Source organism: Kitasatospora misakiensis, assembly GCF_042656005.1.
GTDB classification, from domain to species: Bacteria; Actinomycetota; Actinomycetes; order Streptomycetales; family Streptomycetaceae; genus Kitasatospora; species Kitasatospora misakiensis.
In genome coordinates this window covers 56,656-101,537 of sequence record NZ_JBHSOF010000031.1, presented here as the reverse complement: position 1 = coordinate 101,537, position 44,882 = coordinate 56,656, and the positions used below count along the sequence as shown (strand labels likewise).

40 protein-coding genes and 1 pseudogene are annotated in these 44,882 nt (G+C 75.3%); 25 read left to right on the top strand and 16 right to left on the bottom strand.

What is annotated here, in order from left to right; genetic code table 11:
- The 5 genes and pseudogenes from ACFP3U_RS22775 to ACFP3U_RS22755 all read left to right on the top strand — a co-directional run.
- Positions 1-132 (top strand): annotated as a pseudogene (locus tag ACFP3U_RS22775) (electron transfer flavoprotein subunit alpha/FixB family protein); the annotation flags it as partial.
- Positions 133-350: 218 nt separating this feature from the next.
- A complete protein-coding gene (locus tag ACFP3U_RS22770) occupies positions 351-1,775 on the top strand; it encodes an acyl-CoA synthetase (protein ID WP_380227466.1) in 1,425 nt (474 codons plus the stop codon).
- Between the two features lie 214 nt (positions 1,776-1,989).
- Positions 1,990-2,898, top strand: a complete 909-nt coding sequence (locus ACFP3U_RS22765) for a C40 family peptidase (protein ID WP_380227465.1) — start codon at positions 1,990-1,992, stop codon at positions 2,896-2,898.
- A 397-nt stretch (positions 2,899-3,295) separates the two neighbouring features.
- Positions 3,296-4,363 (top strand): NUDIX domain-containing protein, encoded by a 1,068-nt coding sequence (locus tag ACFP3U_RS22760; RefSeq protein ID WP_380227464.1) that lies wholly within the window; start codon positions 3,296-3,298, stop codon positions 4,361-4,363.
- A 78-nt stretch (positions 4,364-4,441) separates the two neighbouring features.
- Positions 4,442-5,263 (top strand): DUF4184 family protein, encoded by an 822-nt coding sequence (locus tag ACFP3U_RS22755; protein WP_380227463.1) that lies wholly within the window; start codon positions 4,442-4,444, stop codon positions 5,261-5,263.
- A 155-nt stretch (positions 5,264-5,418) separates the two neighbouring features.
- Here the strand turns inward: ACFP3U_RS22755 and ACFP3U_RS22750 are convergent, their stop codons facing one another.
- Entirely contained in the window at positions 5,419-6,783 is a 1,365-nt protein-coding gene (locus ACFP3U_RS22750; RefSeq protein WP_380227461.1) for a dipeptidase, read from the bottom strand.
- A 234-nt stretch (positions 6,784-7,017) separates the two neighbouring features.
- On the opposite strand from ACFP3U_RS22750, the gene ACFP3U_RS22745 reads away from it, so the two are divergent.
- Entirely contained in the window at positions 7,018-8,265 is a 1,248-nt protein-coding gene (locus ACFP3U_RS22745) for a geranylgeranyl reductase family protein (protein ID WP_380227460.1), read from the top strand.
- A gap of 76 nt (positions 8,266-8,341) precedes the next feature.
- Here the strand turns inward: ACFP3U_RS22745 and ACFP3U_RS22740 are convergent, their stop codons facing one another.
- The gene (locus tag ACFP3U_RS22740) at positions 8,342-9,334 is read right to left on the bottom strand and encodes an ArsR/SmtB family transcription factor (RefSeq protein WP_380227459.1); all 993 of its coding nucleotides are present in this window, start codon (positions 9,332-9,334) and stop codon (positions 8,342-8,344) included.
- Between the two features lie 98 nt (positions 9,335-9,432).
- On the opposite strand from ACFP3U_RS22740, the gene ACFP3U_RS22735 reads away from it, so the two are divergent.
- From ACFP3U_RS22735 to ACFP3U_RS22725, 3 genes are all read left to right on the top strand, one after another.
- Entirely contained in the window at positions 9,433-10,833 is a 1,401-nt protein-coding gene (locus ACFP3U_RS22735) for an MFS transporter (protein ID WP_380227458.1), read from the top strand.
- A gap of 144 nt (positions 10,834-10,977) precedes the next feature.
- Positions 10,978-11,547 carry a Uma2 family endonuclease gene (locus tag ACFP3U_RS22730; protein WP_380227457.1) on the top strand — a complete coding sequence of 190 codons (570 nt, stop codon included), beginning with the start codon at positions 10,978-10,980 and terminating at the stop codon, positions 11,545-11,547.
- Between the two features lie 157 nt (positions 11,548-11,704).
- Positions 11,705-12,478, top strand: a complete 774-nt coding sequence (locus ACFP3U_RS22725; RefSeq protein WP_380227456.1) for an enoyl-CoA hydratase family protein — start codon at positions 11,705-11,707, stop codon at positions 12,476-12,478.
- Positions 12,479-12,483: 5 nt separating this feature from the next.
- On the opposite strand, the gene ACFP3U_RS22720 is transcribed toward ACFP3U_RS22725, so the two are convergent.
- On the bottom strand, positions 12,484-13,239 hold the full coding sequence (locus ACFP3U_RS22720; protein ID WP_380227455.1) for a maleylpyruvate isomerase family mycothiol-dependent enzyme: 756 nt from the start codon (positions 13,237-13,239) through the stop codon (positions 12,484-12,486).
- 176 nt (positions 13,240-13,415) lie between these two features.
- Between ACFP3U_RS22720 and ACFP3U_RS22715 the strand changes: the two genes are divergently transcribed.
- From ACFP3U_RS22715 to ACFP3U_RS22700, 4 genes are all read left to right on the top strand, one after another.
- Positions 13,416-14,174, top strand: coding sequence for an acyltransferase (locus ACFP3U_RS22715; protein WP_380227454.1), 759 nt, complete (start codon positions 13,416-13,418; stop codon positions 14,172-14,174).
- A 73-nt stretch (positions 14,175-14,247) separates the two neighbouring features.
- A complete protein-coding gene (locus ACFP3U_RS22710) occupies positions 14,248-14,781 on the top strand; it encodes a GNAT family N-acetyltransferase (RefSeq protein ID WP_380227453.1) in 534 nt (177 codons plus the stop codon).
- 131 nt (positions 14,782-14,912) lie between these two features.
- Positions 14,913-15,536: a hypothetical protein gene (locus ACFP3U_RS22705; RefSeq protein ID WP_380227452.1), complete on the top strand. Its 624-nt coding sequence runs from the start codon at positions 14,913-14,915 to the stop codon at positions 15,534-15,536.
- A gap of 81 nt (positions 15,537-15,617) precedes the next feature.
- Entirely contained in the window at positions 15,618-16,100 is a 483-nt protein-coding gene (locus ACFP3U_RS22700) for a hypothetical protein (protein ID WP_380227451.1), read from the top strand.
- Here the strand turns inward: ACFP3U_RS22700 and ACFP3U_RS22695 are convergent.
- Entirely contained in the window at positions 16,097-16,678 is a 582-nt protein-coding gene (locus ACFP3U_RS22695; protein ID WP_380227450.1) for a HutD/Ves family protein, read from the bottom strand. The genes ACFP3U_RS22700 and ACFP3U_RS22695 overlap by 4 nt on opposite strands.
- Before the next feature lie 109 nt (positions 16,679-16,787).
- Positions 16,788-18,089: an MFS transporter gene (locus tag ACFP3U_RS22690; RefSeq protein WP_380227449.1), complete on the bottom strand. Its 1,302-nt coding sequence runs from the start codon at positions 18,087-18,089 to the stop codon at positions 16,788-16,790.
- Positions 18,090-18,205: 116 nt separating this feature from the next.
- Between ACFP3U_RS22690 and ACFP3U_RS22685 the strand changes: the two genes are divergently transcribed.
- Together ACFP3U_RS22685 and ACFP3U_RS22680 are read left to right on the top strand one after the other, a co-directional pair.
- Positions 18,206-19,381, top strand: coding sequence for an ROK family protein (locus ACFP3U_RS22685; protein ID WP_380227471.1), 1,176 nt, complete (start codon positions 18,206-18,208; stop codon positions 19,379-19,381).
- A gap of 178 nt (positions 19,382-19,559) precedes the next feature.
- Positions 19,560-20,666, top strand: coding sequence for a PLP-dependent cysteine synthase family protein (locus tag ACFP3U_RS22680; protein WP_380227448.1), 1,107 nt, complete (start codon positions 19,560-19,562; stop codon positions 20,664-20,666).
- Between the two features lie 37 nt (positions 20,667-20,703).
- On the opposite strand, the gene ACFP3U_RS22675 is transcribed toward ACFP3U_RS22680, so the two are convergent.
- From ACFP3U_RS22675 to ACFP3U_RS22655, 5 genes are all read right to left on the bottom strand, one after another.
- Entirely contained in the window at positions 20,704-23,109 is a 2,406-nt protein-coding gene (locus tag ACFP3U_RS22675; protein WP_380227447.1) for a right-handed parallel beta-helix repeat-containing protein, read from the bottom strand.
- Positions 23,110-23,482: 373 nt separating this feature from the next.
- Entirely contained in the window at positions 23,483-24,361 is an 879-nt protein-coding gene (locus ACFP3U_RS22670; protein WP_380227446.1) for an MOSC domain-containing protein, read from the bottom strand.
- 293 nt (positions 24,362-24,654) lie between these two features.
- Positions 24,655-25,455, bottom strand: coding sequence for a DUF6643 family protein (locus ACFP3U_RS22665; RefSeq protein ID WP_380227445.1), 801 nt, complete (start codon positions 25,453-25,455; stop codon positions 24,655-24,657).
- Positions 25,456-25,879: 424 nt separating this feature from the next.
- Positions 25,880-26,341 carry a large conductance mechanosensitive channel protein MscL gene (mscL, locus tag ACFP3U_RS22660; RefSeq protein WP_380227444.1) on the bottom strand — a complete coding sequence of 154 codons (462 nt, stop codon included), beginning with the start codon at positions 26,339-26,341 and terminating at the stop codon, positions 25,880-25,882.
- A 138-nt stretch (positions 26,342-26,479) separates the two neighbouring features.
- Complete coding sequence (locus ACFP3U_RS22655) at positions 26,480-27,673, bottom strand: DegT/DnrJ/EryC1/StrS family aminotransferase (protein ID WP_380227443.1); 1,194 nt, start codon at positions 27,671-27,673, stop codon at positions 26,480-26,482.
- 122 nt (positions 27,674-27,795) lie between these two features.
- Between ACFP3U_RS22655 and ACFP3U_RS22650 the strand changes: the two genes are divergently transcribed.
- From ACFP3U_RS22650 to ACFP3U_RS22640, 3 genes are all read left to right on the top strand, one after another.
- Entirely contained in the window at positions 27,796-27,933 is a 138-nt protein-coding gene (locus tag ACFP3U_RS22650) for a hypothetical protein (protein WP_380227442.1), read from the top strand.
- 123 nt (positions 27,934-28,056) lie between these two features.
- On the top strand, positions 28,057-28,500 hold the full coding sequence (locus ACFP3U_RS22645; protein WP_380227441.1) for a hypothetical protein: 444 nt from the start codon (positions 28,057-28,059) through the stop codon (positions 28,498-28,500).
- A 3-nt stretch (positions 28,501-28,503) separates the two neighbouring features.
- A complete protein-coding gene (locus tag ACFP3U_RS22640) occupies positions 28,504-28,779 on the top strand; it encodes a hypothetical protein (protein WP_380227440.1) in 276 nt (91 codons plus the stop codon).
- Between the two features lie 406 nt (positions 28,780-29,185).
- Here ACFP3U_RS22640 and ACFP3U_RS22635 read toward each other — a convergent pair whose 3' ends face one another.
- The 4 genes from ACFP3U_RS22635 to ACFP3U_RS22620 all read right to left on the bottom strand — a co-directional run bounded on the left by ACFP3U_RS22635 (position 29,186) and on the right by ACFP3U_RS22620 (position 35,028).
- Positions 29,186-30,265: a GNAT family N-acetyltransferase gene (locus ACFP3U_RS22635; protein ID WP_380227439.1), complete on the bottom strand. Its 1,080-nt coding sequence runs from the start codon at positions 30,263-30,265 to the stop codon at positions 29,186-29,188.
- Positions 30,266-30,362: 97 nt separating this feature from the next.
- Positions 30,363-31,571 (bottom strand): glycosyltransferase, encoded by a 1,209-nt coding sequence (locus ACFP3U_RS22630; protein WP_380227438.1) that lies wholly within the window; start codon positions 31,569-31,571, stop codon positions 30,363-30,365.
- A complete protein-coding gene (locus ACFP3U_RS22625; RefSeq protein WP_380227437.1) occupies positions 31,568-33,427 on the bottom strand; it encodes a tyrosine-protein kinase family protein in 1,860 nt (619 codons plus the stop codon). Before ACFP3U_RS22625 ends, ACFP3U_RS22630 begins: the two co-directional genes overlap by 4 nt.
- Before the next feature lie 470 nt (positions 33,428-33,897).
- Positions 33,898-35,028: a glycosyltransferase family 4 protein gene (locus ACFP3U_RS22620; protein ID WP_380227436.1), complete on the bottom strand. Its 1,131-nt coding sequence runs from the start codon at positions 35,026-35,028 to the stop codon at positions 33,898-33,900.
- 378 nt (positions 35,029-35,406) lie between these two features.
- On the opposite strand from ACFP3U_RS22620, the gene ACFP3U_RS22615 reads away from it, so the two are divergent.
- From ACFP3U_RS22615 to ACFP3U_RS22590, 6 genes are all read left to right on the top strand, one after another.
- Positions 35,407-36,546: a glycosyltransferase family 4 protein gene (locus ACFP3U_RS22615; RefSeq protein WP_380227435.1), complete on the top strand. Its 1,140-nt coding sequence runs from the start codon at positions 35,407-35,409 to the stop codon at positions 36,544-36,546.
- Between the two features lie 111 nt (positions 36,547-36,657).
- A complete protein-coding gene (locus ACFP3U_RS22610) occupies positions 36,658-37,341 on the top strand; it encodes a thiol:disulfide interchange protein DsbA/DsbL (RefSeq protein ID WP_380227434.1) in 684 nt (227 codons plus the stop codon).
- Positions 37,342-37,564: 223 nt separating this feature from the next.
- Positions 37,565-38,473 carry an ABC transporter permease gene (locus tag ACFP3U_RS22605; RefSeq protein WP_380227433.1) on the top strand — a complete coding sequence of 303 codons (909 nt, stop codon included), beginning with the start codon at positions 37,565-37,567 and terminating at the stop codon, positions 38,471-38,473.
- A complete protein-coding gene (locus ACFP3U_RS22600) occupies positions 38,463-39,662 on the top strand; it encodes an ABC transporter ATP-binding protein (RefSeq protein WP_380227432.1) in 1,200 nt (399 codons plus the stop codon). The genes ACFP3U_RS22605 and ACFP3U_RS22600 overlap by 11 nt, the downstream gene beginning before the upstream one ends.
- A gap of 3 nt (positions 39,663-39,665) precedes the next feature.
- Positions 39,666-40,865, top strand: coding sequence for a glycosyltransferase family 4 protein (locus ACFP3U_RS22595; RefSeq protein ID WP_380227431.1), 1,200 nt, complete (start codon positions 39,666-39,668; stop codon positions 40,863-40,865).
- 45 nt (positions 40,866-40,910) lie between these two features.
- The gene (locus ACFP3U_RS22590) at positions 40,911-41,786 is read left to right on the top strand and encodes an alpha/beta fold hydrolase (protein WP_380227430.1); all 876 of its coding nucleotides are present in this window, start codon (positions 40,911-40,913) and stop codon (positions 41,784-41,786) included.
- A gap of 19 nt (positions 41,787-41,805) precedes the next feature.
- On the opposite strand, the gene ACFP3U_RS22585 is transcribed toward ACFP3U_RS22590, so the two are convergent.
- Both ACFP3U_RS22585 and ACFP3U_RS22580 read right to left on the bottom strand, forming a co-directional pair.
- Entirely contained in the window at positions 41,806-42,552 is a 747-nt protein-coding gene (locus tag ACFP3U_RS22585) for an SAM-dependent methyltransferase (protein WP_380227429.1), read from the bottom strand.
- 54 nt (positions 42,553-42,606) lie between these two features.
- The gene (locus ACFP3U_RS22580; protein ID WP_380227428.1) at positions 42,607-43,785 is read right to left on the bottom strand and encodes a glycosyltransferase; all 1,179 of its coding nucleotides are present in this window, start codon (positions 43,783-43,785) and stop codon (positions 42,607-42,609) included.
- An 18-nt stretch (positions 43,786-43,803) separates the two neighbouring features.
- On the opposite strand from ACFP3U_RS22580, the gene ACFP3U_RS22575 reads away from it, so the two are divergent.
- The gene (locus ACFP3U_RS22575; RefSeq protein ID WP_380227427.1) at positions 43,804-44,577 is read left to right on the top strand and encodes a glutamate racemase; all 774 of its coding nucleotides are present in this window, start codon (positions 43,804-43,806) and stop codon (positions 44,575-44,577) included.
- The last annotated feature ends 305 nt before the right edge of the window (positions 44,578-44,882 follow it).

Sequence of the window (44,882 nt, the reverse complement as noted above, 5' to 3'; positions counted from 1 at the left end):
TCGAAGACCATCGTGGCCGTCAACAAGGACCCCGAGGCCCCGATCTTCGAGCTCGTCGACTACGGCGTGGTCGGCGACCTGTTCGCCGTCCTGCCGCAGCTCACCGCCGAGGTCAAGGCCCGCAAGGCCTGATCCGCGGAGGCAGCACGGCGCGGGGGCGCGTCCGGGAATTCCCCGGGCGCGCCCCCGCCGTCCTTCGCCCTGCCACCCGGACGCCGGCCGGTGACCCGTAGAGTCGGTCGGCGGCGCCGGTCGCGGATCCCCGAGGATTCCCGCAGGCCGTCGCGCACAGCTCACAGCACAGCGCACAGCTGACCGTGGACATCGTGGACAGGGGCGAGGGCAGACGCATGACACTCTTGACGGCGCTTCAAGGCGGCTCCGGCGACTCCGCCGACGCACTGCGGATCTCCGACGGACCGGGGCTCTCCCGCGAGCAGCTGCTCGGCGCGGCCACCGCCGTCGCCGACCGGGTGGCCGGCGCCCCCGCCCTCGCGGTGCTCGCCCGGTCCACCGCCGAGACCGTGGTGGCGGTGGTCGGCGGCCTGCTCGCCGGGGTCCCGGTCGTCCCGCTGCCGCCCGACTCCGGGCCCAAGGAGCGCGCGCACATCCTGCGCGACTCCGGTGCCGCCCTGCTGGCCCACGCCGCCGCCGACACCCCGCCGGAGGACGCCGGCGTCGCCGGGCTCCCGGTCGACCTCGGCGAGCGTTCCGCCACCACGTACGCCGAGCCGGACCCGGCGGCGACCGCCTTCCTGCTCTACACCTCCGGCACCACCGGCGCGCCCAAGGGGGCGATGATCGGCCGCTCCGCCGTCGCCGCCGACCTCGACGCGCTCGCCGACGCCTGGCAGTGGACCGCCGAGGACACCCTGGTGCACGGCCTGCCGCTGTTCCACGTGCACGGCCTGGTGCTCGGCGTGCTCGGCGCGCTGCGGACCGGCAGCCGCCTGGTGCACACCGGCCGGCCCACCCCCGCCGGGTACGCGGCCGCCGGCGGCAGCCTCTACTTCGGCGTGCCGACCGTGTGGTCCCGGCTGGCGGCCGATCAGGAGGCGGCCGCCCGGCTGGCCTCCGCCCGGCTGCTGGTCTCCGGCAGCGCCCCGCTGCCCGTCCCGGTCTTCGAGCGGCTCGCCGCGCTGACCGGCCACGCCCCGATCGAGCGGTACGGCATGACCGAGTCGCTGATCACCGTCTCCACCCGCGCCGACGGCGAGCGCCGCCCGGGCAGCGTGGGCCTGCCGGTGGCCGGGGTGCGCACCCGGCTGGTCGGCGAGGACGGCGGGCCCGTCCCGTACGACGGCGAGAGCGTCGGCGAACTCCAGGTCGCCGGGCCCACCCTCTTCCGCGGGTACCTCAACCGGCCGGACGCCGATGCCGAGGCGTGGACCGCCGACGGCTGGTTCCGGACCGGGGACGTCGCGGTGATCGGCCCCGACGGCTTCCACCGGATCGTCGGGCGCGCCTCCGTGGACCTGATCAAGAGCGGTGGGTACCGGATCGGCGCCGGCGAGGTGGAGGCGGCGCTGCGCGACCACCCGGCGGTGGCCGACGCGGCCGTGGTCGGCGCGCCGGACGAGGACCTCGGCCAGGCGATCGTGGCGTACGTCGTCCCGGACGGTCCCGTGACGGGGGAACAGCTGACGGACTTCGTGGCGGAGCGGCTCTCGGTGCACAAGCGGCCCCGCCGGGTGGTGCTGGTACCCGAACTGCCCAGGAACGCCTTGGGGAAGGTGCTGAAGAAGCAGCTGCTGGCGGACTCGGCACACGGGTGACGGGCGGTCACCCGGCGCCGGGTCGGGTGACGGTCGCTCACCTTCCGTGAGCCTTCCTTTGGCGCACTCCACTGCGCGCTGTGAGCGGACGCGTGCCTACGGTGACAAGCGGCGCGGCGGGGCCCGGTGGGCCCCGCGCACCGCGTCCACCGTTCAGCGATCACCTTCAGCGCGACCGGGGTGATCGGCGCGATCAGCGAAGGAAGACAGCAGCATGACGACCGTCAACACCGGCGCACCGGGTGCCGCCGACGACGCGACCGGGCAGTCCACGGCCGCCACCTCCTCCCGGCCGGCGCGCGGCGCCCGCCCCTCCCGCCCCTCCCGGGCCGCGCGGGTCCGCCGGGGGATAGGCATGGTGGCCGTGATCGCGGCCGGTGCCGGCGTGATCGGCCTCGGCACGAGCGTGGGGACCGCGGCGGCCGAGCCGGCGCCGGCCCACGCCGGGTGGGACGGGTCGCGGTACTGGTTCAAGAACAGCCAGGGACAGTGGCGCTGGACGACGCACTACGACGTCTACCTGGCGCGGACCGGCGGGTCGGCCTCGACCTCGGGCACCTCCGCCACGAAGACGACCGGGTCGTCCGGGGGGATCACCCAGGGGTGGGACGGGTCGCGGTACTGGTTCAAGAACAGCAAGGGGGAGTGGCGCTGGACGACGCACTACGACATCTACCTGGCGCGGACCGGGGGGTCGGACACGGCCTCCTCCACCGGCTCCTCCTCGTCCTCGGCCGATTCGGCGGCGCCGGTCGCGGACGGTGACGTCGAGGCGGCGGTGCAGTTCGCGCTCGCGCAGCTGGGCAAGCCGTTCAAGACGGCCGGCAACGGTCCGGACGGCTACGACTGCTCGGGCCTCGTCCAGCAGGCCTTCCGGCGGGGCGACATCGAGCTGCCCCGGGTCGCCAACGACCAGTACGCGGCCACCACGCCGGTGACGGCCGCCCAGCTGCGGCGCGGCGACCTGCTGTTCTGGTCGGACGACCGCTCCGCGCGGGGCATCCACCACGTGGCGATCTACCTGGGCAACAACCAGTACGTGGAGGCCGCCCGGCCCGGCACGCTGATCCGGATCTCGGGGATCAGCAGCGGCTACTACCCGACCCACATGGGCCGGCCCTGACGCCTGCGCGTGCCGTCGCCCGGCGCCCGGACCACGGCGGTCCGGGCGCCGGTTCGCGTGCGGCGGCGGGTGGTCAGGAGAGCGGGGCGGTCGGGCCGGCGGGCGTGCGCGCGGCGGGGCGTACGGGGTGCGGAAGGGGCGCGCGGCCGGGTGTCGGACTCCGGTCTCCGGGGGTGCGCGCTCCGGCGCGCCGCAGGTCGCGGGGCTCCCGCGCCATCCCCTCTGAGCTGGGCACATGCCGCTGTCAAACGGAACCGGGAACCGCCAGGAGCCGGGCCCGCGTGGAGGTATGGGGACCGGCGCGGCGGGGGTACCACCACGGGTGGCGCTGGTTCGACTGACGGGGGCGCCACCCGGTGCGAACAGTACCGGGGGAGGTCGAGAACGGGGGACGTACGTGATCGTCTGGGTCAATGGCACGTTCGGGGCGGGCAAGACGAGCGCCTGCCGCGAGTTGGTGGAACTACTGCCCGGCAGCATGCTGTTCGATCCCGAGCTGGTCGGGTTCGGGCTGCGCACGATGCTTCCGGCCGACCGGATGGCGGTGGTGTCGGACTTCCAGGACCTGCCGGCCTGGCGCCGGCTCGTCCCCGAGACGGCGGCGGCGCTGCTCGGTGAGGTCCCCGGGCCGCTGGTGGTCCCGATGACGCTGCTGCGGGAGGACTACCGGGACGAGATCTTCGGCTCGCTGGCCTCGAACGGCATCGCCGTGCACCACCTCGTCCTGGACCCTGAAGAAACGATCCTGCGTGGGCGCATCGCCGGACGCGAGGAGCTTCCCGACGACCCGGAGCGCAGCGAGCGGATCCGGCAGTGGTGCCTGGAGCACGTGCCGCGCTACCTCGCCGCCCGCCGCTGGCTGCGCCGGGACGCCCGGCTCGTCGACACCTCCGGCCTCACCCCGCGCGAGACCGCCGTCAAACTCGCCCAGCTGGTGCGCGACGGCTCGGCCCGCTGCCCGATCGTGCAGACCCCCGACCCGACCGGCGACACCGTGGCCGCGGCCGTCCTGCTCTTCGACGAGGAGGACCGGGTGCTGCTCGTCGACCCGGTCTACAAACCGGACTGGGAGTTCCCCGGCGGGGTGGTCGAACGCGGCGAGGCGCCGACCGACGCCGCCCTGCGGGAGACCGCCGAGGAGCTCGGACTGAGACTCGACCCGGCCGTGCTGCGGCTGCTCGCCGTCGACTGGGAGCCGCGCACCGGCCCGCGCCGGGGCGGTCTTCGCCTGGTCTACGACGGCGGACTGCTGGACGCCACCGCGCGGCAGGGGCTGCTGCTCCAGCAGGACGAGTTGCGGAGCTGGCGGTTCGTCAGCCTGGAGGAGGCCTCCGGGCTGCTGCCGCCCGGCCGGTACCGGCGGCTGGCCGCGGCGCTGGAGGCCCGCCGCTGCGGGGAGCTGCGGTACCTGGAGGCCGGGCGCCGGGCGGGTGTGGGGCTGGCCTCGACGGCCGACGCGGCCTGAGCCGGGGCCGGGGCCGTGGTCGGGGCTGCGGTCGGGTCCGATTCGGTGGCCCCGGTCGGGCGGCGGCAGGATGTGGGCATGCCGTTCACACTGAGCCATCCGGCCGCCGTCCTGCCCCTGCTGCGCGCGGCGGGTGAGCGCGGACCGCTGGTCGCGTCGGCGCTGGTCGCCGGTTCGATGGCGCCGGACGTGCCGTTCTTCGCCGAGTCCCTGCTGCCCGGGGTCTACCGGCACGGCGGGGTGACGCACCGCTGGTGGGCGGTGCCGACGGTGGACGTGGCGATCGCGGCCGCCCTGGTCGCGGGCTGGCACGGGCTGCTGCGCGGGCCGCTGGTCGCCCTGCTGCCGCCGCCGTGGGCCGGTGCGGCCGAGGCGCTGACGGTCCGGCGGGCCGTCCCGGGCCGGCCCGCGCGGGCGGACCTCGCGTGGTTCGCGGCCTCGGCGGCGGTCGGCGCGGCGAGCCATGTCGGCTGGGACGCCTTCACCCACCACGGGCGGCTCGGCGTCCGGCTGTTCCCGGTGCTGGACCGGCCGCTCGCGGGCGGGCCGCCGCTGTACGAGGTGCTGCAGTACGGCACCTCGGCGGTCGGACTGGCCGCCGTGGCGGGGTACGCCGTACGGGCGGCCCGGTCGGTGGAGCCGGTGCGGCCGGCCGTCGAACTGTCGGGCCGGGCGCGGCGGGCGGGTGCGGTGGTGCTGGGCGCGGCCACCGCGGCGGGGGTGGTGCACCGGCTCGTGCCCCTGCGGCGCGGGCCGCTGGCGGAGTTCTGTTTCGGGGCGGGCGCCGGCCTCGCGGTCGGGGCGGTCGGGTGGGCGCTGGCCCGGGCGGCGGTGGCGGGGGTCCGCGGGGGTGCGGGCCGGGCGGCCGGCTCGGCCGGGGTGCGGAAGGCGCGGGGGTAGCGGCGGACGGCGCATGGGGGGAACGGGGTGGCGCGGGGAGTGCGAGCGGGGCGCCGAGGTCCCGGGACGCGCGGGCGTGCGGTAGCGCGGGGCGGGCGCACCTCCCCCGACCGGGCGGACCGGCGTCGGACCGGCCGGTCGGGGGAGGCGTCGGGTCAGACGGAGCGCAGCTCGGCGTAGCGGCGCAGGAAGAGCGCCTCGGTGAGCGCCATCCGCTCCAGCTCCAGCGGGTCCACGCTCTCGTTGACCGCGTGGATCTGGGTGGTCGGCTCCTCGACGCCGATCAGCACGATCTCGGCCTCCGGGTAGAGCGTGCGCAGGGTGTTGCAGAGCGGGATCGAGCCGCCCTCGCCGGAGGCGACCATCGGGGTGCCGAAGGCCTCGGCCATCGCCTCGCCCATCGCCTCGTACGCCGGACCGGAGGTGTCGGCGCTGAACGGCGCGCCGTTGCCCCGCCGCTCCACGGTGAGCTGGGCGCCGAACGGCACCTGGGCCTCCAGGTGGGCGATCAGCGCGTCCTGGGCGGCCGTGGTGTCGGTGCCCGGCGGCACGCGCAGGCTGACCGAGGCCTTGGCCGAGGCCTGGACGGAGGAGGTGGCGCCGACCACCGGCGGGGCGTCGATGCCGAGGACGGTGACCGAGGGGCGGGCCCAGATCCGGTCGGCGACGCTGCCGGTGCCGGTCAGCGCGACGCCGTCCAGCACCTTGGCGTCGGCGCGGAACTGCTCGTCCGGGTACGCCACGCCGGTCCAGGTCTGGTCGGTGGTCAGGCCGGCCACCGCGACGTCGCCGTGCTCGTCGTGCAGCGAGGCGAGCACCTTGACCAGGGCCTGCAGCGCGTCTGGGGCGGCGCCGCCGAACGCGCCGGAGTGCAGGTTGCCGGCCAGCGTGCGGACCGAGACCTCGACCACGGTCATGCCGCGCAGCGAGGCGGTGACGGTGGGCAGGCCGGCCGCGAAGTTGCCGGTGTCGCCGATCACGATGACGTCGGCGGCGAGCAGTTCGGGGTGGGCCTCGGCGTAGCGCTCCAGGCCGCCGGTGCCCTGCTCCTCCGAGCCCTCGACGATGATCTTCAGCCCGACCGGGTAGCCGCCGTCCACCTGGCGCAGCGCCCGAAGGGCCGTCAGGTGCATGAGGATGTTGCCCTTGCAGTCGGCGGCGCCGCGCCCGTACCAGCGGCCGTCGCGCTCGGTCAGTTCGAAGGCGGGGCTGAGCCAGGCGTTCTCGTCGAGCGGCGGCTGGACGTCGTAGTGCGAGTAGAGCAGCACCGTCGGGGCGCCGGCCGGGCCGGGCAGCTCGCCGTAGACGGACTGGGTGCCGTCGGGCGTGTCGAGCAGCCGGATGCCGGTCAGGCCCTCGGCGGCGAAGGCGTCGGCGACCCAGCGGGCGGCCTTCTCGCACTCCTCGACGGGGAACTGACGCGGGTCGGCGACCGAGGGGAAGGCGACCAGCTCGGCGAGATCGGTACGGGTGCGGTCCATCAGGGACCGGACGGCGTCGGCCAGGGGCTGCTGCGACATCGGGTGTGCTCCGGGTAGGGGTGGTCCGTCCGGGGGGGGGCGGGTGGACGGCCGTTGACGGGGGGTAACGCCGATCATAGGCGGACTCGAACGGAGGGCCGTGGGGGAGCGGCCCCCGGCGCCCGCTCCCTCGTCCGACCGGGGCGGCTCCGGCGCACTCCGGCCCGAATTCGGTCGCGCGTTCGGTGCGGTGCGGCCGACGTCGGCGCGAGCGGCGGCATAGGATTGCTGCCCGTGACTGACTCCGGAAGCCCCGATTCTCGTAGCCCGCTCGACGCCGAGGCCGCCGGGCCGGACCGGCCGGACCCGCTGGACGGCGTCTGGGACGTCGTCGTGGTCGGTGCCGGTCCGGCCGGCTCCTCCGCCGCGTACGCCGCCGCCGCCCAGGGCCGACGCGTGCTGCTGCTCGACAAGGCCGAGCACCCCCGGTACAAGACCTGCGGCGGCGGCATCATCGGCCCGTCCCGGGACAGCCTGCCGCCGGACTTCAGACTGCCGCTCCAGGACCGGGTGCACGCCGTCACCTTCGCGTACTGCGGCCGGTTCACCCGGACGAGGCGTTCGAAGCAGATGCTGTTCGGCCTGGTCAACCGGGACGAGTTCGACCTGCGCCTGGTGCAGGCGGCCAAGCAGGCCGGCGCGGTGCTGGTCACCGGAGTGACCGTCACCGGGGTCGAGCAGCGCGGCGGCGAGCACCGCACGGCCCTGGTCACCGCCGCCGACGGGCGCAGCTTCGAGGCCCGCGCGGTGGTCGGCGCGGACGGCAGCGCGAGCCGGATCGGCCGGCACGTCGGCGTCTCCTTCGACCAGATCGACCTCGGCCTGGAGGCGGAGATCCCCGTCCCGGCGGAGGTCGCCGCCGACTGGGCCGGCCGGATCCACCTCGACTGGGGTCCGCTGCCCGGCAGTTACGGCTGGGTGTTCCCGAAGACCGAGTCCAGCAGCCTGACCGTCGGGGTGATCTCGGCGCGCGGCGACGGCGAGCGGACCAAGCAGTACCTGGCCGACTACATCCGGCAGTTGGGCCTCGCGGGGTTCGAGCCGAGCGTGGAGTCCGGGCACCTGACCCGCTGCCGGGCCGAGGACTCGCCGCTGTCGCGCGGCCGGGTCCTCGTGGCCGGTGACGCGGCCGGGCTGCTGGAGCCGTGGACCCGGGAGGGCATCTCGTACGCGCTGCGCTCGGGCCGGCTGGCCGGGGAGTGGGCGGTGAAGGTGGCCGAGTCGGGCACGGCGGCGGAGGTGCGGCGCGAGGCGCTGAACTACGCCTTCGCGATCAAGGCGGGCCTGGGGGTGGAGATGCGGGCCGGCAAGCAGATGCTGACCGCCTTCGAGCGCCGGCCGTACCTGTTCCACGCGGCGGTCTGCCTGATCAACCCGGCCTGGCGGGCGTTCGCCCGGACCACCCAGGGCCACACCACCTTCGCCCAGGTGGTCCGGCAGTACCGCTCGGCCCGCCGCCTCGCGGCGCTGGCCTCGCGCTGAGGCCGTGATGCCGGGTCCGGGGGGTGACACCCCGCCGGACCCGGCGTGCGTGGAACCGACGATCGGTCGGCGGCGGTCAGCCGCGGCGGGTGTGGCCGGACAGCTCGTCGCCGAGCGGGCTGCGGCCGTACAGCACCGAACGGCCGTGCCGGGCACGGGTCACCAGCCCGGTCCGGTGCAGCACCGCCAGGTGCTGGCTGACCGCGCCCGGTGTGACCCCCAGTCGGTAGGCGAGATCGGTGGTGCTGGCCGGCTCGGCCAGCAGCACGAGCAGCCGGGCCTTCGGCGCGCCGAGCAACTGCTCCAGCGCGTGCGGGGTCGCCGGCGGCCGCGGACCGGCCATCCCCGCCTGCCCCCGGGCCGGGTAACTGATCTGCGGCGCGCGGTCGTTGTTGATCATCGTGACCGCGCCCCGGGCGAAGAAGGTGGGCACCAGCACCAGCCCGCGCCCGTCCACCGTGATCTCGCCGTCCCAGGCCGTCCAGCGGCGGTTGATCGACAGCACCCCGTCCGTCCAGCGCAGCCGGTGGTCGAGATCGGCGAACAGCGCGGCCGCGCCCTGCTGCGCCAGCACCCGGGAGCGGTAGACCAGGTCCGCCTCCAGCACCGCCCGGGCCTGCGGCCACCAGCCGGGCGCCAGGCAGCGCTCCCAGTACTCCTCCAGCGCGTCGGCGATCCGCGCCAGCAGCCGGTCCGGGTCGGCCAGACCGGCCGCCAGCACCGGGGGCAGTGGCTGGCCGTGGGGCAGGAAGGTCTGCTCCAGTTCGGGGCGCAGCTGCTCGGGCGGCAGTGCCCGGACGGCGGCCAGCTCGGTGCGGAAGTCCGGCCACGGGGTGGCCGGGCGGGGTGTCAGGAAGTCCGGGATCCAGCGGTTGGCGCCCACCAGGGAGAGCAGCAGCGTGGAGTCCAGCCGTTCGAAGGCGGGGCGCAGTCGCTCGAAGGCGGCGGACTGGAGGGGGAAGTGACCGGGGTGCGTCCACATCCGCAGGCTGAGCGCGGCCTCCTGGATGGGCGAGCAGGCGAACCAGGTGGTGGCGAGGTCGGCCAGGTCGAGCTTGAACCGGTGCACGCGGTCGTCCCCTGTCGTCCGTCGCCGGTGGGCTGCTGGATTTAGGGTCAGCCTAAATGAGTACTGCCGGACGGCGGTGCCGGGGTGGGATCAGGGACATGACCACCCCACCGGCGGCGCCCGCCGCGCCGAGTTCCGTCCTGCCCGAGTCCGTCCTGCCCGAGTCCGTCCTGCCCGAGTCCGTCCTGCCCGAGTCCGCCCCGCCCCCGTCCGCCCCGCCCCCGTCCGCCCCGCCCGCGTCCGGGCCGTCCCGGCTGCTGCACCCCGACCCGATGGTGCGCAGGCTCGCCCGGATCACCCTGCTCAACACCCTCGGCAGCGGTCTCTCGCTCTCCGTCGGCGTGCTGTTCTTCACCCGCTTCCTCGGCCTGAGCGCCGCCCAACTCGGCCTCGCGCTCACCGCCGCCGGGTTCTGCGGCGTGGTCGCCAGCGTCCCCGCCGGGCGTGCCGCCGACCGCTGGGGCGCCCGGCCGATCCTGGTGGCACTGGTCGCGCTCACCGGCCTCGGCACCGCCGGCTACACCCTGGTGGACGGCTACCCGGCGTTCGTGGCGCTCGCCTGCCTGGTCTCCGCCGCCGACCGGGGCGCGTCCGCCGTCCGCAACGCCCTCTACGCGGAGGTGCTGCCCGCCGACAAGCGGGTGGCCGGCCGGGCCTACCTCCGGGTGGTGACCAACGTCGGGCTGTGCCTCGGCACCGGCGTGGGCGCGATCGCGCTCCAGGTGGACTCGCGCACCGGCTACCTGACGGCGATCCTGGCGGACGCGGCCTCGTACCTGGCGGTCGCGGTGCTGTTCCACCGGCTGCGGGTGCGGGGCGCGGTGGGCGCGGGCGCCGTGGCCGCGCGCGAGGAGCGCGAGCCGGTGAAGGGGGCCGAGCGGCCGGCCCGTGACCGCAACCCGGCACTGCGGGACGGGCCGTTCCTGGTGGTGACCGCGCTCAGCGCGGTGCTCTCCCTGCAGTTCGCGATGCTGGAGGTCGGCGTCCCGCTCTGGATCGTCCAGCAGACCGACGCGCCCCGGATCACCGTGGCCGGCACCCTGATCGTCAACACCGTGCTGGTCATCGCGTTCCAGGTGCCCGCCACCCGGGGCACCGAGCACCCGGCCGCCGCCGCCCGGGCCTGCGGCCGCGCCGGGCTGATCCTGGCCGCCTCCTGCCTGGTCCTCGGACTCGCCCACGGCACGCCGGCCGCGCTCGCCGCCGTGGTGGTGCTGGTCGGCGTGGCCCTCCAGGCGGTCGGCGAGGTCCTGAGCCAGGCCGGCACCTGGGCACTCAGCTACGACCTGGCCGGCGAACGCGCGCACGGCGCCTACCAGGGCGTCTTCAACGCGGGCAACTCCGCCTCACTGATGATCGGCCCGGCCCTCGTCTCGACCGCCGTCATCGGCTACGGCCTGGCCGGCTGGGCCGCGCTCGGCACCGTCCTGGCCGCCGCGGGCCTGGCAATGGGCCCCGCCGTCCGCTGGGCCCGCCACCGAGGCGCGGCCCCGGCCTGAGACGCCGGCCCCTCTAGGACTACTCCGGGACGACCGCGCCCATCGTGGCGGACAGTTGATCACCGCACCACGGAGTTCACGGACGGTATCCTGTCCCCATACCCCAGGTGACGAGAACGGCCCGCAGGGAAGGAGACCGCCTTCGTGAGCACGGCCCCACAACTCCCCGGCGACTACAGCACGGTGAGTGACCCCGAACGGGCACTGAAGTACGCGATCCAGCATGTCGCAGGTGACCGCGCCGAGATCATCGAGGGAGTCATCACCCCTATGTCGCCGACATGGGCGCACGAGAGCGCCGCCGAGGTCATCCGTCGGCAGCTGACGCCGCGCCTGGACGCGCTGGGGCTGGTGTCGGGGGCCGGAAATCTCGACCTGCCCGGATCGGAGAACTGGTTCATCCCCGATCTCGCGGTCGTGCCGGCGGACCTCGCGGCGAAGACGGAGGGCGCGCTGCTCCCGGACCAGACGCTGCTCGTGATGGAGGTCAGCTCGCCCTCGAACGGGGAGACGGACCGGACGGTCAAGCGCCGCCGGTACGGCCAGTACGGAGCGCCGCTGTACCTCCTGGTCGACCGGCAGAACCGTGCCTGCACGCTCTTCAGCGAGCCGACGCGGCTCGGCTACGCGGTCGAGGACGGGCCGCACGCCTTCGGAACGCCCGTCCGGCTGCCGGAGCCGTTCGACCTCGACCTCGACACCTCCCGGCTCTGAGCGCTCACGGCGGCGTCGACCGCCGGGAGGACGGAGTCGTCGCTGGGCCTGGCCCGGCAGTGGGTGGGCATGTCAGAGTCGTCCGGGCGTCGTGGCCGACCCGTGGCCGCGGGCGTCCGTTCCGACCCACCCTCAGCCGGAAAGCAGGACCGCACCGATGACCAGTGAAGCGCCCTTCGTCCGTGTCTCCACCGAGGACGCCGTCACCACGCTGACCCTCGATTCGCCGCACAACCGCAACGCGCTCTCCACCCGGCTGATGGCCGAGCTGACCGCCGGCCTCGCCGGGGCGGCGGCCGATCCGGAGGTGCGGGCGGTGGTGCTCACGCACGCGGGCAAGGTGTTCTGCGCCGGGGCGGACCTCTCGGAGGCGACCGGCGCCGACCCGACGGTCGGACCGCGTGGGCTGGTCGACCTCCAGCGGGCGATCGTGGACTGCGCCAAGCCGGTGATCGCCGTCATCGACGGGCACGTCCGGGCCGGCGGGCTGGGGCTGGTCGGCGCGGCCGACCTGGCGATCGCCGGACCGGCCGCCACCTTCGCGTTCACCGAGGTCCGGCTCGGGCTCGCGCCGGCCGTCATCTCCTTGCCGCTGCGCCCCAAGCTCGACCCGCGCGCGGCCTCCCGGTACTACCTCACCGGCGAGGTGTTCGACGCCGCCGAGGCCGCCCGGATCGGCCTGATCACGCAGGCGGCCGACTCGCGGGAGGCGGCCGAGGTCGCGCTCAAGGGGCTGCTGGACGCCCTGCGGCTGGGTTCGCCACAGGGCCTCGCGCAGTCCAAGCGGCTCGCCAACGCCGAGGTGGTGCGCTCCTTCGAGCGGGACGCCGACGAGTTGGTCGAGCTGTCGGCGCGGCTCTTCGGCTCGGAGGAGGCCCAGGAGGGCATGCGCTCGTTCCTGGAGAAGCGGCCCGCCCGCTGGGTGCGCTAGCAGATTTATCGGACGAGGGCGGTCTCGCGCCAGAGGTCGAGCAGGGCGGCGTCCCCGGTGCGGGCCACCTGTCCGGTCCCGGTGGGCAGCCGGTTCCAGAGCAGCAGGTAGAGGTCGTGGGCCGGGCCGGCGAGGGTCAGGTCGGCCGGGGCCTCGGTGAGCTCGACGGACAGCGGGTCCGGGCCGATCGTCAGCAGCCAGCGGCCGGGGCCGTCGGTCGGGCTGATCTGCACCGTGCGCGGCCGCTCGCCGCGCACCCGGGCCCGGTCGGGGGACATGAAGCCGCGCAGCAGCTCGTCGATGCCGTCCAGGGCGAGCTCCGGATCGGTCGCCGGCCCCTCGGCGCCGGCCGCCGCGTCGGCGTCGAACCGGTGGACGGCCGTCTCGTGCGCCTGGCGGCGGGCCCAGAACGCGAGCGGGCTCGGCGCGGGCATGAAGGTCCAGCAGTCCAGGTCGGCCGGGGCGGCGGCGAGCGTGTCGACCAGCGCGGTGTGGCCCGCGCGGAACCAGTCGACCAGCTCGGCGTCGTCCGGCTCGGGACCCCAGGCGGCCTGCCGGCCGGCCTCGTCCATCGGGGCCCGCAGCCCGTCCCGGACGTGGGCCGCCGCCCAGCGGTGCACCTGGCCGGTGTGCCGCACGAGGTCGCGCAGCAGCCACTCCGGGCAGGTCGGGACGGGGGTGGCGAGGTCGGTGCGGGCGGCGGCGTCGGCGAGCAGGCCGCCCTCGCGGCGCAGCGCGTCGATGTGCGCGGTGATCTCCATGACCGGGAGTCTGGCAGGACGGGACGGGGAGTCCGGCGGCACCGGCGGCTTTCGGACACGGGCGGCCGGGGACGGTCGGGGGAGTGCCGAGGGAGTGCGGCGGACGGTCGGGGCGGGCCGTGTGACCTTGGCCGCCTCCCGCCCGGGTGGGCCGTACGGGCCGGTAACGTGAGCGCATGTCGATCGCGCGTTCCCTGTTCAGCGCCGCCCGGGCGGGTGGCCGGCGTGCCGCGGGGCGGCTCGTCCACCGGGGCTGGCAGTGGGTGCAGCGGGCCGGCGCGGTGTCCAGCGAGAACCCCGGGCCGTACCGGTTCCGCGAGCTCGGCGCGGGGACGAAGCTGACCTTCCCGCTCGGCGCGGTGTTCAACGAGCAGTGGATCACGATCGGCCCGTTCTCGATCATCGGCGAGCGGGTGACCATCAGCGCGGGCTTCCTGCCCGGGCTGGACCTCGGGCCCGACCCGATCGTGCGGATCGGCGGCGGCTGTGTGATCGGCCGGGACAGCCACATCGTCGGCCACGAGTCGATCGTGCTGGGCGACGACGTGTGGACCGGCCCCGGCGTCTACATATCCGACCAGGCGCACGAGTACCGGGCCACCGACCTGCCGATCGGCAAGCAGTGGCCGCGCAACGAGCCGGTGGAGATCGGCTCCGGCAGCTGGATCGGCACCGGCGCGGTGATCCTCCCCGGCGCCCGGCTGGGCCGAAACGTGGTGGTGGCGGCCGGCTCGGTGGTGCGCGGCGAGGTGCCGGACCACGCCGTGGTGGCGGGCGCCCCGGCGAAGATCGTCCGGCGCTGGACGGCGGAGGACGGCTGGCAGCCGCCGTTCCGCAACGAGCCGCCGCGGGCGCTGCCGGACGACGTGACCGCCGCGCAACTGCGGGCGCTGGCGGGGTGGGACCTGCGGCTGCCGGGCGAGTCCGAAGCCTGACCCCGGGGGGCCCGGTCCCGGTGGTGTCGTTAATGGTTTGCCGCCGGTCCGCCGGGTCGGATAGGAAGCTCGCATGCTTCGAGGCGACAAGGTCGGGCTGCGGGCCCGGCACGAGGACGACATCCCGGTCCTGCTGACCGAGCTCCACGACGACGTTGCCAACGCCTCGCGGTCGAGCACCGATCCATGGCGGCCGATCTCGCCCGGGGCGAAGGAGCCCGGGCTCTCGCTGGACCACACGAACGAGGCGCACGTCCGGTTCTCCGTCGTGGACCTCGACGACGGCGCGCTGCTCGGCTCCGCGAGCCTCTGGGGCATCGACAACCACAACCGTCTCGCGCACATCGGCTTGGAGCTGCGGCCGTCCGCCCGGGGCAAGGGGTACGGGACGGACGTGGTCGCGGTGCTGTGCCACTACGGCTTCGACGTGCGCGGCCTGCGGCGGCTGCAGATCGAGACGCTGGCGGACAACCCCGCGATGCTGCGCGCCGCCGAGCGCAACGGCTTCGTTCGCGAGGGCGTGCTGCGCTCCGCGGCCTGGGTGATGGGCGAGTTCGTGGACGAGGTGGTGCTCGGGCTCCTCGTCGAGGACCGGCAGGCGGGTTGACCCGCGAGGGTCGGGCGGCCGTCGTGTCCGGCGCGCCCGGCGGCCCGTCCGACGTCCCGCGCGGCGGTCCGGTCGGACGGGGTGTCAGTAGGGGCGGGGATACTGCCGTGAACCGAGGGCAGGAGAGTGGCGTGGGCTTTGTCGACGAGGTGCCGGTGCCGGTGTCGGAGGACTGGGCGGACTGGCTCGGGTACGCGCGGGCGCTGAGCGAGGTGGGTGATCCGCGGGGGGAGGCGATCCGGCTGGAGCACCGGGGGGCGCCGGCCGACGACGCTGAACTCGTGGCGGTGTACCGGCAGGTGGAGCGGGAGTGCGGGCTGGACGGCCTCCGGGCCGACGGGTCGTGGCGTTTCGGCTGGTCCCGCGGTTTCCTCGACAACGCCGTGTTCCGGCCGGCGGAGGAGACCGCTCCGGGGCGCCGGGCGCTGGTGGTCCGGCTCCTGGCGGAGCTGCCGCACAGCGGCGCCCACGACCCGGACGACCCCGAGCAGTGGGAGGCGGCCCTGGTCGACGTGCTGCTGCGCCACCCCGCCGCCGGGCGACTGCGCACGCTGGAGCTGCACCTGGAGGACCACCATCACTCCGCCGGGCGCGCCGCCGAGGCGCTCGCCGCGCGGCAGCGGCCCCGGCTCGCGGAGCTGTACCTCGGCCACCACTTCGACACGCTCTTCGAGCTCCACCGGACCTCGGCGGGCCGCCCGCTGGAGGTCGTGCGGTACCTGCACGACCCGGTGGTTCCGCACGAGCTGGGCTAGGCGCTCTGGCCCGCGCTGCCCGCCCTGCGCAGTCTGGAGCTCGAAGGCGCGTTCCTCTTCGACGACGTGGTGCACGAGGAGTTGACGCGTCTGCGGACCAGGGGCGCGGTCTTCTCGGACGGTTCCCTGTTCGGGGCGTCCACGCCGGGCCTGGTCACCCTGGAGGTGGAGATCGACCACGACGTCCACGGCACCGTCAGCAGCAATGCCCAGCTGGAGGAGCTGCACCCGGCCGGGTACCCCCGGCTGCGGCACCTCGATCTGGGCGCGGCGACCTTCGAGCCCGAGGAGGCCGGCGACTTCGCCGTCCTCGCCGAGCTACCGCTGCTGCCCCAGCTGGAGAGCCTGACCGTCCGGGAGCTGGTGATCGAGGACACCGACGCGGAGCGGGACCCGCTGGAGGTCCTGACCGAGCTGGCCCCCCGGTTCGCCCACCTCGACCTGCGGGTGGCGGGCGACATCGAGATCGAGGGGGCCGACGAGCGGGAGGTGGAGCGGGTGCTCGCCGCTCTCGGTCTGGAGCCGGGGGCGGCGGACGAGGACGTGGAGCCGGGTACTCGCTAGCCGACGGAGGCGCGCAGGGTGAGCACGGCGGTGGTGCCGGCGGGGTGGAGGGTGTGGGTGGCGGGGGTGGTGAGGAGGGCGGCGTCGTAGCGGGTGAGGGCGGTGGTGGCGTCGAGGGTCGCGGTGCCGGACAGGCAGACCAGCAGCACGGTGGTGCCGGCCGGGACCACGAGCGGCCCGGGCTCCGTCGCGAAGGTCAGTTCGGCGGTGGCGTGGCCGTGTCGGGTCATCACGTTGAAGTCGACCAGCGGGCCGCCGAGCAGCCGGCAGTCGGTGACCGCGTCGCCGGAGAACGCGAACGGGCGGAACGGCGCGTCGACGACGTGCTCGGTGCCGTCCACGGTCAGGGCCATCCCCGGGCCCTCGACCAGGGTGATCACCCGGTCCACCCCGGGGAAGGCGGAGAACGGACCTGCGGACCCGACCTCGGCGAGGCTGACCCGCCACGCGAAGTCGTCCAGCCCCGAACCCGCCGGGTACCCGGCGACCTCCCTGGTCACCCCGCCGCCGTTGCGCCAGGCGGTGGCCGGACGTTCGGCGGCGCGGAGGAGCTGGACCGGTCCGGTGCTGTTCGTCATGGCGCGATCCTCGCACGGGCCCCGGCGGCGTGGGGGAGCCTCCCGGTGCGCCCCCAAGTGCGTCGGGCGGGCGGCTCAGGGCGGATGGATCTGTGCGACTCAGCGCGGCTCAGTGCCGCCGGACGGCCAGCGGGAGGACGGCGGCGACGGCGGCCGTCGCCGCCACCGTGGTGAGGGCGAGCGGCAGGCTGGTCGCGTCGGCCAGGAAGCCGATCACCGGCGGGCCGATCAGCATGCCGCCGTACCCGAGCGTCGAGGCGAGGGCGACGCCCTGCGGGCCGCCGGCGGCGCCGGCCTGGGCAATGGCGAGCGGGAAGATGTTGGCCAGGCCGAGCCCGACCAGCACGAACCCGGCGAGGGCGAGCGGCACCAGCGGCGCGAGCGCGGCCAGCAGCATCCCGGCCGCCGCGGTGAGTCCGCCGAGGAGCATCACCCGGTGCTGGCCGAGTCGGACGGACAGCCAGGTGCCGCAGAGCCGTCCGGTGGTCATGGCGAGCGCGTAGGCCACGTACCCGGCGGCGGCCACCTGGGCGCCGGCGTGGACGTCGTCCGTCAGGTGCACGGTGGTCCAGTCGGCGATGGAGCCCTCGCCGTACGCGGTGCAGAGCGCGGTGAGGCCGAGCAGCAGGACGAGGACACGGCCGGCGCCGGCGGCGGTCCCGGACGGCGCGGTGCTGCCGGAGGAGGGCGCGGTGGACGCGGTGCCGACCGGTCGCGCGGCCGGGCTGCGCAGCAGCGCGACGCCGGCGGCCGCGGTGACCGCGAGGCCGAGCAGGCCCGCCGCCGCGAGCCACTGGGCGGCCGTCAGGGTGCCGGCGAGCAGGCCGCCGGCGCCGGCGCCGAGCAGGCCGCCGAGGCTGTACCCGGCGTGGAAGCTGGGCATGACGGGGCGCCCGAGGTCCCGGACGATCTCGACGGCGGCGCTGTTCATGGCGACGTTCGCCGCGCCGTAGCCGGCGCCGAAGAGCAGCAGGACGCCGCCGAGCGCCGCCACCGAGTGGGTGTGCGCGGGCAGCGGCACGGCGAGTGCGAGCAGGGTGAGCGAGGCGACGGTGACCGGCCGGGAGCCGTACCGCAGGCAGAGCCGGCTGACGGCCGACATGGTGGCGACGGCGCCGGCCGAGACGCAGAGCAGGGCGAGCCCGAGGGCGCTGTGCGAGGCGCTGACCTGGTTGCGGACGTCGGGGATGCGGACCACCCAGGCGGCGAAGAGCAGGCCGTCGACGGCGAAGAAGGCGGTGAGGGCGAGCCGCGCGCCGCCCCAGGAGGACAGGGCGGAGGCGCGGGCGGAGGCGGGGGCGGAGGCGCGGGCGGAGGCGGGGAGCGCGGGTATGTTCGCGGTGGTGCTGCGAGACTGGAGGGACTGCCGGGCGTCGGGGACATGGGGACGGATTTTGTTTCGGAGCGGCACAAAGTAAGAATAGGGACGTGCAGCTCTCTCCTACAAGTCCGCAGCCCGGGACCGGTGCCGAACTCGACGCGCAGCCCGAGACCCAGCGCCGCGCGGCCCCCGACCGCGGCCGGACGCTGCTCGGTCCGGCGCTCCAGCTGATCCACACCGGCCAGACCCCGACCCGCTCGGCCCTCACCCGCGCCCTGGACGTCACCCGGGCCACCGCCGGCGCCGTCACCGCCGAACTGGAGGCGCTCGGGCTCATCACGGTCGACTCCCGCCCGGCCGGCGGTGGCCGGGGCCGCCCCTCGCACCGGCTCGCCATCGACCCGGCCGGCCCGGTGGTGATCGCCGGACAGATCCACGCCGACGGCCTGAGCGTCACCCTTGCCGGTCTCGGCGGGCTCCTCGACCCGCCCGTCCACCTGCCGCTGCCCGCCGCCACCGACCCGGTGCGGATGCTGCGCGCCGTCGCCGAGGCCGGTGCCGAACTCGCCCGGGGCACCGCCCGGCGCTGCCTCGGCGCGGCGCTCGCGCTGCCCAACCCGGTCACCGAACCGGACGGCACCGCGCTCGCCGCGCTGCACTTCGCCTGGCCCAGCGGCACGCCCGTCGCCGACCTGTACGACGTCGAGGTCGGGCGCGCCGACCACGGTCCGCGGGCGTTCGACCCGCTGCCCACCTCGATCGCCAACGACGCCAACCTGGCCGCCCTCGCCGAGTACCGGCACGGCGCCGGACGCGGCGCCCGGCACCTGCTGCTGGTCACCTCCGGCCACCGCGGCGTCGGCGGCGCGCTGGTCATCGACGGGCGGCTGCACACCGGCAGCGCCGGACTCGCCCTGGAGGTCGGCCACCTGACCGTCGACCCGCAGGGCCGGCCCTGCCAGTGCGGCAACCGGGGCTGCCTCAACTCCGAAACCGACCCGGACGCGCTGTTCGCCGCCGCCGGCCTGACCCCGGACCCGGACCGGCCGCTGCTCGACCAGGCCCGCGCGCTCTGCCGGTCCGCCGCCGAGGACGAGCGGGCCCGGGCCGCCGTGGAACACGTCATCGACCGCCTCGGGCTCGGTCTGGCCGGGGTCGCCAACATCCTCAATCCGGACCGGGTGGTGCTCAGCGGGCTGCACCTGGACCTCCTGGAGGCCGCGCCGGACCGGCTGCGCGCGGTCGTGGCCGAGCGCAGCCTGTGGGGGCGCAGCGGCCGGGTGCCTATCGTCGGCGCGGAGCTGGCGCACAGCGCGCTGGCCGGGGCGGCGGAGATGGGCTGGCGCCCGTACCTGGCGGATCCGCAGTCGGTGCAGGGGTAGCGGGCGGGCCACCCCGGCCGTCCCTCGGCCGGCCCGCCCGCCCCGGTCTCACCTGCCGCCCCGCCGATAAGCGGAGCCTGGAGCTTCGGAAAATGTTACTTATCGTGACACTCGTACACTCGTAGTGAGCACATCGGAGGGGGGCTTCGAAGAACTCGCACGAGGAGAGTGGCAGGCCATGGGGACCGAACCGACCGTCGACGTGGACCGTTCCGACCCGGAGTACCGGCGCTGGCTCAACGAGGCCGTGCGCAAGGTCCAGGCGGACGCCAACCGCTCGGCCGACACCCACCTGCTGCGCTTCCCGCTGCCCGCCGAGTGGGGCATCGACCTCTACCTCAAGGACGAGTCCACCCACCCCACCGGCTCGCTCAAGCACCGGCTGGCCCGCTCGCTCTTCCTCTACGGGCTCTGCAACGGCTGGATCCGCCCCGGCAAGCCGGTCATCGAGGCCTCCAGCGGGTCCACCGCCGTCTCCGAGGCGTACTTCGCGCAGCTCGTCGGGGTGCCGTTCATCGCGGTGATGGCCAAGTCCACCAGCCAGGCCAAGATCGACCTGATCGAGTTCCACGGCGGCGAGTGCCACCTGGTGGACCGGTCCGACGAGGTCTACGAGGCCTCGGCCCGGCTCGCCGAGGAGACCGGCGGCCACTACATGGACCAGTTCACCTACGCCGAGCGGGCCACCGACTGGCGCGGCAACAACAACATCGCCGAGTCGATCTTCGCCCAGCTGCGCCTGGAGCCGCACCCCGAGCCGGCCTGGATCGTGGCCACCGCCGGCACCGGCGGCACCTCGGCGACCATCGCCCGGTACGTCCACTACATGCAGTACGACACCCGGATCTGCGTCGCCGACCCGGAGAACTCCTGTTTCTTCGACGGCTGGATGCGCGACGACCCGGACGCCGTGTGCGACAGCGGCTCGCGGATCGAGGGGATCGGCCGGCCCCGGATGGAGCCGAGCTTCGTGCCCGGGGCGATCGACCGGATGATGAGGGTCCCGGACGCCGCCTCGATCGCCACCGTCCGGATGCTGGACGGCGTGCTCGGCCGGAAGGCGGGCGCGTCCACCGGGACCGGGCTGTGGAGCGCGCTGCGGATCGTCGCCGAGATGCGGGAGGCGGGGGAGCGCGGCAGCGTGGTCACCCTGATCTGCGACCCGGGTGACCGCTACCTCGACAAGTACTACTCGGACGACTGGCTGGCGGGCGAGCGCATCGACATCGCGCCCTACCGGGCCGTCCTGGAGTCCTTCCTGGCCGGCGGCCCCTGGACGGGCTGACCAGACCTCGACCGGCGCCGGGTCGACCGGCCCCGGGCTACGGCAGGCGCGGCGCCGGGAGGTCGGCGGGGACGAGCAGCTGGAGGTCCTCGGTGGACGGGTCGGCGAGGTGGGCGACCCGCATGGCGTGCCGTTCGACCATGGTCTCGAAGACCTGCCGCGCGGTCCGGCCGTTGCCGAAGTTCGGGCCGCGCTCGATCGTGGCGAAGTGGCCGAGCAGCGCCTCCTCGGTGGCGTCGGCCAGCGCGTACTCGTGCTCGGCGCACTGGGCGCGGGCGATCTCCAGCAGCTCGCCGGCCGAGTAGTCGGGGAAGGTGATGGTCCGGGAGAACCGCGACGAGACACCGGGGTTGGCGGTCAGGAAGCGCTCCATCTCGGCGGTGTAGCCGGCCACGATGACCACCACCTCGTCCCGGTGGTCCTCCATCAGCTTCACCAGGGTGTCGATCGCCTCCCGGCCGAAGTCGCGGGCGCCGTCCTCCGGGGCGAGCGCGTACGCCTCGTCGATGAAGAGCACGCCGCCGCGCGCTCGGTCGAAGGCGGCCGCGGTGCGGATCGCGGTGGAGCCGATGTGCTCGCCGACCAGGTCCACCCGGGCCACCTCGACCAGGTGGCCGCGCTGCAGCACCCCCAGCGAGGCGAGGATCTCGCCGTAGAGCCGGGCCACCGTCGTCTTGCCGGTGCCGGGGGCGCCGGTGAAGACCAGATGGCGGCGGAGCGAGGGCGCCTTGAGCCCGGCCTGCCGGCGCCGGCGGCCGACCGAGATCAGGTCGATCAGCGTCCGGACCTCCTGCTTGACGGTGGCCAGGCCCACCAGCCCGTCGAGTTCGGCCAGCGCCTCGTCGGCGGGCCGGCAGTCCGGGATCGGTCCGATCACCGCGGGCGCGGGCGCGGCGGACGCCAAGGAGGTGGCGGCGGCCACGAGTTGGGCGCGCGGGAGGGGGAGCTCGGCGGCCGGGCTCGGGGCGGCCACCACGTCGTCCGAGGTGCAGGCCTCCACCACCGGGCCGGGCTCGGAGAACTCGAAGCCGGCCCGCTCGTTCTGCTCGGCCCGGCACCGGGTCAGCACCGTGCGGCAGCCGTCGATGATGTGGAAGCCGAAGCCCTTGCCGTGCGAGACCCGGCAGTCCTCGAAGGTGCCCCGGCCCTGGGCGGAGACGTAGACGCCGGCGTCTGACCCGGCCCGGATCGTGCAGTCCCGCAGCACCGGGTCGGCGCCCTTGGTGACGATCACCCCGGTCGCCACGTCGGAGATCTCGCAGCCGGTCAGCAGGCCCCCGCTGCCGTGGTCGCGGAACCACAGCCCGGTGCCCGCCTCCTGGACCCGGCAGCCGCTGAGCGTCACCGTCGCGCCGCCGCTGACCGACACCGCCGAGCTGCGGATCCGGCTGAACGAGCAGCCCTCGGCGACCGCGGCGGAGTCGCGGTCGAGGACGAACAGGGCGTCCGGCAGGTCGTGCAGGGCGCAGTCGGTGAGCGTGAGCCGGGCGCCGTCGCTGACCCAGAGCGCCGGGTACTCGCCGTTCGAGCCGTGGATCTCGCAGGACTCGGCGCTCGCCTCGGTACCCTGGTCCCAGACCGAGAGGGCGCCGCGCCCGAAGTCCCGCACGGTGGAGTTGACCAGGCTGAGCCGGGCCCGGCCGCGCAGGTCGGCGGCGTTCTCCGGCAGGTCGTGCACCCGGCAGCCGGTGAGCACGAGTTCGGCCTCGCCGTCCAGGGTGAGGCCGTTGCCGGTGACCCGGTGGATGTCGCAGTCGACCAGCCGGCCGCCGGCGCGTGCCTCGGCCTGCACCCCGCTGCCGCGGATCTCGTAGATCTCGCAGCCGGTCAACTCGGCCGCGCTGCCCGGGTCGGAGATCAGCACGCCCGCGCCGGCGGCGTGGTGCACCCGGCAGCGCTCCAGGGCGGCGGTCGCGCCGCCGAGCACGGCGAGTCCGGCCTGGCCGGCGGCGGCCACCTCGCAGTCCTCGAACGCGGCCGCGGTGCCCGGGCCGCGCAGCCGCAGCCCGAGCCCGTCCGGGTTGGCCACCACACAGCCCCGGAGGGTCGGTCGGGCGCCGTCGGTCACCTCGATCCCGGCGGCCGAGCGGGTCTCCACCCGGCAGCCGGAGAAGGCGGGCGTCGCCTCCTCCCCGGTGATCAGCACGGCGGGGACGGACCGGTCGCTGCCCTCGATCACCAGGTCGCGGACGGTGGCCGCGGCCGTCACGGTCAGCGGCACCCCGCCCGGCGGGTCGATCCGGACCGTGCCGGGGCCCTGGGCGGGCACGATCGTGACCGCCTTGTCCACGACCACGTTCTCCCGGAAGGTCCCCGGCCGCACGGTCACCGTGTCGCCCGGTTCGGCGGCTGCCAGGGCCTCCGCGAGCGTGTCGTACTCGCCGGCGCGGCGCCGCCAACGGGATGCGCTGTCCTGCGTGACCCGGACCCTGTGCTCAGCCATGACGGTCTGTCGTCCCCACCTTCATCGAGCCGGCGATCTGCGGACCGGACGCAACGCGGGCACCGTTCGCCCGGACGCGGCGCACCGGGGTGCGCGGTCGTCCGCACACCGTAGCGCGCCCGCGCGGATGCTCCCGCCGACCGGCGCTTCGCGGTCCGGGGCGGGGCCGGGGTGGGGCCGGGACCCGCGCGGGTTCACCACATGCTTCAACGAGCGCGCACACTTCCGGTTCCGGGACGCGGGTACGGAGCCGGTCGCGGAGCCCCGGCGCGGGGGACGCGCCCGGGCACCGGCGTGCGGGCGTCGGCCCGAGCGCCGGGAGCGCCCGCACGACCACCGCCCACGGCCGGTGCCCGCGCCGGAGGGTCCGCCGTCAGCGCAGCCGGTCGGACGGCCAGTGCATGCCGTCCTCCAGCACCTCGACCTCGTCGCCGAGCCGCAGCGTGCCGAGCCCGTCGCCCTCGACGCCCGCCGGGCGCTCGGGGATCAGGTTCTGCCCGAACGCGGCCTTCTTCAGCAGCCGGTGGTGCCGCGCCAGGGTGCGCAGCGGCTCCGGCCCGCGCCGCTCGCCGCTCTCCTGGTCGGTGGTGGTGACCACGCACCGCCCGCACGGCTTGACGACCCGGAAGGTCAGCTCGCCGATCCGGATCCGGCGCCAGCCGTCCTCGGCCCAGGCCTCGCTGCCGGAGACCACCACGTTGGGGCGGAACCGCTCCATCGGCAGGACCTCGTGGCCGTCCGGGTGCGCCTCGGCGATCAGCGCGTTGAGTTCGGCCAGCGAGGCGGTCGTGGTGAGCAGCAGCGGGAAGCCGTCGGCCATCGAGACGGTGTCACCGGTCGCGGAGAAGTCCGGGTCGACGGGCCGGGCGCGCGGGTCGTCCAGGTGCACCAGCCGGTAGTCGCCGAGGTGTTCGGCGATCCACAGCTGGGCGTCCTTCTCGGCCTCGGCGGCGCGGAAGCGGGTGCCCCAGACCTCGACGTCGGCGAGCTGGGCGCCGAGCGCGACGGCGGGGGCGGGGATCTCCGCGCGGGCACCGGCGGGGGTGGTGAGGACCAGGGCGCCGTCGGGGGTGGCCTCGGCGCGGACCTGGCCGATGGCGGCGTTCTCGCGCTGGCTGACGAACCGTCCGGTGGCGTCGGCGAGCATCCAGCGACGGTCGCCGGCCAGGCCCCACGGTTCGACGCGGGCGTTCTCGGGGCTCAGTCGGTACATGGACTTGACGGGGTAGACGTGGAGTCCGGTGAGCTGCATCCCCCCATCCTGCCAGCCCCGCCTCGGCGGGCCGCCGGCATGTCCGGATCCTGCCCGGGACCTCGGCCTGTGCGGTGAACGCGGGATGCTGCCCGAAGGGGCCGGTCGGAGATCGGCGGGGCGGGACGGAAGGTGCCCGGACGCGCACGGACCGCCCGGATCGCCGACGTGGGGCGGCGTTCCGGGCGGTCCGTGGATGACCCGTTCTCCGTACGCCCGGCGTGCCTCGGTGCGCGCCGGGTGGTGCTCAGGTGGTGCGGGTTCGGGCCGGGTGGGGCCGGCCCGGGGTGGTGTCAGTAGCCCTGGGCCTGCGGCTGGTAGCCCTGCTGGAACTGGCCGTGCTCGCCGTACGGGCCGGGCCGCTGCGGCTGCATCGGGCGGACCGGGGCGACCGGGGTGACCGCCGGACGCAGCTGGGCGCCGCCGAAGGACTGGTCGGCGGAGCCGCCGAAGCCGCCCTGGTGGACGCCCTGGCCGCCGAAGCTCTGCTGACCGCCGAAGGACTGCGGGCCGCCCTGGGGCTGGCCGGCCGCCCCGTGCGGACCGACCGGGCCGCCGGTCGGCTGCGCGCCGAAGGTCTGCTGGCCGGCCTGGCCGCCGACGAAGGTGTTCTGGCCGCCGAAGCTCTGGCCGCCGGAGGGCTGGTACCCACCGGTCGAGGCCTGGGTGAAGCCCTGCGTCGGGGCCTGCGGGCGCTGGCCCGACAGGTACGGCTGGGGGGCGCCGTAGCCGGGGAGCGGCGGTTGGGGCGCGGCGGCGTACGCGGGCGCGGGCTGCGCCGGGATGTACGCGGTGGCCGGGCCGGAGGAGGGGGCGCTGCTCGGGCCGGGGCCCAGGGCGAGGCGGGCCGGCGGCAGGGCGGGGAGGTTGCCGCCGGGACTGTCGTACCCGGTGCTGTACCGGTTCTCGTAGGACTGGCCGGGGAGGCCGGATCCGTAACCGGTGGACAGGGCCGGCGGCAGGGCGGCCGGCACGTTGATGGGCGCGATCTGCGGGACACCGCGCTCTGCGACGAGGCTGTCGTAGATGGGCGTGCCGGAGGAGAAAGACGGAGAGGGGTAGCCGACTCCGTCGTAGGAGCGGGGCGAGGTCATGGGGCATACGGTAAGCCCACAACGAGCCTGCTGAGGAGACTGGGAGGCGGAGCAGTTCGAGTGTTTACACAAGCTTCTCTCGAACAAAGGTCTCGAAAGTAGGAAGAAAGGACATTCTGGCGACGACTTCAGGCCACCGTCGGGTCGGCTCGGGGGCTCGAACGGGGGCCGGACACGAGTATCGAAGCCCCTTGGGATGACGGGCCGATGGACGGCTCGGGGACCGTCGAAGAAACTTCTGCGGGCGGGGCGTGCACCGGCGCATTCGAGCCCCCGCCGACGGCGCGACGGGGGCTCGTGAATGTTTCGGGGATAAAGTCCCCGTCAGAGTTATCGCGGGACCGGTCCGGGCTGGTCAGAGCTGCTCCGGGCTGGTCAGAGCCGGTCACGGCCGCCGCGGGGGCTCCGCGCCGCTCAGTGCCGCTCAGCGCGCCGGGGCCGGTACGGGAGCCGCGACGGCCTGGGCGGGGAAGCCCGGCCGGCCGGCCACCTCGGAGGTGCAGAACGAGCAGCGCACCGCCGCGACCGGGATCCTGCTCAGGCACTCCGGGCAGTCGGCCTTGGCGACCGGCGCGGGCTTGGCGCCGTCCAGCCTGGTCTGGAGCCGGCCGACCGGCACCACCACGATGAAGTAGATCACCGCCGCGACCAGCACGAAGCTGATCAGCGCGTTGATGAACACCCCGTACGGGAAGCGGGTGCCGGCCACCTCGAAGGTCTTCTGGGTGAAGTCGCCGACCGCACCGGTCGCGACCCCGATCAGCGGGGTGAGGAAGGCCGTCACGAACCCGGTGACCACGGCCGTGAAGGCCGCGCCGATCACGATGCCGACCGCCAGGTCCACGACGTTTCCACGCAGCAGGAAGCTGCGGAATCCCTTGAGCACCGGGAACTCCAAATCCGTACGGGGGAGGGTGAGATGGGACCACGGGCCCCGGCCGGACATCCTGCCGACCTGGTGGGCCCGCGGTCCAACCGCGTTCACCCGATCCGCGTAACGGGACCGCGGGCCGGTGCGCCCGGGTCAGGCGGAGCGCAGACGCTCCGCGTACGGCTGGATCCGGGCCACCGCCTCGGCGATCCGGCGGACGGTCGGCGCGTCCATCTGGGACCAGAGCGGGACGGTGAGCACCGAGTCGGCGAGCCGGTCGGTGAGCGGGAGCGCCTCGGCCTGGCCGAGGTGGGCGTAGGCCCGCTGGCGCTGCACCGGCGGGTGGAAGTAGCGGCGCGAGTCGATGCCCTCCGCCCGCAGGACGTCCGCGAGTTGGCGCGCGGTGAGGCCGAAGGCGGGGGCGTCCAGGATGAGCGTGAGATCCTTGAAGGTGGAGGTGTCGCCCTCCTCCGGCAGGGCCAGCCGCAGCCCCGGGAGTCCGGCCGTGACGGCGGCGAACTCGCCCACCAGCGCCGTCCGGTGGGCCACCCGCTCGGGCAGGCCGGCCAGCCAGTTGAGGCCGACGGCGGCGTGCAGTTCGCTCATCCGGGCGTTCAGGCCGGGGAACAGCGTGTCGTAGTCGCCCGGGTTGCCGTAGTCGCGGGCGGTGCGCAGCCGTCGGGCGAGCGCGGCGTCCCGGGTGGCGACCAGGCCGCCCTCGCCGGCCACCGCGACCTTGGTCGGGCTCATCGAGAACACCTCGGCGTAGCCGAAGTTGCCGATCGGCACGCCCTTGCGACGGCTGCCGAAGCCGTGCGCGGAGTCGTACACCAGCGGCACCCCAGCGGCGTCGGCGACCGCCTGGAGGCGCTCGACCTGGCAGGGCGTGCCGTAGACGTGGGTGGCCATCAGCGCGGCCGGGCGGTCGGCGGCGGCCAGCCGGGCGGCGGCGTCCGCCGGGTCGAGGGTGATGTCCCGCTCGCGGGCCTCGGCGAACAGCGGGGTGCCGCCGGCCCAGTGCGCGGCGTGCGCGGTGGCGGAGAAGGTGAACCCGGGCATCACCACCGGGCGGCCGCCGTCCACACCGGCGGCCTGGAGCACCAGCATCAGGCCGGTGGTGCAGTTGGAGACCGCCACCACGTGCGGCACCTCCAGCAGCGCGGCCGCGGTCTCCTCCAGTTCGGCGACGGTGCGGCCGTTGGTGAGCTGTCCGCTGTCGAGCACGGCGGCGAGCCGCTCCAGCAGCGCGGCGCGGTCGGGCACCTGGACCCGGGTGAGCGGCAGCCCGTCGGGGAAGGCGGGTGTGCCGCCGAGGGCGGCGGGCAGGGCAAGGGTGTCGGTGGTCATGGCGCGGTCGATCCCCCCTGGGACGGTGACGGTGACGGTGACACGGATTTCGACGGTGGGACTGCTGAGGGTGAGGGCCCGTGCGACGGCGGAACGGACGACCGGGCGGCGGACGGCGGGCCGTGGCCGTCCCGCGGGCCGCGGCGGTGGCCGGGACGACCAGCAGCACCAGGGCCAGCGGCAGCACCTGGACCCGCTCGCGGGACAGGATGCCCATGTTGTTGATGGTCGAGAAGGCCCAGCAGAACAGCAGCGTGTAGACGGCGGCGAAGGCCACGTACGAGCGCTGCACGAACAGCCGGGGCAGCCGGGTCAGCCGGGGCCAGGCCCGGACGAACATCACCAGCAGCGCGAAGCACTCCACCGACTGGATGAGGTTCTGGATGTTGGACGCCTCGAACGGGAACGGCCGGAACAGCACGCTGATCACCGCGACCGGCAGCCCCGCCGGGTTCAGGCTGAACCGGGGGGCGGCGTCCTCGGGCGCGGTCGCGTTGATCATCGAGTTGCCCTGGCTGGTGCGTCTGGAGGTCTCCGAGAGCACCTGGTTGACGGCGTCGCCGCCGGTCCCGTCGGTGCCGAAGAAGGTGGAGACCTGTTGGAGCATCAGCACCGCCATCGCGCCCAGCACCACGGCGGTCAGAATGGTGCGCAGCGGGCCCAGCGCGCTGACCTGCCGCGGCCGCCGGCGCAGCACGTACGCGACCAGCAGCCCGGCCCCGGCCAGCGCGGTGACGTGCGGGCGGACCATCGCGGTGCCCAGCGAGCCCAGCGCGATGCCGGCGAAGGCGCCGAAGCGCCGGTCCAGCAGCCGCGCCGTGCCGTAGGTGGTGAGGCCCAGGCAGAACATCATCCAGGCGTCCTTGCCGATGCTGGAGGGCCAGAACAGCAGCGAGGGCAGGAAGAAGACCAGCTTGGCGTACTTGCGGGTGTCCGCCTCCGGGAAGGCGATCTGCAGCGCCCGCCAGAACAGCAGCAGGCCCCAGAAGCCCAGCCAGGAGAAGACCAGGAAGCCGCCGATCAGCGAGGGGCCGGTGACGGCGTACACCACACCGGTGATGATGACGACGAAGCCGGTGCCGGCGACCTTCATGCCCAGGTCGTAGTGGACGCCGCCGAGCAGGTCGGCCTGGTCGAGGTAGGCGGCGAGCTCGGCGCCCTTCTGGTGGTACATCTTGGCGTCGGCCGCGCCCCCGTACAGCACGAAGGCCATCAGGTAGCGGGGGAAGGCGCAGAGCAGTTTGGCGGTCATCGCCAGCAGCAGCAGCCGGAAGACGTCCCGTTCGGGATTGGCGGCGGCGATCCGGGCCAGCAGCGGGGTGCCGATCGCCATCAGGGCCGGGAGGATCAGCAGCGCGCCCCAGGTGTCGTACGAGGTGTGCACCGAGGCGACCACGAAGAGCGTGACGTAGCCGGTGACCAGGGCGGCGGCGAGGGCGGACGGCCAGGGGACGCGCCGGAGCACCGCCGTCGCCGCGCCCGGCCCGCCCGGTCCCCTTGGCGCCCCCGCCATCAGAACACCTCCAGGTCGCCGAGGCTGAACCGCCAGTCGGCCAGGGTGAGCGGGGTGGCGCCGGTCGGGGTGCGGGCGGCGAGGGTCATCCCGGTGCGCGGGGCGCGCAGGTAGCCGGCCCGCAGCGCGGCGTCGGCGGCCTCGGTGCCGGGGGAGAGGTGGGTGGCGACGTGGTCGCAGCCGGACTCGCGGGCGGCGGCGCGCAGCAGCCGGGCCGCGCTCTCCCGGTCGCCGGGGCGGACCACCACGTCGGCGAGGGTGAACTCGGTGAGCGGGCCGCGCCGTCGGGGCCGGCCGAGGGCCAGGCCGGTCAGCTCCCCGCCGCGGTCCACGGTGAGCACCCGGTAGTCCAGACCGGGGGCCTCGCCGTACCGCCAGCGCAGGAACTCCGGGGTGCGGTGGACGGCCAGCCGGCGGTCGCCGGCGCCCGCGTCGGCGGCGGCGCGTTCGCGCAGCAGCTCGGCCAGCGCGCGGTGCTCCGCGCCGTCCGCCGGGGCGGCCAACCACTCCGCGGCGGTGGGCAGTCGGCAGTCCGGGGGGCCGGGCGGCGCGGCGGACGCACGGCGGGCGAGGGCGGCCCGCGCACCGCGGGCGAAGGCGGCCGGGCGGACGGCGCGCACCGCGATCGGGACCCGGCCCAGCTCCTGCCAGCCCATCGTGCGGTAGCCCGGCAGGCTGTTGCCGTTGGGGGTGTTGAACACCAGCGCGGTGTCGCCGGCGACCTGGTCGAGCAGGTCCAGGGTGAGCCGACGGAAGACGCCGCGGCCCCGGAAGTCGGGGTGGGTGGCGGTGTCGACCGGCCGGACGGCGGCCACCGGGGCGCCGTCCGCGCCGCCCGCCTGCCACTGCCAGCGCAGGAACAGCCGGACGCCGGCCAGCCGGCCGTCGGGGCTCTCGGCGACCAGCCCGGGGCTGGCGCCGAAGGGGTTGCGGCGGTGCTTCCAGGTGAAGAACTCGGCGGTTCGGGTGCCGGTGGGTCCGCCCGCCAGGGAGGTGGTGAGCAGGTCGAGCACGGCGGGGAGGTCGGGCTCGGCCAGCGGGCGGAAGGTCAGCTCGGCGGGGGCGGGCAGGGCGCTCACGTCCGGACTCGCTCTCCCATCGGAGGTCGGGGGGTCAACGGGGACACGTCGGTGCTCCGGGCTTCTCTGGCTGTGCTGCTCTGGATGGGCTGCCTGCTCAGTGCCGCAGGACCCGCGCGTACACCGCCTCGACGGCGCGCTGGGCGCCGGCCACGTCGAAGCGTTCGGCGCGCTCCCGGGCGGCGGCGGCCAGCCGGGTGCGCAGCTCGGGGGCCTCGGCGAGCCGGGCGAAGGCGTCGGCCAGCGCGGCCGGGTCGCCGGGCGGGACGAGGAAGCCCTGTTCGCCGTCGTCCAGCACCTCCGGCATGCCGCCCACCCGGGTGACCACCGAGGGCAGGCCGCTGGTCATCGCCTCCATCAGGGCGACCGGCAGGCCCTCCTGACGGGAGCTCAGGGTGAACACGTCCAGGGCCGGCAGCAGTTCGGGGACGTCGGGCCGTGATCCGGTGAGGAGGACGGCGTCCTCGATGCCGAGTTCGCCGGCCCGGGCGCGCAGCCGGTCCTCCAGCGGTCCGGTGCCGATCAGCACCAGCCGGGCCCCCGGGTGGCGGCGCAGCAGGGCGGCGTGGGCGGCGAGCAGGGTGGCCTGGTCCTTCTTCGGGGTCAGGTTGCCGACCGTGCCGACGACGAACGCCCCGTCCGGCAGGCCGAGTTCGGCGCGCGCGGCGGCCCGCGCGGCCGGTCCGCCGGGGGCGCCGGCCAGGTCGGGGCCGTGGTGCACCACGGTGACCCACTCGCCGGGGCGGCGCCGTCCTGGCGGGACGGTCCGCGCGACGGCGTGCGAGACGGCGATCACCGCGTCGTTGCGCCGGTAGGTGAGCGCGTTGGCCCAGCGGGTGGCCGGGCGGTAGCGCTCCCAGACGTTGTGCTCGGTGTGCACCAGGCGCGGCGCGGGCCCCGCGAGGGTGGGGGCGAGCACCCGGGCGGCGGCGGCCGGGACGGGCATGTGGGTGTGCACCAGGTGGTACCGGCGCTCGGCGAGCAGCCGGCGCAGCCGCAGCGGCCAGCGCGGATCGGCCCGGCCGGGGGTGCCGGGGGTGCCGCCCAGGCAGTGCACGGTCACACCGGCCTCGGTGAGCGCCGGGGCGAGCGCGTCCTTCCACGGCAGGACGTAGGCGACCTCGATGCGGTAGCGCGAACGGTCGGCGTGGCGGGCGCAGTTGAGCAGCAGCTGTTCGGCGCCGCCGCGGCCGAGGCCCTTGGCCAGCCACAGCACCCGGACGGGGGCCTCGACCGGGCCGGTCGTCGGCTCGTCCGTAAGCTCGTCGGCCGGCCGGTCCGTCGGCCTGCTCAGGGGCCCGCTCACCGCTCCTCCGCCTCGCGCAGCAGGGCCGGCTCGCCCTGGTCGCCGCCGTGGCCGCCGTTCCCGTGGCCGTTCAACCGGTGGTCGTGCGGTCCGGCGGACGCACCCCCGGCCGGACCGTCCTGGCCGCGTCCGCCGTGCTGCTCGGACGGGCGCCGGGCCCAGCTGGGCGCGGTCCGCCCGCCGCCGCGCTCACCCGGCGGCTCGACGGCCCGCTCCACCGCCGGCCCGGCCTGGCGCGCCGGCGCGGGCTGCTGCCCACCCCGCCCGGCCGGCCCGGACGGCAGGGCGCCGCCCGCCGGACCGCGACGCCGTCGACCGGACGGACCGTAGGTGCCGAGCAGCGCCACGCCGGCCACCGGGACCCCGGTGCGGGAGAGCAACTCGGCCACCCGGTCGGCCTGTTCCGGGGTGACATTGCCACTGCGCACGGTGACCAGCACGGCGTCCGCGTGCTGCACCAGGTCGTAGGCGTCGTTGGCGTGCAGCAGCGGCGAGGTGTCGATCAGGATGACGTCCGCGTGCCGGCGGGCCCGGCGCAGCACCTCGCCGGCCCGCAGCACCAGCGCCGCCGGGTAGGCCGTGGTGTTGCCGCCGGTGATCAGTGAGACCCCGGCGACGTTGGTCGGCCGGATCAGGTCGTCCAGTTCGCCGAGCCGCTCCCCGCTGAGCAGTTCGGCCATGCCGGGGCCGTCGCCCACGCCGAGGTGGGCGTGCAGCTGCGGGTGGCGGAAGTCGCAGTCCAGGACGAGGACGTGCCGGCCGGTCTCGGCGAGCGCGGCGGCCAGGTTGGCGATGGTGATGGTCCGGCCGTCGCGGCTGCCGCCGGAGGCGACCAGGACCACCGGCGCCGGCTCGGCGAGCCGGCGCGAGACGCTCTCCGCCGGGTCCCGGTCGTCGCCTCCGGCGGGCCGGGCCAGCGCGTCCGGCCCGGTGAGCAGCAGGGTCGAGCGCAGCGAGCGGTACGCCTCGGCGGCCGGGTCGGACGGCCGGGCGCGCACCAGCGGTTCGCGCACCCGCCGCTGCCGGCGGGACAGCTGCGGCACCTCGCCGATCACCGGCAGGCTGAAGGCCTCCTCGACCGCGTTGCGGGTGCGCAGCCGGGTGTCCATCCGGCTGAGCATCAGCGCCGCGACCACGCCGAGCGCGAGGCCGAGCGCCACGGCGAGGCCGAGCCGCATCTCGCGGCTGGGGGAGGAGAGCAGATTGCCGGCGCCCTGGCGGGCGTCGATGCTGCCCCACTGCTGGATGGCGTCGGTCTGGGCGCTGTTGGCGAGCTTGCTGATCGTGGTGAGGGTGGTGGTCAGCGAGGTGTTGGCGGCGGTCAGCTTGGGCTGGAGCTTGGGCTGGTCGGCGGCGGAGGAGCGGTTGAACTGGGCCTGGATGTCGTTCAACTGCTGCTGCTGGGAGTCCGCCTGGGCCTGCAGCTTCTTGATCGTCTCCGCGGTGCTGCGGGCCGACTCGTCGCTGTAGCCCTTGATGATCGCCGCCGAGTAGGCGGTGGCGAGGTCCGAGCAGGACTGCCGGGTCGGGCCGGTGGTGGCGATGGTCAGCATCTGGGGGCTGTCCGCGGTGACGGTCCGGCGGGCGATCACCTCGGTGGCGTCGGCGATGCCGAGCTGTTTCGCGGCGGCGGCCGCGACGTCCGCGCCCTGCGCGTAGGAGAGCACCTGGTCGGCCCGGACGGTGTCGCCGGCGCCGGCGACCGGGGTGATCGCGACCTTGCACTTCCATCTGGCGTTGTCCACCGTGTCGCCGGCGGGGGTCAGCAGCCAGCCGACGACCAGCGCGGCGAGCGTGCAGCCGGCGAGCAGCCGCCAGTAGCGCCGCAGGACGGTGAAGTGGTTTGCCGGTTCCACCGGTTGGATCCCCTCGCGTTCGTGGTGCGGTGGTGCTGTCAGCGCCCGCCGCGCCCCCGTCGGGGAGCGCGGTGGGTCCGGGTACCGCTGGGCGGGTCACGCTCCATGGGGTCAGGCTTCAGCCCCCGGGCGTGACCGGCACACCCTCGCGGGCACGGTGGAATCCCTCGGCTGGTGTCGCAACCCGCCCCCCTGACGACTCGCGGACAACGTCCCTGTTCGACGTGCTCCCCACGGTGCGGCCCCGGCCCGGCGGTGCACCGCGTGCGCCGCACGCCGACCGCCGCCCCCGCCGGATCCCCTTGCGATGCTTCCCGAGCCCCGACGTGCGGCGCAACCGCTTTGGCGATACTGGTCCGGGAGATCGCGCCCAGCGGCCCCCGACCGCCCGGATCCGGACAGACCGGGCCCGTGGGCACGCCGTCCGGGCGCCCGGGGACCGCTCGGACCGTTCAAACCGCTTGGACCGCTCAGACCGTCCGCAGCCGCAGCGACCGCTCGTAGAACTCCACCATCTGTGCCGAGACCTGATGGAGAGTGAAGGAGGTCAGGAACCGGGCCCGCGCGGCCTTCGACCGCACTCGCGCCGAGGCCCGGTCCTCCAGGGTGTCGGTGAGCGCCGCCGCCAGCGCGGCCGGCCGCTCCGGCGGCACCAGCCGGGCGTAGTCCTCGGAGCCGACCGTCTCGCGCAGCGCCGGCACGTCGGCGGCCACCAGCGGTACCCCGACGCCCATCGCCTCCATCGCCGCGCTGCCCAGCCCCTCCCAGCGGGACGGCACCGCGAACGCGTCGGAGGCCGCCATCAGGTCGAACACGTCGTCGCGCGGCCCGAGGAACCGCACCCCGCCGGTCGCCGCGGCCAGCGCCCGCAGCCGCGCGGTCTCGCCGCCCTCGCTCCCGGCCAGCAGCAGCACCGCCTCCGGCTCCGCCCGCAGCACCTGCGGCCAGGCCTCCAGCAGCACGTCCAGGCCCTTCTGGTACTGCTGACGGGCCGCGGCCAGCACCACCGGCACGTCCTGCGGCAGCTCCAGCGCCGTCCGCACGGCGGCCCGCCGGTCCGGCGTCACCGAGCCGAGCCGCTCCGGGTCGCGCCCGCGCGGCACCACGTCGATCCGCTGGGACGGCACCCGCAGCCGGCGGGCCATCGCCCCGGCCACGTACCGGGTCAGCGCGTGGAAGCGCCGGGTGCCCTGCGCGGTCGTCGCGTCCACCGCCTGCGCGGCCCGCACCTTCCATGGGCTGAGCCCGCGGGCGTGCCGGTGCTCCGGGCCGTACGCCGCGTTGACCAGGCTGGTCACCACCGGGGTGCGGGCGGCCAGCGCGGCCGCCCGGCCGAGCACGTCCGACTCGTACAGCGTGGTGTGCACGAGGTCCGGGCGCCGTTCGCGGACCAGCCGGTGCAGTGCGGCGACGGTGTGCCCCCGGGTGGGCCGGCCGACCCCGAACACGTCGGCCCCGGCCGCGGTGAGCTCCGGCTGGAAGCCGCCGGGCGAGTCCTTGAGGTACGCGACGTCGAGCTTCACCCCGGCCCGCACCAGTTGGGGGGCCATCGCCACCAGGCCCTGCTCGGCCCCGCCGACCCGGCTCACGCTGTCGATCACATAGAGCACATGCACAGGCCAACCCCCGCCCTCCGGGGCGCGCCCGGTCTCCCGTGCCGGGACAGCGCCCTGACTGCCGCTCAGCATCGCAGGTAGCGGTCGGCACCCGCCAGCGATTCGGACAGACCGGGAGCCGGGGCGCACCCCCGGGAGCCGTTCGGTGTCGACCGGTGTCGATCGGTCAGGAGGCGGTCAGGAGGCGGCCGGGGGGCGGCCGGGGGGCGGTCGGGGGCGCGGAACGGCGCGCGCGGACCCTCGGCGGCTCGTGCGACGGCACCCGACCGGCGCCCTCCGGGAGTCCGCGCGCCGACCGGCGGACCACCGCCGGGTTGCGCGAAGGGGTCGTCCCAGGCCGGGGGCTGTGCCAAGGTCGTTCCCATGCCCGAAGCGACACCGGTCAGGACGGCCGGAACCCGCCCCCGCATCCTGCACCTCATCACCGATCCGCGCCGCCGCGGCGCCCAGAACCTCGCCCGCGACCTCCACCACGAGCTGCGCCGTCGCGGCCAGGCCTCCGCCCTGCGCGCCCTCGCCCCGCACCCGGACGCCCATCCGGACGCCCCGGACACCCGCGCCACCCCCGTGCTCGGCCCCGGCCGGCTCCACCCGCGCACCCTCGGCGCGCTGCGCGCCGCGGCCCGCACCGCCGACCTGGTGGTCGCCCACGGCTCCGCCACCCTCCCGGCCTGCGCCCTCGCCCTCGCGGGCACCCGCACCCCCTTCGTCTACGTCTCCATCGGCGACCCCCGGCACTGGACCGCGAGCCCGGTCCGCCGGCTGCGCACCGGCGCCCTGCTGCACCGCGCCGCCGCCGTCACCGCCCTCGCCGACGAGGCCAGGGACCTGCTCGTCGAACGCTTCCGGCTGCCCGCCGCCCGGGTGCGCACCATCCCCAACGCCCGCGCCGCGGAGCGCTACCCGCCGGCCGAGGACGAGGCCGACCGGCGGGCCGCCCGGCACGCCCTGGGCCTGCCGCCGGACGGCCTGCTGGTCGCCTGGCTCGGCGCGATCGCCCCCGAGAAGCGCCTGGACCTCGCCCTCGACGCCCTCGACCGGCTCCCGGACGTACGGCTCGCGGTCGCCGGCGACGGCCCGCAGCGCGCCGCCCTGGAGCGGCACCCCACTGCCGCCCGGGCCCACTTCCTGGGCACCCTGGCCGACCCGGCCCCGCTCTACCGGGCCGCCGACGCCGTCCTGCTCACCAGCGACAGCGAGGGCGTGCCCGGGGTGCTGATCGAGGCGGCGCTGGCCGGTCTGCCGGCGGTGGCCACGGACGTCGGCTGGGTCCGCTCGGTGGTCCGGGACGGCGCCACCGGCGCGCTGGTCACCCCGGGTGACCCGCCGGCCCTCGCCGAGGCGCTGGCCAAGGTGCTGGCCGGCGACCGGGCCGGGCTCGGCGCCGCGGCCCGGGCGCACGCGCTGGCCCACTGCGAGCTCGGCGTGGCGGCCGACGCCTGGCAGCGGCTGTTCAACGAGGTCTGCGGACGCGCCGCACCGGGCGCCGGCCTGGGTGGCTGAGCGGCCGACGCGTCCCGGTGCGCCGGGCCGGGTGCGCCGATCGGGCGAATCCCGGCCCGACGCACCGGGGCGACTGGCCGATGACGTTCCGTCACCGTCAGACTGCCCGGTGTGAAGTCGATCCTTCGAACCACCCTGCTGCTCGCCGTCGCCACCGGGATCGCCGCATCCCCCGTCCAGGCCGGCGCCGCCACCCATCAGCCGCCCCGCGAGGGCTCCTACGTCCGCCTCGACCAGCCGCAGCCGGTGCGCGAGAGCACCCGCACCGAGGCGATCGAGTTCTTCTGGTACGACTGCGGGCACTCCCAGCAGCTCGAACAGCCCCTCCAGTCCTGGGCCGAGCGGCACCGCGCCGACGTCGCCCTGCGCCGCGTCCCGGCCATCTGGCAGGGCAGCCGCGAGGAGGCCGCGCAGCGCGGCCACGCCCGCCTCTACTACACGCTGGAGCGCCTGGGCCTGGTCGAGCGCCTGCAGACCGCGGCCTTCCGCGCCGTCCACAGCAACGAGCAGGACGTCACCACCGAGGACACCGCCACCGACTGGGCGCTGCACCAGGGCGTCGACCAGCAGAGCTTCCGCGAGGCCTACCGCTCGGAGGAGACCCTGCGGGCCGTGGACGAGGCCGCCGCGCTGTTCGTCCGCTACGGCATCAACGAGCTGCCGACCGTGGTGGTGCAGGGCGAGTACCGCACCTCGCCGACCAACGCCGGCGGCGTCGAGGCGATGCCCGAGGTGATGGACCACCTCGTCGCCCAGGACCAGCAGCGCCACCCGCGCGCCCACAAGCTCTACTGACCCACCGTCACCACCCCGACCACTCCGGGCGGGTCGGCCGCACCCCGGCCGACCCGCCCCTTTTCGGTCGTCGGCCCGGGTGGGGCCGATCACCTTCACCGAACCGACCCCCGGTGGCCACACTCTGTGCCAGAGTGGGGCCGGGCCGCACCGCGAGGCCGTCAACAGCCGTGGTGACGGGCCCACTTCTCGATACCGCCGGTACCGGAGAGGGCAGGTGTCCGTGGGGGGACAACGCGCGCAGCTCGTCGACGAGCGCGCCAGCCAGACAACGCAGGCCCCGGGGCGCGGCCCGTCGGCCGCCGACGGGCCGCCGCCCGAGCTGATCTTCAAACGCGGGCTCCGCCCGGCCCAGGTGGCCCGCGAACTGTGGGGCGCCCGGGAACTCGTCCGCGCGCTCGCCGAGCGCGACCTGCGCGCCCGGTACAAGCAGGCGGTGCTCGGCTTCGCCTGGGCGGTGCTCACCCCGCTCGCGCTGTGCGCCATCTTCACCCTGGTGTTCCGCCGCGCCGTGCACGTGGAGACCGGGGGCGCCGCGTACCCGCTGTTCGCCTACGTCGGCCTGATCGTCTGGCAGTTCTTCAGCAACACCATGAACCAGGGCGCGCTGAGCCTCGCCAACAACCTCAGCCTGCTCAACAAGGTGTACTGCCCGCGCGAGGTGTTCCCGCTCGCCACCATGCTGGTCGCCACCGTCGACATGCTGATCGGCACCGCCGTCCTGGGCCTGCTCTTCCTGGTCTTCTGGACCGCCCCCGCCGCGACCTTCCTCTGGGTGGTGCCGCTGCTGGGCATCCAGTTCGCCTTCACCTACGGCATCGCGCTCGTCCTCTCGGTGGCCGTGGTGTACCTGCGAGACGTGCGCCACCTGCTGCCGATCATCACCCAGATGGGCGTGTTCGCGACCCCCGTCGCCTACCCGCTCGCCCAGATCCCGGAGCGCCTCCAGGAGCTGTACGTCGGCATCAACCCGCTCGGCGCCGTGATCGAGGGCTACCGCAACGCCCTGCTGTACGGCCGGGCACCCGACGCCGCGCTCACCACGATCGCCGCGGTCTCCTCGCTGGTGTTCCTGGTCGGCGGCTACCTGCTGTTCAAGAAGCTGGAGACGGGGATCGCCGATGTCGCCTAGCCAGACCCTGCCGCTGGGGACCATCCGCACCGAGCAGGTGTGGAAGCGCTTCAAGGCCGACCAGCAGCGGATGCTGCTGCGCGACAAGGTCGACTCGCTGGCCCGCCGACTACGCGGGGAGAAGGGCGAGGACTGGCGCTGGGCGCTGCGCGACATCTCGATGCACATCGAGCCGGGGGAGTCGGTCGGCCTGATCGGCTCCAACGGCTCGGGCAAGTCCACCCTGCTGAAGATGCTGACCCGGGTGATGTACCCGTACGGCGGCGTGATCGACGTACGCGGCCGGATCGGCGCGCTGATCGAGATCCGGGCCGGCATCCACCCCGACCTGACGGGCCGGGAGAACATCTACCTGTTCGGCGCGCTGCTCGGACTGCGGCGGCGCGAGGTGGCCACCCGCTTCGACGACATCGTCGAGTTCGCCCGGCTCGGCGGGGCGATCGACCGGCAGGTGAAGTTCTACTCCTCGGGCATGCAGATGCGCCTGGGCTTCGCCGTCGCCGCCTACCTGGAGCCGCACGTCCTGCTGGTGGACGAGGTGCTGGCGGTCGGCGACGCGGTGTTCCAGCAGCGCTGCCTGGACCGCATGCGCGAGGTCGCCGAACAGGGCACCACCATCGTCTTCGTCTCGCACGACCTGCCCGCGGTGGAGTCCATCTGCCGGCGCGGCATCTGGCTGGAGCAGGGCTCGATCCGGGTGGACGCCGGGATCAAGGACGCGATGGCCGGCTACCGCGACTCGATCGAGGCGCAGTCTGAGGCCGGCGGGCGCACCGGCGAGCCGCTCCAGCTGCTCAAGCACGAGGTGCGCGGCGAGGACCGCGAGAGCCTCACCACCGACGAGCCGATGACCGTCGAGCTCACCCTGGGCGGCGAGTACCGGGGCGACGCGACCCTGCACCTGGGCGTCAGCGAGGGCACCTCCAGCCCGATCTTCCAGATCAGCCACGAGATCCGGCTCACCGGCGGGGACCGCCAGGTGGCCTGTGTGATCCCCCGGCTGCCGCTGCCGCGCGGCCGGTACACGCTCTGGGCCGGCGTCTACAGCATCGGCCGGACCGACGGCGGGACGCTGATGAGCTGGCACTCGGTCGGCCAGTTCGACGTGTTCGGGCCGATGCTGGACTCCCCGCCGCGGGCCGTGGTGCTGGCCGCGCCGGTGTTCGTCCCGCACCACTGGGAGGAGTGAGGCGTGCGACCGGTCCGGGTGCTCGTCCATCTCAACAACCTGGCCCTGGGCGGCGCCCAGCTCAACGCGGTCGACATCGCCCGCACCCTGCGCGACCGCGGCCACGACCCGGTGCTGTTCGCCCAGGGGGTGGCCGGCCCGGCGCCGCTGGTCGAGGTCGCCGCCGGCCACGGCCTGGACGTGGTGGTGGCGGGCGGCCCCGACACCCCGCACGCGGAGGTCCGGCGCCGGCTGGGCCGGCTGGCCGCCGAGCACGGCAGCCAGCTGCTGCACGCCTGGGAGGTCCGGGCGGCCCGCAACTCCTACTTCGGGCCCGGGCGTTACGGCCGGCTGCCGGTGGTCACCACCTTCTACGGGATCCGGATGCTGCGCGGTCTGCCCCGGCACCAGCCGCTGGTGCTGGGCCTCGGCGCGCTGCTGGGCGACGGCCGGGCCTTCGGCCACCGGGACGTCAGCCTCATCGAGCCGCCGGTGAACACCGCCACGGACGCCCCCGGGCTGGTCGACGGCGCCGCGTTCCGCCGCGAACACGGCGTCGGGGACGACGAGTTGCTGCTCGCCATCGTCACCCGGCTGGTCCCCGCGCTGGAGAAGGACGCCGGCGCGGAGCTCACCGTGGACGCCGTCCGGCAGCTGGACGACCCCCGGGTCCGGCTGGTGATCGTCGGCGCAGGCCCGAGCCTGGAGCCGCTGCGCGCCCGCGCGGCCGAGGTCAACGGCGCGCTCGGCCGCCGGGCGGTGCTGGTCCCCGGCCAGCTGGCCGACCCGCGCCCGGCCTACCAGGCCGCCGACGTCGTCCTCGGCATGGGCGGCTCGGCGCTGCGCGGACTCGCCTTCGGCAAGCCGGTGGTGGTGCACGGCGCGGCCGGCTACACCGCCGTGCACGAGCCGGGCCCGCTGGTCGAACCGCACGCCTCGCGCTGCATGTACGGCTTCGGGGACGGCTCGCGCGCGCCCGAGGTGCTGGCCGGGCAGCTGCGCGGACTGCTCGACGATCCGGCGCGCCGGGCCGAGTTGGGCGCCTGGGGGCGGGAGTGGGTGGTCGGCCGGTTCTCGCTGGAGAGCGTCACCAGCGCCTTCGAGGACCTCTACACCCGGGTGCTCGCCCGGCCGGGCCGCACGGTCGGCTGGCTGAAGGACCTGGAGCAGATGACCCGGTACGAGTTCACCAAGCCGACCGCGCTGCGCCTGCTGGGGCGGTGATCCACCCCCTTCTCCTAACCTGTACGACGGTGTTTAATGGTTAGCATGAGCGAGCTGACGATCCCGCACGTCCACCACCGCCACGTCGACGTCGACGGCCTGCGCGTCTTCTACCGGGATACCGGCCCGGCCGACGCCCCCGTGCTGCTCCTGCTGCACGGATTCCCGTCCGCGTCCCACCAGTTCCGTCGGCTCTTCGACGCACTCGGCACCCGCTACCGGCTGATCGCCCCCGACTACCCCGGCTTCGGACACAGCGACAGCCCCACCCCCGAGGACTTCCGCTACCGCTTCGACACCCTGGCCGACGTCGTCGAGGGCTTCTGCAAGGCCCTCGGCCTCGACCGCTTCGCCCTCTACATCTTCGACTTCGGCGCCCCCGTCGGCCTGCGGCTCGCCACCCGCCACCCCGAGTGGATCACCGGCCTCGTCGTCCAGAACGGCAACGCCTACGAGGAGGGACTCTCCGCGCAGGCCCGGGAGTTCATCGCCAACCGTCCCGGCGTCGAGGGCGCCGCCGAACGCGCCCGCGCCATCCTCACCGAGGAGGTCACCCGCGCCCAGTACGAGGGCGGCACCGGCGACCCCACGCTGATCGCCCCCGACGGCTGGACCCTCGACCAGCACCACCTCGACCTGCCGGGCCGCAAGGACATCCAGGTCGAACTCGCCCTCGACTACCACAGCAACGTCGCGCTCTACCCCGTCTGGCAGGAGTGGCTGCGCACCCACCGGCCGCCGGCCCTGGTGGTCTGGGGGCGCAACGACCCGTTCTTCACCGAGCCCGGCGCCCGCGCCTACCTGCGCGACCTGCCCGAGGCCGAACTGCACGTGTTCGACACCGGGCACTTCGCCCTGGAGGAGAAGCTGCCCGAGATCGCCCCGCTGATCGACGACTTCCTCGCACGTCTGCGGCCGTAGCGCCGGGTCTCGTCTCCGGTCAGTCCCGGCGCAGCAGCAGGGTGACGAAGCCGAGCGTCCCCCGGTAGCCGTGCAGCCACTCGGCGCGGTGCAGGTCGGCCGCCGCCCGGGCGTCCGCCGCGTCCGGGTGCTCCGGGTGGTCCAGGGCCCAGGCGGCCAGCGAGCCCGTCCAGGAGAACTCGTACGCGTCCCACTCCGGCCGGCTGCTCACATGGCCGAACACCGGCGTCCAGCCGTCCGCGACCACCCGGTCCACGGTGGTGGCCAGATCCGCGTACTCCTCGCGCGCGGAGCCCAGGCTGCCCAGCGCCGCCGACGAGGGCTCGCACTCCCAGAAGCACTCGCCCACCAGCACCCGGCCACCCGGCGCCAGGTGCTCCCGGGCGGCGGCCAGCGTCGGCAGCAGGCCGCCGAAGGAGTGGGTCGCGCCGACGTTCAGGATCAGCTCGAAGGGCTCGCGGGCGGTGAACTCCCGGGCGTCGAGGTGGTGCAGCCCCAACCGCCGCTGCACCCCCGCCGCCTCCGCCGACTCCCGGGCCCGGGTCAGCGCCGCCGCGTCCAGGTCCACCCCGACCGCCCGCCACCGCGGCCGGGCCACCAGCGCCCGCAGCAGCCAGCCGCCCTGCCCGCAGCCCAGGTCCAGCACCCGCCCCTCGTCCTCCGGGGCGAGCGCCCGCTCCAGCAGCGTCGCCACCGCCCCGTCGGAGACCGGCGCGGCGATCGGGTGGTGGGCGTGGGCGAGGCGGGAGATCATCTGACGGTCCATTCGAACAGTGTGGCCCACCCGGCCCCCACCCGTCCGGCCCTCATCCGAACGGACCTAGTAGGTCCGGCCCTTCCAGGCGGCCCCGCGGCCCCGCCAGTGCTGCACCGCCGAGTCGACCGTCATCAGCAGGTAGAGCGCGGCGGTGAACGGCAGCAGCAGCGCGGCCGGCGCCGGCTGCCGGTAGTACCGCAGCATCGGCAGGAAAGTGCCCGCCATCAGCGCCCAGGCCGCCCCGCCGACCGCCGCCACCGGCCAGGCACCCGCCGCCGCCCCGGCCAGCACCGCCGCCGGCGGTACCAGGTACACCAGCGCCAGCCCGAGCACCGTCCCCAGCAGCAGTACCGGCGAATGCCGCAGCTGGGCGTACGCGCTGCGCGACACCATCCGCCACAGCTGGGACAGCCGCGGGTACGGCCGCACGCTGTCCACCTGCTCGGCCAGCCCCAGCCAGATCCGGCCCCCGGTGGCCTTCACCGCCCGGGCGAGCGACACGTCGTCGATCACCGCGCCCCGGATCGCCGCCACCCCGCCCGCCCGCTCCAGCGCGTCCCGCCGCACCAGCGAGCAGCCGCCGGCCGCCGCAGCCGTCCGCGAACCCGGCCGGTTGCTCCACCGGAACGGGTACAGCTGGGCGAAGAAGTACACGAAGGCCGGCACGATCAGCCGCTCCCACCCCGTCTCCACCCGCAGCCGGGCCATCTGCGACACCAGGTCCCGCCGGTCGCTCTCCGCCGCGGCCACCAGCTCCGCCAGCGAGTCGGGCCCGTGCGCGATGTCCGCGTCCGTCAGCAGCAGGTACTCGACGTCCGGCCCCGCCAGCTCCACCCCGTGCCGCAGCGCCCACAGCTTGCCCGTCCAGCCCGGCGGCAGCGGGGGCGGGGAGGTCACCGTGAGCTCCAGGCCCTCCGGGGTGGCGAGCGAACGCGCCAGCGCTCCGGTCCCGTCCGTACTGTGGTCGTCCACCAGCACCACCCGGGCCCGCCCCGGGTACTTCTGCGCGAGCAGGCTCGGCAGGGACACCGGCAGCACCTCCGCCTCGTCCCGGGCCGGCACCACCACCGCCACCTGCGGCCACCGCGCGGGCGGCCGGCGCGGCGGCAGCCGGACATCGGTGCGCCAGAACAGCCCATGGCAGCACGCCAGCCAGAGCCAGACCAGCAGGGAGAGCGAGGCGATCCACAGCAGGACGGTCACCCGGGCAGTCTGCCGCACCAAGGGTCCGTCGGGGGCCATCGACTAAAGTCTTGACCCGTGAAGATCGCACTGATGGACTCGGGAATCGGCCTGCTGGCTGCCGCCGTCGCACTCCGGACCCTGCGTCCGGACGTCGATCTGGTGCTCTCCTCCAACCCCGCCTCGATGCCCTGGGGCCCGCACACGCCCGAGGAGATCACCGAACTCGCCCTCGGCTGCGCCCGGGCCGCGGCCGCGTACGAGCCGGACGCGCTGATCGTCGCCTGCAACACCGCCTCGGTCCACGCGCTCGACGCCCTCCGCGCCGAACTGGAGCCCGGCCTGCCGGTCATCGGCACCGTCCCGGCGATCAAGCCGGCCGCCGCGCTCGGCGGCCCCGTCGCCATCTGGGCCACCCCGGCGACCACCGGCAGCGCGTACCAGCGCGGGCTGATCCGTGACTTCGCGGGCACCGCCGCCGTCACCGAGGTCGCCTGCCCGGGGCTCGCGGACGCCGTGGAGCACGGCGACGACGCGGCGATCGAGGCGGCCGTCGCCGACGCGGCCGCCCGCACCCCGGGCGGGACGGCGGGCCTCGTCCTCGGCTGCACGCACTACGAGCTGGTCGCCGACCGCATCCGCGCCGCCGTCGCACCGACCGCCCTGCCCGCGCTCACCCTGCACGGCTCCGCCGACCCGGTCGCCGCCCAGGCCCTACGCCGCGCCGCCGCCCCCACCCGCCAGGGCACCGCCACCCTCACCGTCCTCCACGCAGGCACCCCCGCCACCCTGCCGGCCGCCGCCCTCGCCTACCCGCAGACCACCCTCCTCCGCGCCGTCCCCACGGCCTGACACCCAGCCGGCCGCGTGCGCGCTCGCGGCTACCCGGAGACCGTCCTCCTCCAAGCCGTCCCCACCGCCTCACGCCCGGGCGGCCGCCCGCGTGCGCGCCCGCTCCTCGCCCAACCCGGCGGCCTTGCTCACCGCCGCCCTCGGCTACCCGTAGACCGCCCTCCTGCGGGGCCGACCCCGGCGGCCCTGCCCGGTGACGCCGGGGGAGAGGCAGAGGGACCGCCATCCGGTCGGAGCCCGCGCGAGGGAAGTCGGCGGGGTCGACTTCTCACTCGCGGCCGGTGTGACGGAGCCGCGTCCGGGAG

Bases quoted from the DNA above. Each gene is read 5' to 3' on its own strand.
- ACFP3U_RS22585 (WP_380227429.1), bottom strand. From the start codon at position 42,552: ATGGACCGTCAGATGATCTCCCGCCTCGCCCACGCCCACCACCCGATC.
- ACFP3U_RS22655 (WP_380227443.1), bottom strand. From the start codon at position 27,673: ATGACCACCGACACCCTTGCCCTGCCCGCCGCCCTCGGCGGCACACCC.
- ACFP3U_RS22680 (WP_380227448.1), top strand. From the start codon at position 19,560: ATGGGGACCGAACCGACCGTCGACGTGGACCGTTCCGACCCGGAGTAC.
- ACFP3U_RS22770 (WP_380227466.1), top strand. From the start codon at position 351: ATGACACTCTTGACGGCGCTTCAAGGCGGCTCCGGCGACTCCGCCGAC.
- ACFP3U_RS22645 (WP_380227441.1), top strand. From the start codon at position 28,057: ATGTTGGACGCCTCGAACGGGAACGGCCGGAACAGCACGCTGATCACC.
- ACFP3U_RS22590 (WP_380227430.1), top strand. From the start codon at position 40,911: ATGAGCGAGCTGACGATCCCGCACGTCCACCACCGCCACGTCGACGTC.
- ACFP3U_RS22725 (WP_380227456.1), top strand. From the start codon at position 11,705: ATGACCAGTGAAGCGCCCTTCGTCCGTGTCTCCACCGAGGACGCCGTC.
- ACFP3U_RS22580 (WP_380227428.1), bottom strand. From the start codon at position 43,785: ATGGCCCCCGACGGACCCTTGGTGCGGCAGACTGCCCGGGTGACCGTC.
- ACFP3U_RS22750 (WP_380227461.1), bottom strand. From the start codon at position 6,783: ATGTCGCAGCAGCCCCTGGCCGACGCCGTCCGGTCCCTGATGGACCGC.
- ACFP3U_RS22665 (WP_380227445.1), bottom strand. From the start codon at position 25,455: ATGACCTCGCCCCGCTCCTACGACGGAGTCGGCTACCCCTCTCCGTCT.
- ACFP3U_RS22755 (WP_380227463.1), top strand. From the start codon at position 4,442: ATGCCGTTCACACTGAGCCATCCGGCCGCCGTCCTGCCCCTGCTGCGC.
- ACFP3U_RS22675 (WP_380227447.1), bottom strand. From the start codon at position 23,109: ATGGCTGAGCACAGGGTCCGGGTCACGCAGGACAGCGCATCCCGTTGG.
- ACFP3U_RS22720 (WP_380227455.1), bottom strand. From the start codon at position 13,239: ATGGAGATCACCGCGCACATCGACGCGCTGCGCCGCGAGGGCGGCCTG.
- ACFP3U_RS22600 (WP_380227432.1), top strand. From the start codon at position 38,463: ATGTCGCCTAGCCAGACCCTGCCGCTGGGGACCATCCGCACCGAGCAG.
- ACFP3U_RS22715 (WP_380227454.1), top strand. From the start codon at position 13,416: ATGTCGATCGCGCGTTCCCTGTTCAGCGCCGCCCGGGCGGGTGGCCGG.
- ACFP3U_RS22695 (WP_380227450.1), bottom strand. From the start codon at position 16,678: ATGACGAACAGCACCGGACCGGTCCAGCTCCTCCGCGCCGCCGAACGT.
- ACFP3U_RS22710 (WP_380227453.1), top strand. From the start codon at position 14,248: ATGCTTCGAGGCGACAAGGTCGGGCTGCGGGCCCGGCACGAGGACGAC.
- ACFP3U_RS22615 (WP_380227435.1), top strand. From the start codon at position 35,407: ATGCCCGAAGCGACACCGGTCAGGACGGCCGGAACCCGCCCCCGCATC.
- ACFP3U_RS22735 (WP_380227458.1), top strand. From the start codon at position 9,433: ATGACCACCCCACCGGCGGCGCCCGCCGCGCCGAGTTCCGTCCTGCCC.
- ACFP3U_RS22765 (WP_380227465.1), top strand. From the start codon at position 1,990: ATGACGACCGTCAACACCGGCGCACCGGGTGCCGCCGACGACGCGACC.
- ACFP3U_RS22670 (WP_380227446.1), bottom strand. From the start codon at position 24,361: ATGCAGCTCACCGGACTCCACGTCTACCCCGTCAAGTCCATGTACCGA.